Here is a 57306-nt window from a genome sequence, read left to right on the forward strand (position 1 = left end):
AATTCCATGTCGACCACGCATCGGTCAGGAACGATGTTGACCTGCCGGCCGCCAGTCATCACCCCGACATGGACGGTGGTATATTCGATGTCGAAGCCCTGCATGAACGGCCCCCGGCGGGCTATTTCCGCTTGTGCCGCAGTGACGGAGGTCACCAGCTCCGCGGCATAGGCGACCGCGTTCACCGCCGTCGGCGCCCGGCTTGAATGCGCAGCCTGCCCGGTGAAGGTCAGCCGGAAAGTGCGGTTGCCCTTGTGCGCCAGCCCGACGTCCATCATCGTTGGCTCGCCGACGATGCAGAGATCCGGTCGTATCGCGCGGCGATTAAGATCGCTGATGATGTCATGAACGCCCAGGCAGCCCAGTTCCTCGTCATAGGAGAGAGCGAGTAAAATCGGCTTGCGCAGATCCGCGTGCTGCGATCTCCGGCAGACAGGCGAGCACGCAGGCGACGAAACCCTTCATGTCGGCCGAGCCGCGCCCGAAAAAGGCGGTCGTCGACACGAGTCAATTCGAAGGGCGACGTCGACCATGCCTGCCCATCGACCGGCACCACATCCGAATGAACCTGACAGGATCAGACCGCCATCCACATCCGGCCCGAGTCGCGCGACAAGGTTCGCCTTTAGCCCGTCCTCCGAGGGCAGACGCCATGTGTGTGCCCCGTGGGCGTGAAGACAGGACTCGACGTAGTCGACGAGGTCCAGGTTGGACCGGTCGCTGACTGTATTGAAGCCGACGAGGTCACCAAGGATCCTGATGGAATTGTCACGACGGGTCGACCGGTCGCCTGCGGTTACGGTCACTGTCACGGGCGGATGACTGCCTTGCCGTCAACGATCTCGACGGCGGTCCCGTAGCGCTCCGACAGCTTAGCGACGCGTTCGAGGATCATCTGGCCGGCAGGTGTCCCCCGACCATCACCGGGAGGCCGTCAGACTGGCACTCGGTCGGAATGAGGGTGATGGCGCGCACGCCGTCGCGTCCGATCTCGAGCTCCGCGACAACGGACCAGGGATCTATGTCCTCGAAGATTTCCAGCTGCCTCGGCGTCGCGTTGATGCGATCCTGCTGTGCCACGTTGTTGCCAAGACTGTAGATGACGGGCTTGCCGTCGATTATCTCGATCGCGGTCGGGCTGTGGCCGTGATTGCCGAGGATCATGTCGGCCCCAGCCTCGATGATCTGGTGGGCAAGCGGCCGCTGGTAGGTCGCCAGTGGCGTGCCCCTGCCATAACCCCAGTGCATGCTGACGATGGTCACGTCCGTCTCGGCCTTCAGCCGGCGAATCGCCTGGACGAGCAACTCGACGTCTTCCGGCTCCGCATAGCTTTCCATCTTGATCGGCGCGCCGGGCTCGATCATCATGCCGATCGGATCGAGCGCGGCGAGCTGGCGGACGCGGACGGCCGCAATGCCGGGACGGTCGGGTAGCACGGCGTAGTAGGGCGGCACCAAGCACGAGGCCGCCAAGATGCCGACCTTGATCCCGTTAACATCGCGCACGAATGGCCGCCAAGCGTCTTCGGGGGTGCGTCCGCCGCCGACCGGCTCGACGCCACCCTCCCGCAGATTGTCGAGCGTGTCGAGAAATGCATCCGGCCCGTAGTCCCATGTGTGGTTGGTCGCAACCGTCATCACATTGAACCCGGCCTTGCAGAGATCGCGCCCGACCTGGGGCGGCACGAGATAGGCGATGGTCGAGTCCGTTCTGAAGCCGCGCGTCGAGAACTGCACCTCGCACGATCCCCACACCAGATCTCCTTTCGCCATATCGGCCATCAGCCGCGTGAAGCCGTCGGAGTTAACCGCGTCTTCGCCGAAGAGGGGATGACGGATGACGATGTCGCCAGCCGCGGTCATTAGAAAGCTGTCAGACATGCGGTGTGATTCCTTAGGGTTTCAGAGGAAGACGCTGGTCATGCTCGGGAAGACGATCAGCAGCGCAAGCATCACGAACATCGCCAGGACGAAGGGCAGCGTTCCGACGATTACGTCGCCAATGCCACCCGTCGGCCGGATACCCTGGACGACGTAGAGGTTGATGCCGATCGGCGGCGTGATCATCGCCAGTTCGACTAGGATCATCATCACGACGCCATACCAGATCGGGTCGAAGCCGGCCGCGAAGACGATCGGCGCGATGATCGGGATCGTCGCGATCATCATCGACAGCGTCTCCATGAAGCAGCCGAGGATGACGTAGAAGACGATGACGGCGAACAGGGTCCACATCGGCGACAGTCCGAGATCGGACATGAACGCAGTGATGGAGCTCGAAAGTCCGACGCCGGACAGAACGAAATTGAGGAAGTAGGCGAACACGATGATCAACATGATCATGCCAGTCGTGCGCATGGTGTTTTCGAAGGCGCTCAGCAGGACAGCAGGTTGCAGTTTGCGTCGCGTCGCTGCGAGGACCAGCACGGCGAGAACGCCCAGCGCTGCCGACTCGGTTGGCGTCGCGATGCCAGCATAGATCGATCCGATAATGACGAAACAGATGATGAGCGGCGGCACAAGGTGTTTCAGCGACGCAAAGCGCTCAGCCCATGTCGCGGTGATGCGGACTTCCTTGTCTCTGGAAAGGAGGCTGCGGATCACGATCGTCCCGGCGAACATCGCAGCCATGATCAGGCCCGGCACGATCGCCGCCATGTACAGCTGTGGGATCGAGGAGTTGGTCAGCACGCCGTAGATGATCATGTTGATCGACGGCGGGATTAGGATGCCGAGCGTCCCACCGGCCGCGATCGAGCCGAGGAATAGTTTCTCATCATACCCGTATTTCCTCTGCTGCGGGATCGCAAGCGTACCGATCGTCGCCGCAGTGGCGACGCTTGAACCGGACGTCGCCGAGAACATGGTGCAGGACGCGACATTGGCGTGCATCAGGCCGCCCGGCAGCCACGACACCCATTTGCTGAGCGCGGTGTACATCTCTTCTGCAATGCCGGTGCGCAGAAAGAGTTCGCCCAGCAGGATGTAGAGCGGGACCGCCAGCAGCGTGTATTCGGTAAATGCCCCCCAGCTGATCTCGCCCAGCGCCCGCCAGAGCGGGATGTCGGTGAAGATGAAATTGAGCGACAGGCCGAGCAAGCCCATCACTGCCGCCACCGGAATGGCGAGGAAAACGAGGACCATCAGGCCCACGAAAGCGAATGCGATCATTGTTGACTCCAGGCGTCCGGTTCAGGACTCAGGTGCGGATCTCGTCGTCGATCTCTTCGTCGATTGTCTTGATCCCGGAGAGCGCGGCGACCTGCCTGTGCTGGCTCGTGAGGAACAGGTAGAATATCCGGGCCAGCAGATAGGCCTGGACGAGCAGGAAGAAGCCGAGGCCGGCCGTCCAGATTGATTGCGGTATCCAGAGCGTGACGCCGAGCGGCGTGTTGGACCGGGAACCAAGTTCGAAGGAAGTCGACGTGGTCATTAAGGCCTGCTGGAACAGCAGAGTGGTAACGGCGATGAGACCTGCCAGAGCCAGGATGTCCAGCGCGGCCCGCTTGCTGGACGACAGCTTCGCATAGACTAAGTCGATGCGGATATGCGCGCGGTGTAGCAGCGTGAAGGCGAGCGACCAAGCCACGCCGATCGCGAAGATGTAGGATGAAATCTCGTCAACGCCGCCGAAGGAATGCTGGAACAGGCTGCGCATCAGCACTTCTAACCCGACAAGCAGGGCGGACAGCAGAAGCAGCCCACCTGAGATCCAGACAGACCAGCGGGAAACCGACCGGAGCAGCGTGAGCATGGAATGATCCGTGATTGAGGGAAGGGGCGAAGGCGGCGCGGCCGCCTTTGCTGATTGCTTCGCAAGCCTTACTGGCCAGCCTTAATGCCAATCACCGTGCCGACCGACGCGTTCCAGTCGGTCAGGCAGTCGGCGCCGCAGCGCTCGCCAAAGCGCGGCAGTACGACCTCGCTGACGAGGCGCGAACGCTCCGCCGCGTCGCCCTCGGCCAGCGGCACTAGGGTCATCGCGCCCTTCTTGCCGAAGGTGCAATCGCCGCCGGTGGCGCAGGTGAGGCCCTCGGTCGTCCGCTTGTCCGCGGCCGCCCAGATATCGTCCTCCAGCTTGACGAACTCGGCCGTCAGCAGCGTCTGGATCGACGGGTCGAGCTTGTTCCAGGCATTGGTGTTTACCGCGTACATGAACGGGCTCCAGCCGACGGTCAGCGGATAGAGGTGAGTCGTCACCTCATGCCAACCGGCGCTGTTCCCGGAGAACGTGCCAGTGACGGCGCAGTCGATCACGCCAAGCTGCAGCGACGTCACCACTTCGCCGAACGGCATGGTAACGGTGACGCCACCCGCCGCTTCGACGAAGTCGGCGACGGTGCGGTTGCCGGTCCGGACCTTCTTGCCCTTCAGGTCAGCGAGGCCGGCGACAGGCGTGCGGCACCAGAACACCTGGGCCTCGGCCGGATAGATCATCAGCAGCTTGATGCCGTATTTCTCTTCATAGAGCTTCGACAGGGTTGGCTTGTAGGCGTTGGTAATCTTGCGCGCGCCCTCGATGTCCAGCGCGATGCCGGCCAGGTCCGGGCCCTCGTTCTGCGGGTCGTCGCCGGCGACGTAGCCGAGTGCGGACGTGCCGAAATCGATCACGCCCATGCGCATCAGGCGGAACACTTCCGGCCCCTTCAGGCCCTTTTCGTTGAGGCTGGTGATCGATGCGGTGACGTTGCCGCCGGTCAGCGTCGGCAGGCGCTCGGTCCAGAACGGTACTTCGATTTCCTGATAGATGCCGGCAGTCGCCCATCCACCTTGAACCGTCAGATTGGTCTTGGGATAGTCCTGCGCAGCGGCCGGTCCAACTACCATCAGCACTGCGGCAGCCGCCGCGGCGGCAAAGTGTTTCTGCATGTCCAACATCAAGTTCCCCTTATGGTTTGGATGGAATTGCTCGGGAGTTTCCACGCCCTCTCGGTGGAGGACGGAATCACTCGGTCGGCAACGCGGATAGGGGCGAGGACACGGCTCGGTCTGCGGATGAACCCGCAGTGACCGGCTGGCTTCCACCCATCTCTCGGCGCACCATATGATGCGTGCTAGGCTATTCCCCTGCTTGAAAAACCGTTCTTGAAAAGATGTTTCCATACGGACATAAAATTGTAAAGTATTTTTTATAACGATAGGCTGGGAGGAAAACGACCATGAGTTCTAACCAGCGAAAGCCGCTTTCCCTTCTCATTCACGAGCGGGCTGGCAGCTTATCGCCAGCAGATCGGCAACTAGCCGACGTGATTCTGTCGTTTCCGGGCGAAATCGCCAGCTACACTGCGGTGGAACTAGCCAAGATGGCCGGCATTTCTAACGCTGCGGTCAGCCGCTTTGTCCAGAAGCTTGGTTTCCGCAGTTATGAGGACATGAAGCGGCACGCACGCGACCTGCGTAGCGAAGGTGCTCCGAACTACCTGTTGGAGAAGGGACCGACCGACACGGTCGGCCAGATCGCCCGCCATGTGCATTTCGGACAGCAGAACATCGCCGAGACCTTTAGCGGTCTCGACCCGACGGCTTTGGCTGCGGCGACGCAGGGCATTGCAAGCGCCGAGAAGATCGTCTTCGTCGGCGTGCGCAACGGCCATTTCCTCGCGAAATATCTGCGGTGGCAGATCAGCTTAGTGTGCCTCAACACCGTGCTGTTGCCGAGCGACGGGGAGACGATCGCCGAGTCTCTGTCCAGCCTGACTGAACGTGATGTCGTGGTCGTCTTCGCCATCCGCCGGCTGGTGCCGCTGATCCGTGCAACGCTGGCCCTGCTGCCGCAACTGAGAGCCCGTTCGTTATTGATCGTCGACCAGCACTACCGCGAGCCCCTGCAGCCGACATGGCTGCTGCGTTGCGTGACGCACAGCCCCTCGCCCCTCGACAACCATGCGGCCGTACTGCTGCTGTGCCACATCATGGCCGACGAAGTGTTGCGGCTACGCGGCGATGCTGGCCGGCATCGCCTGACCGAGATCGAGGACATGCACCACGTGCTGGGCGAGATTTAATCCCAGCTCACCCGTTCCGGTCAGATCCACAGTTGAGTGGAGGCGAACGAAGCGCAATAGGCTCTTGTGACGCTGATCAGCCCCGGGCGGAGTGACAACCCATTGGTATCATTCGCAAGTCGCACTTCATCCTTGAACCCACCCCGCTACAAACAATGTCAAAGCCGATTAGTGGCGCGACGTCGTCAGCCATTTAGAAATGCGACACTGGCTCCAACAATCAGCCCCCGACCGGACCGGCTGGACCGGGTTACAAGGGTAGGGAGGGGGCGGGTAATAAAACCCACCTATTCGGCTTTAGCTTCCTCAGTAGCAATTGTTTCGTTGGCAGTTGATACTCGCTTGCGTCTGTATGTATCAGGATAGGGGTCTAAGCCGCACGATGCTGCCGGAAATCAAGTTGCAGGGTGACGTTGATGTCGCCGCGCTGTCACCACTTCTTCGCGGCATGCTTCTTTCCGTTGGCTATGCTGACGGTGAGGGTGGCATCGGACTGACAGCGACTGGCGCCATGAACCGCAAGTTCGTGCACTGGGCCGCGGTGCACTTCCTCTGGCCTGGGTTCACAGCCGAAGACCTCTACAGCATGCACAAGGTTCTGAACGAAAGCGATATTCCTCCGCTCTGGGTCGTGCGCGATATGACCCGTCATCTGAAGCTGCTTCGCCGGAAAAAGAATGTGCTGCTGCCAACCAGACGCGGTCGGGAGTTTCTGGTGAATCCGCAAGCCTTCTTCGATCTCGTCGCCACCGATTACCTTTATTCGTATGTCCACGCCACCGAACGAGGAAGTGAGGTCCAAGCACGGCTTCGCTGGTGGCGCATGTTCCTCAATCTTTTCAATATCAAGGCCAGAGAAGGTTGCACGCCATTGGATGTTGTAAAGATCCTCTATCCAGACATGGCGCCTGTCTCCGACACCGAAATGACCGTAGAAGCCTGGGACCTGAAATTCGATCTGCAGTATGGCGTCTTTCGACGCCTATGCCGGCTAGGTTTGCTCTATGAGGCACGAGAGGGGCTCACTCTTCTTCAGGACGGATCCTTCCACAAAACGCCACTTTACCTCGACGCTGGCTCCGAACTCTGGGGAAACGCGTTCGGTGTGCGATACAATCAGCTGCTTAGTCCCACCGAGATGAGCAGTGCCGTGCGATATTTCCAGCAAAGACACTTGCTGGCTCATCAGCAGGGTATGGTAGATGCCGACTATGTTTCACGCAGCGGCGACAGCACCTACTGTCGTTTGGCAGTTAACCGCAAGAATCTGCCTCAACATTTTCAATTAGATAGCGCGGCACCTAATTTGATACACGGCAGTTAATCGGCTCTGCCTCAATCTGTGTGGCGCACTATCCTGAGAACGGGAAGATTCAGGAGGGATAGTGATGATTTCAAGGAAGCACTGGTCGCCCGGGAGCGATGTTTCCGTTCAAAGCGTTGAGCGGCGCGATTCCGGCGGGTGGACTGTATCCGGCAGTCTGACACCAAACGGCATCTGCCCAGACTGTGGATTGCAATCGTCGTCACGGCTGGCGGCGTAGGCGGCTGCAGGATTATCCCGCCCATGGTGACGGGGTTACGGTAACCCTCTGGGTTTGCCGTTGGCGATGTTTGGCACCCGCCTGCCCGCGCCGGACTTTCTCGGACCAGATCGGCTCGATTGCGCGTCCTTTTGCGCGGCGCACTTCGCGTGTCGGGGAAATTGTCAGCCATCTTGGGCACGCGACCGGCGGGCGGCCTGCCGAGCGGCTCTTGCACCGCTTGGGCCTTGGGGTCAGTGATGACACGGTGCTTAGGCAGCTGAAGAACCGTGCTCAAGACACTGCCGAGCCGCCGACCGTCATCGGGATCGACGACTGGAGCTGGCGGAAGTCGCAGACCTACGGCACGATCATCGTCGATCTGGAGCGTCGCGCGGTCATCGATGTTCTCGAAGATCGTGATGTGGTCACCTGCACCGACTGGCTGAAACGACATCCCGAGGTGGAAGTGATCAGCAGAGATCGCTGCGGTCTCTACGCCCAGGCTGCCCGGCAAGGCGCGCCGCAAGCGGAACAGGTCGCCGACCGGTTTCATATCGTGCAGAACCTGCGGCAGGCTATCGAGGAGCAGATGAACCTTCACGGCCGTGCGACCGGCAGGGCGCTGCTGTCCGACGCCGACAATATCACCGCAGAGGGAAGCCTTCTGAAGTCCCGCCTTGCGCACAGGACGTCTCGGGAAGAGATTTTCACCACCATCCATGCGCTTCGAAATCAGGGGCTTACCTGCAGCGAGATTGGGCGGCGAACAGGGTTCCCTCGTCGCAGCATCGCGAAATGGCTGCAGTTCGAGACGCCGCCGGACCGCAGGCGGGCAGCTTTGAAGCCGACTTCGCCGTGGTACTTTGAAGAGTTCCTGAGCCAAAGCTGGAAGGGCGGAATTCGAACTGGAAGCGCCCTGTTCCGTCTGATCCGAGAGCGTGGCTACGAGGGGAGCCCGACGCATTTGCAGCGGCTGCTGGCGGGGTGGCGCAGAGCCGAAAAGCAAGCGAAGGGCCCTGCCTTGGAGCACCAGATCCTGGAACCGGTCCGGGACCCGGAAACGGGGCACGCGATCTCCCCGGTCATCGCGGCAGCGCTGTGCATCAAACCCCGCGGAAAACTCACCCCGGATCAGGCGCGGAAAGTCGACGCGCTCAAGGCTGGCTCTCCCGCCTTCGCAACGATGCGCTGCCTCGTCATGCGGTTCAACGGTATCCTGCGTGGCCGCGAGGCAGACCCGCTCCCTGCATGGATCGACGACGCGATCGAAACCGACCTGGCGCCCATCGTGCGCTTCGCACGCACATTGAACCGGGATTTCGATGCGGTAAAAAACGCTATCGAGATGCCCTGGAGCAACGGCCAAGCAGAAGGTCAGATTAATCGTCTGAAGACCCTCAAACGCGCCATGTACGGCCGAGCCGGGCCAGAACTGTTGAGGGCAAGAATGCTGCCCCTCCGCCACACAGATTGAGGCAGAGCCGGGCATGTCGGGCATCTCCAAGAGCCAGGTATCCCGGCTCTGCGAAGAGATCGATGACAAGGTCAAAGCCTTCCTCGACCGCCCCATCGAGGGCGAGTGGCCATACCTCTGGATCGATGCCACCTACCTGAAGGTTCGTCGCGGCGGTCGCATCGTCTCTGTCGCGGTCATCATCGCCGTGGGTGTGAACACCGATGGCCGACGCGAGGTGCTCGGCATGGAAATCGGCACATCTGAGGCAGAAGCGATATGGACCGAGTTCCTACGCAAGTTGACCAGACGAGGCCTGCGCGGCGTCAAGCTCGTCGTCTCCGATGCGCATGAAGGCATCAAGGCAGCAGTGTCGAAGGTGCTCTCAGCCACCTGGCAGAGGTGCAGGGTTCACTTCATGCGCAATGCCTTGGCCCATGCCGGCAAGAGCGGACGGCGGGTCGTCTCCGCCTTCATCGCCACTGCCTTTGCCCAGGACACCCCGGAGGCGGCAAGCACCCAATGGCGTAACGTCGCCGACCAGATCAGGCCCAAGGTGCCGAAACTCGCCACGCTGATGGATAGTGCCGAACAGGACGTGCTCGCCTACATGACCTTTCCCAGGCAGCACTGGACCAAGCTCCACAGCACCAATCCGATCGAACGCCTCAACGGCGAGATTAAGCGCCGCACAGAGGTCGTCGGCATCTTTCCCAACGATGACGCAATCGTCAGGCTCGTGGGAGCGCTGCTCCTCGAACAAAACGACGAGTGGGCTGTCCAGCGATCCCGCTACATGACACTTGAGACCATCGCCACGATGAGCGATGATCCGCTCATCAGCCTGCCAGCCGCAAGCTGACAATCATCCGGCCCTCTGGGATGAGCCGTGGTCGTCTAAGCTACACCACTCCGTGGGACACAATCCAACAGGTCATCGGGAGGGGCTTAGATCGAATGGCTGCTGTGGTTTTGGAACTCGACGAGGACGGCGCGCGGTTTCGGCATGGTGCCGAGGAGCGAGAGGCTGACGGTCAGCTCGACACTCTTCTCGATCAGCGCGCTAGCGGAAGCCTGTCGGAGAAGAAGTTCCATCTGGCATTGGCTGACCTGGTCGAGCACTATCCGAATTATATTGATGGTCATGCGCATCTCGGCTTCGTGATGCTTGAGCGAGGCAAAGCCAAACAGGCGCTCGACGCCTGCGAACGAGGGCTAGGAATTGGCCTAGCGGCTATCCCGCGGACTTATCGGGGCCGCATCGAATGGTCCTGGTTGGAAAACCGGCCTTTCTTGCGCGCAGCTCATGGTGTCGCTCTTTGCTACCAGAAACTTGGTCGACGGGAGCAGGCAATCGAAATATTGGAGCATATGCTGCGCTGGAATCCGAGCGACAACCAGGGCATCCGCTACCTGATCGGCTCGGAGTATTTGCGCACGGGCAACGAGAAGAAGGCCCAGAAGATCTTCAAGCAAGAGGCGGACAGCTACCCTCCTTATCGCTACGAGGCGGCCTTGGTTGAAATCATGTCTGGCAAAGTGGTTGAGGCCGCAACGATCCTGCGCCGGGCTTTTATCGAGAATCCGTACATTGCCGAGATCTTGACCGGCACGCCGAGCCCCTTGCCAATGGCCATCTGGCACGGATCGAACCTGTCGGAGCCCGAAACCGCAGAGGCCTATGCCGAACACTACGACGCTCTGTGGCGCTCGACTCCGGAAGCGGTTGCGTTTCTGCGCTGGCTCCATACCCATCCGAAGGTGATGCGTGAGCGCGCGGACATTTTTGTAATCAAGGAAGCGCTGCTCTGGGAACAAGAGTTCGAAAAGCGCAGTGCATTGGGCGCCCAGGAGGAAGTGTTGATGGTCGCAATCGACGACAAGCTCTCGAAAGCGATCGTTATCGAAAAGCACGATCGCCGGGGCCAACCCGTCAAACCCTGGCTCTATCCTCAACTGCAGCCGCGTTACGGGGAGTGAGACTGACGGCCGGCGCTAGACCTCGCTGCTTTAATTCCACTAAATGTTTGGCCTAGCCATCGAACCCAAACCGCCGGAGCTTCTACCACTCCCTCCCCTCACCCGGCGGGACTCGATCTGCCACCGCAGCGCGCTCCACCGGCATGCGAGCGGTCGGCTCGAAGCGCTCTAGAACCTTGTCGATCGCCGCAAGGATCCGTGCGCCTGGGAGCGTCCATGTTTGCTCCCGGGTGTCGCTCCCATCTTTTCGAGCTACATTGCTCCTAACGAGGCCTGCAGGCGCTCACTTGATGTATTCATGGTGCGATAATGATCTATGCTGGAATTGAGCGAGCTTCGGACGCCCCACTCTCACTGGCCCCCTCCCCCGCCTTGAAATACACCCTGCGGGGTGATATATGAATAAGCAGCTACGGACAGCGGGGCTTCTACTTCGGTAGTCGCCGTCAGCATGTGCGCCCTCGAGGCCGGTACACCACGGTAAGGCACACCCGCATTCCTTTCAAAAGGCTCCTGCTCTGCTGGAGCCTTTTTCATTCAGGGAATTCGTTTCGCTTCATACAAGCACTTGCGCAGAAGAGTGTGGATGTTGAAACGCCGCTTGATGCGGCTGAACGCCACCTCACGCGAATGGCAGCTGGTGATGACTAGATTGACGTCGGCAGTGATACCAGACGCCGGATAGAGGTAGAAAAACACGACCTGATGTGTTCCGTCTACGAGCCGGTGGATGCGGCCTGGTGCGACATCGATCACTGCAAAGTTCATGGCTCGATTTCGATCTGCCGACTCCCAAGAAAAGTAGTTCTGCTCGATCATACGATGGGCAAGCTCGGGCAACCCGAGCGAGAAAGCATATCTGTCTTCGCTGAACAGGCGCGGCTTGCCATTTTCATCGAACATGTCGTGCTGCCCGTGGTCGCAGCCGGTCGATATGGTATGCAACCCGAACGAGATTGCGACACGCAGATCGGCGCCGTCTTTCCCTTTGCCCGGGACGGAAACAATCACCTCGCGCAGATGACGCAGATCACGTTTGATACCGGCAATCTCAATTTCGTTCATGGCTACCTACCACTTCACGCTGTGGCGTAGGCAGACATGTCCTTTTTGACAGCCGACATACCTGGCGTCCACGTTTCCTGTGCCCGGGCTGCTCCCAGCGAGACCTAAGGGTGCTCTACAAGTGCCGCAAGCCTCCAGTTTCGCATTCGCCGACGTCTTACCCGATCTGTTACGACCGCCGAGAATAATGCAGGTGGGCTGGGGCAAAGAGTTCAGACCTCAGGCGGCAGAGACGCGCTTGCTCTGCGCGTGTTTCGCCTGATCCTCGGCTTCATCTTTAAGGTCACGAGTGGAGAGCGGCAGGCCCAAACGACGGCTCTCGGCAATCGCTTCGCGGCCGATCTGCTTCAGGCCTTCCTTGTTCTCGTCAAACTTCTTCAAGAGCATTTGCGGTCTCCTAGAGAAAGGATATAGCGCAGAGCAACCCCATCCGCAAATCAGGGATTTGCGATTTAATGAGACGCTCCCAAAGAGGACAAATCAGACGCCAGGCGACGCGATCAAGTTGCGGATCTGCTCTTTTCGCGTGTAGAAAGGGGATGGTGCCCTTTTGAATCCGCTGCACCGAAAAGGATGATCACGCCATGACAGACGAAGTTGTCGACCTTTCGAAAACGCTGGTTTGGACTGTTGGAATGATCACCCAAGCCGGTCCTGATGAACGTGAGAGAGTAGCTAATGCTTATCGCGAAGCGCGGGACCTGGTTGCGCAGATCCCCAAAACCGACGAAGGCGCACGGCCTCGTATTGTCGCTTGCTTCCATCGCTCGGATAAATACCGCGCTGTCGAAGATATAGCCTGCGTTGGCTGGATCCTCACGGCGATCGAGGAACGCGTCAATGAAGGCGACCTTCCCGATTGGAGAAAGCTTCGCAAGGTCGTGAAGAACGCGGTGAAGCTCCTGTCGGCCCCTGCCCCGACGCTTCACTGAATGCAGTCATCTCCGGCGCATATCCGATGGTTAGACATGGCTTATGGCGGGTGATGCGGAACCATTTTGGCGGGGGAAGTCGGTTCCGGCTTCCGCTTCGCGGCGTTGACTTGAGATCAGCGGCGACAGCGCCGCTTCATCAGCCCGGAAAGCAGAGGCCCCTCCCATGAATGAGCTGTTTTTCGGTCATGGAGTTTTCTGACCGAGGCGACGCCATGTTCGGCGGCAGTGCCGCCGACTGGTGGAAGCCTACCTTTGGTGCGCTGCCAGCATTCTAACGCTTTTATGGGGCTGGTTCAGAAGAGCCGGCCTTGTCGCCGTTCAGCCGATCGCGATCCCTGCCAATCCAGCGGGCGCGGGCCGCCCGATGGGAGCCCGCCCCCTCCCCTAGCGCTCTCTTCCCGCTCAGTCGGCTGTAACGGTGAAACTCGGCAGATCGAGCAGGAGGGATTGTTCGGCCCTACACTCTGGCCGGGCTGCGCGGTCTGCGCCACTCAAAAGGTTTCGAACAGATGGTAAGGGTCTCAGTGCCGGAACTCCCCTGCCCTATAAAACGCCCCCGATGTCAACGAAGTCGGTGCTAACGGCGGCATATTCCGCTGCGCTCATCGAATGGAACAGCAAACACCGACCAGGGGCCGCAGTCTTCTTGGCGATCCCAGCGACCGAAGGGAATATCTTCTGGAATAGAGGCGAGTCGATCTCCTCAATCCCCGGGCGTTTGCACCGCCGCCAATGTCAAAGCCGTGGAAGTCAAGCATGATCACGAACTTGAACGGCCTTACCCGGCCGATCAACTTGCCGCAGCCGTGAAACTCGACATGCGCGCGAAAAAAGTGCCGACAGCCCGCCCTACTCCGGCTTATCTGATACCGATCGCCGATATGAGGCGTTCGCGTCCTCCCTCTCGCACTCTTCACCCGCCTCTGCCCCAACATTTCGCCAATACCTGAGATGACTGGCTGCTTATCGCCCGTCCGGCCAAACACACTAGCGTAGGGACCGCGCAGGAAACGAATTGGCAGTGTTGGGGATGTGGATCGGATGAGGCTGAAGAGGTAGCCGGTGAGAGACTATCCGCTGGATGATTCCCTCACGAGGTGCGCACCGATATATACGACGCGTGCGTCAGTTTGGGTCGATGGGGTTTTGTAAAGGAACCAAACCAAAATTGGTGATTTGAACAACAGCGCGTCAGCCCGTGCGCGGGTATGTAGGATCTGTAGTGACTAACCTGTTGTCGCTACTACAGAATTCAGAGATTTGACGGCAGTCAACCGGTGGCGCAAGGCTTCATTCGCTATCCGCGCGCCGCCAAAACATAGCTTCTTTAGCCCCTCATGGGTCTTAAGGTTTTGTTAACTTAATTTTCCTTGCTGGAATCAGAGAATCGGAGATAATGACGGCATATCCTCAGTTTCGGTAATTCTACCGACAGAATGGTCAACGACTCTATGAACGCGTTCTCACTTCCTTCGTTCGAACTGGACGACAAGATACTGATGCAAGGTGCGGAAATCTCTCGCAGGCTTAACCAGCTGCGGCTGGAGAATTTCCCGCCGAGCGCGAAGAAAACCTTGCGGCAGTTTTCTGTGGGCGAGGTTGCCCACTACCTCGGCGTTACGCCGAGCAATCTGAAACGGCTTTATCTGGACGGTAAGGGACCGATCCCGACCACAATGTCGGGGAACAGGAAGTACTACACGGCCGAGCAGATGTTGGAGCTGCGGCAGTACCTCGCGGAAACCGGGAAGAGCGAAGCCAAGAGATACCTCCCACAGCGAAAGCCGGGCGACAAGCTTCAGGTCATTGCCGTCGTGAACTTCAAGGGTGGTAGCGGCAAAACGACGACTGCTGCCCACCTAGCCCAGCATCTTGCGCTTACGGGCCATCGAGTTCTTGCCATCGACCTCGATCCGCAGGCTTCGCTCTCGGCTCTGCATGGCTTTCAGCCCGAACTCGATCAAAACCCGTCGCTCTACGATACGATCCGATTCGACGAGCGGAAGCCGATTGCGGATGTGATCTTACCAACCAATTTCCCTGGCCTCGACATCATCCCGGCGAATCTCGAGCTTCAGGAGTACGAATACGATACTCCGCTCGCGATGCAGGCCGGCAGCGAGGGCAAGCGGTTTTTCACACGACTTGGCAAGGCCCTCATGGACGTCGATGATCGTTACGATGTTGTGATCATCGATTGTCCGCCGCAGCTAGGATATCTGTCGTTGACTGCCCTCACCGCCTCAACATCGGTTCTGATTACCGTCCACCCCCAAATGCTGGACCTGATGTCCATGAGCCAGTTCTTGCTGATGCTCGGCAACATCACGAAGACCATCAAGGCGGCCGGTGCTGACGTAAGGCTTGATTGGCTACGCTACCTGATCACCCGTTTTGAGCCGCAAGACGTGCCTCAGGTTCAAATGCTTGGCTTCATGCAATCAATGCTCGCCGAGGAAATCCTAAAGACGCCGATGGTAAAGACGACTGCGATCTCTGACGCCGGATTGACCAAGCGGAGTCTTTACGAGTTAGAACGATCTAATTTTACCCGAGGGACTTACGACCGCGCCATCGAATGTATGGATGCCGTGAATTTTGAAATTCAGGGGCTTATCCATCGAGCATGGGGGAGAATGTAACGTGTTGACCGCCGTCAAAATCCAGAAGTTTCTTCGTAGAATCAACCGCTTAGCGATCCGAGGATAACAAGATGGCGCGGAAGAACCCATTTATGAACGTCATGAGCGAGGAAGCGCCGGATAACTCCAAGGCTATCCTCGAATATACGAACAAGGGGGCCTCGAAGTCGCTTATCCATTCTTTGGACGAGATGGCCGCGCAGGCAGATCGCTTTCTAGAAGGAGAGACTGTTGTCGAGCTCGATCCCGCTACCATCGACGATTCATTTATTCGGGACCGCCTCGAAGACGACCCGGCAGATTTCGACGAGCTTCTGTCAGCAATCCGAGATCGCGGGCAGGACACTCCTATCCTTGTGAGGCCGCACCCGTCAGCCACGGGGCGGTACATGGTGGTATTCGGGCACAGACGCCTTCGTGCGGCCAAGGCGCTCGAACGGAAAGTGCGTGCGGTCGTCAAAGACCTCAAAGACAGTGATCACCTCGTCGCCCAGGGTCAAGAGAACTCCGCACGGGCGAACCTGTCGTTTATCGAGAAGGCAATCTTCGCTGCAGAGATTGCCCGTCGTCAGTTCGATGGCGACAACGCGATTGTCCTTTCCGCCCTGTCTATAGACCGGGCAACGCTGTCGAAGATGCTGGCCGTCTCGACCATTCCCAAACTGGTGCTTGATGCCGTCGGTGCTGCCAAGGGCATCGGGAGGGATCGCTGGTACGAACTCAAGAACCTGTTAGAGCGTCCATCGACTCTTGAGAAAGCACTGAACTTCATTGAGACCGCCGACTTCAAAGCGAATGGCGGCGACGACCGTTTCAATGCACTACTGGCTTTCTTGAAGGCAGTCGGGAAGCAGGGCAGTCCTAAGGCGATTAGGACCCAGAGGTGGTCGTCAGAAGACAAAGCCGTATCAGCCTATATCAAGGCGGACGCAAAGACGTACACCTTTGCCCTAAAAGCGCGGGATGCCGCGGGCTTCGGCGATTTCATCGCTGACAGCCTGGGAGACTTGTACCAAGCTTACCGGAACAAATTGGATCAACAAGGAGAGTAATCAGCAAAAAGAAAAAGGCCCCCAAACGACCGAAGTCGTGGAAGCCCTTCTCGTATTCCCTAAGCAAGAATGAGAATCGCATTTCCATGAATCCCAGTCAAGAGTCCTTGGCATCGTATTGGTGAGCGGATTTCTTTTGCCTGAAGAAAGGTGAAGGAATATGCAGACGGGAAATGTGACGACGCCCTTTGGGCGGCGGCCGGTTGCGCTTGCTCTCGTAAAGAGGCAGCTCCAGACGTCCGAGACGAAACCAAACCGCCCGGTCGAAAAATGGAAAGTGTTTCGCGACGCTTGTGAGGCCCGTGAACGCCTTGGCCTCCAGGACAGGGCGCTGACTGTGCTGGACGCATTGCTGACGTTTTATCCAGAGAGCGAGCTCAACTGCGATAGTGGATTGGTGGTCTTTCCGTCCAATGCCCAGCTGTCTGTCAGAGCGCACGGCATAACCGGAACGACCTTGCGGCGGCATTTGGCTGCCTTGGTCGAAGCCGGGCTCATCCAGCGCAAGGATAGTCCGAACGGCAAGCGCTACGCTCACCGGGACAAGGGTGGCGATATCGAGCAGGCTTTTGGATTCGATCTTTCTCCACTTTTGGCTCGCGCTGCGGAACTTGCAATCTTGGCACAGGAAGTCGCTGCCGAACGTTTGCAGTTCAGACGAGCGAAAGAGGCGCTGACTATCTGCCGGCGTGATGTGCGCAAGCTGATTTCAGCAGCGATGGAGGAGGGGGCCGACGGCGACTGGGAAACCATCGAAGACATGTATGTCGGCATTGTCAGCCGACTTCCCCGCAATCCTGACCGTCACCAGGTGGAGGCAATCCTCGACGAGATGCAGCTTTTGCGCACCGAAATCCTCAACCTTCTGGAAAATCAGTTAGATTCTCAAAATATGGACGGCAATGCTATTCAAAATGGCTGCCACATACAGAATTCAAAACCCGAATCCATCTCTGAACTTGAACCTAGCTCCGGAAAAGAGCAGGGCGGAGCCGTCCAGCTGGAAGTAGCACCCAAAGCGGTTGCTCAGCCGTTGGCAAAGCCTGAACAGATGAAGGCGTTCCCGCTGTCGATGGTCCTGAAAGCCTGCCCGCAGATTTCCGACTATGGGCCCGGGGGCACGATCTCCCATTGGCGCGAGCTGATGGGAGCCGCGGTGGTGGTTCGATCAATGCTTGGTGTTAGCCCGTCGGCTTACCAGGAGGCTTGCGAGGTTATGGGTCCTGAGAACGCCGCGGTTGCCATGGCTGCAATCTTGGAGAGGGCAGGGCATATCAACTCGGCAGGTGGATATCTCCGCGATCTCACGCGCCGAGCAAGGGTAGGGGAGTTCGGGCTGGGACCGGTGCTGATGTCGTTGATGCGTGCCAATGCGAACGGCGATAGGAAAACGGGGTGAGGGTGTCCCGACGTACCGGGTCGTGGGCTCGATCGAATAGACCTCAGGCACGAGGACCCAAATTGCCACCACTTGACGACCGTTATCCGTTCTTCAATCGTCTGTCGGGGTTTCGTCCTTGGATGATTTACGGCCGGGTGGTCGGCCAGGGGGACGGCCTTTCCTGCTGACTCTCGCGGCTTTCCTAGCCAGTCGTTGGCGTTCAGCCTCAGCTTGTGCTTCAGCCTCCGCTTCCGCATTTTTCCGAGCCTCAAGAACATCCTTAGGCGTCAGTTGGCCAACTATACCGATCAAACTGCGTATGGTGTCGTGCGGGAGGTCATGAATGAGCCTGAAGAGTTCAACCCGATCATCGGCCTCTTCAGGATTGTTGCCGTAGAGATGAGGTGCCGCGGCATGAATCATCTGCATCGGCAGGAACCCGAGGAGCTCGGAAAGGTGAATCATTCGAGAGACGGTCAGTCGCGAAATGTTCAGTTCGTAGCGGCTATAGACTACTCGAGCGAGACCAGCCAGGGTCGCGAAATCACTCTGGGTCAGACCAGTTTCTAAGCGTTGGGACTGTAGGAAGGCGGAAAGTTTTGCGTCAATCTTGCCGAAGCTGACTATGCCGTCGAACCCCTCCTTGCGGTACAAGGGTCTCTGGAAATCTGGATCTGTAGTCACAACCAGTTCCCTTGATTTGATATAGTCGGGTAGTTTCCGCACCGTCGGTATTCCCTCAGTCCCCAATTCCGCCTGGGGCGGATATCACGCACATATAATTCCCCACAAGGCACTGTCATTCAACAACCACGGCGCTACAATGCTGCCAACTGGCACTTGTGGGGGCTCACACTCCGCTTAGATCGATGCGGAAATTTCGGACTTCCCAAAGCTCCTTCAGGGTCGGTATCTCCATCAAAAATCTCAGCACCTTCCTGGCTGCTATGATGTTGTAGGGGAACATCCCAATGGAGGAGTGTCCACAATTGAGCTGCAGAAGCTCTGGTGGCCGTCCGCGTAAGCTAGTCAACTCGTGTATCAGGTGGCGCGCCCTCTCTGGACGCGCAATCGTATCGCGCTTCCCCTGCACGAACAGCAGTTCTAGCTCAGGACGCGAGAGCCAGAAAGTATGCATGTCGAGATTAATCAGGGTCCACGCCTTCCTCAAATCTTCAAGTGACATGGAGGGTTCAATCCGCCCTTTTAGGCGTTGCATGGTCTCTGAAGTCCAAATCAGGTCAGCAGGGCTTGGCGGTGTTACCATCAAGACGGCCTTATCGACTTTCTCTTCTTGAGCTGCCACCAGTCCAGCAACTGTGCCACCTAAACACATGCCTACGACGGAAATCGTGCGGTACCTCTGACCTTTCAGCCAGCGAACAATTTTTCGGCCGTCCAACACCGCCTGCCTCATGGACCGAACAGTTCGGCCTACGCTGGCATTGAAAAATTGTTCTTCCGAACAATCGTTCGAGCCCCGGCTGAAATGATACGGCAAGGTGGCCTCGACGACAGTCATACCCCTCCTTGCGAAATATTTGGAGAACGCTGGATAGCGGTTGCGTGAGTACCAATGATGAAACACGACAAGCGCATGGTCTTTTGCTCCGCTCTCGGTCACAACGCACTCAAAGACGTTGTTTTTCTCGTCAGATGTCTTGATGTCCGATTCAAAAATGACTCGGTGTGCATCTTGGTAGATCGGTTCAGCCGGCAAGAGGGGTGTGAAAAACGCTTCGGTTTCGCAGAGCGTCGTGACGGCCAAGTCGTGATCGCCATTTTTTACAACTGGCTCATTGACCGCGAATGCCAGGGAGGTGTCATGCGCGAAACCGATAGCGCTTTTGCTGATTCGTTCCTGACGTTGGAGTGACCGCTTGATGTGTTTGCGATCATGATGACGTGCGAGATAGCGAAACATAACTTTCTCCTGTTCGTCGCAGGTGCCAAATCCTCATAGGGTGGTTGCGTGAGAGCGGCGGTGCAAAATTAGACCACGGTAGCGGCGGGATTGTCCCGCTTCGGGCGGCGTAAAAGTCGGCCACCTATTTCTCTTCTGCAATGAGCGCAGGAGGGCCTGGGGATCTATACCGTGGAATTATATCTGAAGGTTCGACTGGCTTGCTCGGAAGGCATGAGCCGGCGTCAGGCTGCAAAGCATTTCAACATATCGCGCGACAGCGTTTCCAAGATGCTGTCCTATTCGACGCCACCTGGCTATCAGCGACAATCACCGATCCGGCGGCCCAAGCTGGATGCGTTTGTCTCGACGATCGATCACTGGCTGGACGAAGACAGACAAGTGCCGCGCAAGCAGCGCCATACGGCCAAGCGGGTGTTTGACCGGCTTCGAGACGAATGCGGGTTCACTGGCGGCTATACGATCATCAAGGATTACATGCGCGAGCGGGATCAGCGCCGCCAGGAAGTGTTCGTGCCGCTGTCGCATCCGCCCGGCCATGCGCAGGCCGATTTCGGTGAGGCGATGGTGGTCATCGGCGGTGTCGAGCAGAAGGCGCATTTCTTCGTGCTCGACCTTCCGCACAGCGACGGCTGCTACGTGCGGGCCTATCCGGCGGCAGTGGCCGAGGCCTGGGTCGATGGCCATGTCCATGCGTTCGCTTTCTTCGGCGCCGTGCCGCAATCGATCGTCTACGACAACGACCGTTGTGTCAACGGCGGAGTAAAATCCTGCCACGCGGCGGCGCAAAAGTCGGCCACTTGTGGCGCGCGCATGAGACCGCCGGGAGGGCTTAGGCCCGAGCGGGGGTCTCATGCGCGCGTTGCGATTTTCGAAGGGCGTCAGCCGGCCTTTCGGGCGCGGCTTTGGGCGAGACGATAGCTGTCGCCGTTCATCTCGAGGATGCTGACGTGATGGGTGATGCGGTCGAGCAAAGCGCCGGTCAGGCGCTCGGACCCCAAGGTTTCCGTCCATTCGTCAAAAGGAAGGTTGCTGGTGATCAGGGTCGCGCCTCGCTCGTATCGTTGCGAGATCAGCTCGAACAGCAATTCCGCGCCGGTCTTTGACAGCGCCACGAAGCCCAGTTCATCGATGATCAACAGCTGGTAGGCGGCCATCTGCTTCTGGAACCGGATGAGACGCCGCTCGTCGCGCGCCTCCATCATCTCGCTGACCAGTGCGGCCGCTGTCGTGAACCCAACGGACAGGCCCTTCTGGCAGGCGGCCAGGCCGAGGCCGAGCGCCACATGGGTCTTGCCCGTGCCGCTGGGGCCGAGAGCGATAACGTTCTCCCTGCGCTCGATCCATTCGCAGCGCGCCAGTTCCAGCACCTGCATCCTGTTCAGCTTTGGGATGGCGGCGAAGTCGAAACTGTCGAGGCTTTTGACGACCGGGAACCTGGCCGCCTTGATGCGACGCTCGACCTTGCGACGGTCCCGTTCGATCATCTCCCGCTCGGCAAGCCGGGTGAGGTATCCGACATGATCGACGCCTTCGGTGGCGCACAGCCGGGCCAGCTTCTGGTACTCGCGCTGGAAACTCGGCAGCTTCAGGGTTTTGAGATAATGGGTGAGAAGGATCTCGGGTGCTTGGGTGTTCATGCGACTTCTCCCGCATCCGACGACAGGAGACGCATATACGCCTTCGCCGATGTCGTCTCGACCGTCGCCCTCGGCAAATACGGGTAGATGGACAGGTCCAGTCTGGGCGGCCGGCGTTCCACCCGGCACAGGATCAGATGCTTGACGGCGTCAAAGCCAATGGCGCCAAGCTGGATCGCCTGCTTCACCGCCGCATGCAGATCGGCGAGTTCGAAGCTCTCCAGCAGGCGGAGGACCTGCACGTACTCACGCCGGCCGTGTTTGGCCATGCGGCCTTCCATCAACCGGCGCAGCGTAGCGAACTCTTGCGGCAAGTCCCAGCCCTGGAGGGGCGCTGCCTGATCCAGCGAATTGATCTTCTGCTCGATCAGCGGCAGGTAATGGACAGGATCGAAGACGACGTCTTCCCGTTCCCAGCACCGAGGATGGCGGGCGATGATCTCGCCACGGCCACCAATGACCACTTCGTTGACATAGCCGCGCACCCACACATCCTGATGGCCATAGGCGACCGGGACGGAATAGTCGTTGGTCTTGTAGCGCACCAGCGACTGCGCCGTCACCTTGGCACTTGCCTGGTCGCAGGCATCAAATGGCGAGGCTGGCAAGGCGCGCATGGCAGCCAGATCGCGCCGCAAGCGCTCGCCGATCGTCTCGCTCTCGCCGCGCAGCCTGTCGCGCTGGCGCTTCCGGCACTGCTCCTCCAGAAAGGTGTTGAACGCCTCCCATGTCGCAAACTGCGGGATCGGTACCATGAAGTTGCGCCGGGCATAGCCGACGAGACCCTCGACGTTCCCCTTGTCGTTGCCCTTGCCGGGACGGCCATAGCGATCCCGGATAAGGTAGTGGGACAGGAAGCCGCTGAACAACGTCGCGCGCTTGCGGGTGCCGTCAGGCAAAATCTTCGCCACCAGGCAACGGTCGTTGTCGTAGACGATCGATTGCGGCACGGCGCCGAAGAAAGCGAACGCATGGACATGGCCATCGACCCAGGCCTCGGCCACTGCCGCCGGATAGGCCCGCACGTAGCAGCCGTCGCTGTGCGGAAGGTCGAGCACGAAGAAATGCGCCTTCTGCTCGACACCGCCGATGACCACCATCGCCTCACCGAAATCGGCCTGCGCATGGCCGGGCGGATGCGACAGCGGCACGAACACTTCCTGGCGGCGCTGATCCCGCTCGCGCATGTAATCCTTGATGATCGTATAGCCGCCAGTGAACCCGCATTCGTCTCGAAGCCGGTCAAACACCCGCTTGGCCGTATGGCGCTGCTTGCGCGGCACTTGTCTGTCTTCGTCCAGCCAGTGATCGATCGTCGAGACAAACGCATCCAGCTTGGGCCGCCGGATCGGTGATTGTCGCTGATAGCCAGGTGGCGTCGAATAGGACAGCATCTTGGAAACGCTGTCGCGCGATATGTTGAAATGCTTTGCAGCCTGACGCCGGCTCATGCCTTCCGAGCAAGCCAGTCGAACCTTCAGATATAATTCCACGGTATAGATCCCCAGGCCCTCCTGCGCTCATTGCAGAAGAGAAATAGGTGGCCGACTTTTACGCCGCCCGAAGCGGGACAATCCCGCCGCTACCGTGGTCTAATTTTGCACCGCCGCTCTCAGGCCGCCCCTGTGGGACGGCCTTGAATACTGAACTGGGACCTCAGGAAGTCTTGCTTTTGCCCTTGGCGTTCGCAGAGGCCTTTGCAAGCTGCGTGAGCTTTTCGTCTGTCGCCTTCTCCTCGGCGAGGTTGGCCTCCAGCAGGGGTACGGCGTCCTTCAGACCAAGCTGTTTGGCCCACTCGATCAACGTGCCGTAACGGGCGATCTCGTAGTGCTCGACTGCCTGGGCGGATGAGATGAGGCCTGCATCCAGAGCCGGAGACTCCTTGAACTCCTCGATGATCTCTTCGCCTTCGGCAATAATGCCCTGAATGGCTTCGCAGGTCTTGCCGCGCGCCGCCTTTCCGAGCAGTTCGAAGACCTGTTCCAAGCGTTCGATCTGGCCCTGGGTCTCGTCGCGGTGCTGCAGGAAGCCTGCCTTTCCTTCTTCCGAATTGGCGGCGCGGGCCATCTTCGGAAGGGCCTTCAAGATCTGCTTCTCTGCGAAGTAGATATCTTTGAGAGTGTCGAGGAAGAGGTCGTCCAGTGTCTTGGTGGCTGCCATATCATTTCTCCGTTGTTAATGAGGATCAGGTCTAAGAGTTTGGTTCAGTCAAGCAGGTCTGCGGGGACCTTCCCTCCGTTTTCCGACAGCTTCTTCATGAGAGCCTTGTGAAGAAAATTGTTCATTTTCGCGCTGCCATCGGCGTCGCCGGTGTAGCCTAGTTCCTGCGCCAACTCCTTGCGCTCCTCAAGGCTGGCGTCCATGCCGAGAGCCTTCATCAGGTCAACAATTGAGCGCCGCCAGTCGAGCTTTTGGCCAGACTTCTTCGCCGCTTCGTCGAGGATCGATTCGACGTCGACCGGAGTCCGGGAGTTTCCGCTGTAGCCAGCGCCTCCTTCTATCTGCGGAACAGGGTTTGCAGTCTGTGCTGCGGACGTTTGGGGAGTGTTGACGGCCGGGGTGGCAGCCCCTGATTGGGCGGGCGGTTGAGAGGCAGGCATTGCTGAAGATGCCGGTGCCGTGGAGCCCATGCTTGACCCTTGCGAGGAAGGAGCAGCATTTGCTTCGCCAAAAATTGCGTCCTTGATGCGGTCGAAGATGCTCATTCATTTCCCCTGCTGTGACTTGGTCAGGGCGCTCGATCCGCTCCGGAGCTGCAGCACGCGTATGTACCCGGCCGTCGCGAAAAATTGATGTGCTGTCGCCCCGCCGATTAACGCGGTGGACAGATCGCGGTTCCGTCTGCCTCAGGCTCGGGAGCAAAATTCCTTCGCGGCGGTCTCCAAGCGCAAGGCTCCCCGGTTCAACGAGCGCGTGGACAGCCGCGATGCTACTTAGTGCACGTTGGTTGGCTTGTTTCTTTACAGGCAGTGTCTCTAAGCGAATGGCTCGATCAAGCCAGTGACGACGATGCGTGCCTCAAGCAGATAAAGTTTCCCGCGGCCATACATCTGACGCTTTACGAGCTTGAGCTTGGTGATCTGGCCTTCAGTCTGGCCGTTCGACCACTGGGAGGTTATGGCATTCTGGATTGCCGCTCGGTCTCGGATAACACCATTTGCGAATGATGCGACCACCCGCGTAAGGCGCGTTCGTCGTAGCCCCCAAACAGGCATGCCAACAGGATGATAGCGAATGCGAGCCAGGCGCATCGCTGGGCGAGCCAGAACCGGCGCTAAAACGGGCCATGATCTTCGACACCTTCCGGTAGCGGTATCGGCTTAGGCGTTCGTTTCATGGGACGATCCCTCTGTGGGTTCGGCATAGTGGTAAGCCGGCCCTACTCGACAAATTCGACCATGACGCCCGGCTTGACCATGCCGGCCAGTTCCTCGACGTCCCAGTTGGCCAGCCGAACACATCCATGCGATCCGACCTTCCCGATCAGCTCCGGTACTGGCGTGCCGTGAATGCCGTAGGTAGGCTCTGTCAGGTCGATCCAGACTGTCCCGACAGGACCATTCGGCCCGCTCGGCAGTTCAAGGATCTTCTTGTTGTTGCCCTGCTGGAAATTGATCTTCGGATTGTAGGTGTACGTCGGCATTCGCGACACGCCCTTAACCTTGTGAGTACCGGTTGGTGAGGGACTGTCCTCACTGCCAATTGTCGCTGGATAGACCGCGAGCAGCGAGCTGTCTTCGGCAAAAGCGAAAACCTGCGCCAGTGTGCGATGAACCTCGATCCGCTTGACCGATCCGGTCCTGGCAGCGCCGGGAATGGCGACAGCGATCGTTTCGCCCGGCTTGAAGGCCGCCGTCGGATCGAGGGCCTTGATCAGCGCGATATGCATGTGGAAACGTTCGGCCAGCTTCTCGGCAATGCTGGTATAGCCGAGATGCTCCATGATCGCCTGCTCGGCATAGTCTTTTGGAATGCTCTCGACGATATCCTCTCCGTCTTCTTGCGTGATGGCATAGGCCTGGATGGCCGGGGCATCATCGGTCAAACGGCCCAGTACGTCGGGATCGAGCTTCCCATCCACTGGCAGACCCTGAAGCATCTCGAAACCGGCAATCGCTTTCGTCAGGTTGTCGCCTAAATAACCGTCGATGACGCCCGGCGATGAACCAGCCCGGTCGAGCAGGACCTGCAGATGCACGATGGCGGGATTGGGCTCGGTCTGTTTTTCCGCCGGCGCCTCGATCGGAAGGGACGCGATCGCCGTGGTATTGACGGTTTGTGCGTCGATCGGCGCTGCAAAGGCTGGGGAACAGAGCGTTAGAGCGGCGGTCAGTGAAAAGTGCCGAAAGGCATTCTGCATGGAGGCTACCGATAAATTAGGGAGAGACTCTCCACCCGGTGGATGGAGAGGATTCATTGGAGAAAGATCAAGCAAGGAAGAAGGCCGCCGTTTCCGGCGGCCTTCTTCTTGTTAAATCGTGCGGCGAGTGGTGGTTTCCGCCAGAAGCAACGCCTTCTTCGTGCCGTAGGAACCGCCGAACCAGGCCGCCACAGCCCCGAGCAGGAGGGCGAAGAAGCCCAGGATCGCGCCGGCCGACACTGCCTTGGTGGCCGTCTGCGCCGCCTCGAGCGCCTGCTGCTTGGCCGCAGCAACATTGTCGCGATAGGTCTTCTCGTACTGCTCGACCTGGGTGCGGGCCTGATCGACCGGGATGTTCTGTGCCTTGGCGATCGCATCAGCGGCGCGATTGCGGGCATCTGCGGCCTTTGCCTGGTCACCGGTCACCGCGGCCTGGACCGCCGAAACGGCTGCATCACGCAGGGCTGCCGGATCGTTGCCGCCAGACGCGTCACGGATCTGTTGCTCGATCCCGGCCATCGGGTTTGCAGAAGTCGCAAGGGCAGGGGCCGCCGACGTGGCAGCGGTCGCGGCCGTCTGGCCGACACCGCCGACAATGCTCGACAGACCGCTGAACGCGCCGCCGATGAGGGCACCGACCGACGTGGTCAGCAGGTAGAGGATGACAAGAGTGGTGACAGCCCAGGTGGTTACGCCCTGATACCCGCCGGTCGAGCGGCTCGGACGTCCGGAAAGGCGGCTGGCGGCATAACCGCCGACGAAGGAAGCAATAATGCCGGCCACAACGAACCACGCGCCACCGGCCATGGAAAAGGTGCTTGCATTCGGGTTATCATAGGTTGCGGGATCGATCACGGCGGCGCCGATGCCCACTCCCAGAAGATTGAGGAGGAACTGGACGGCAAGCGCCAGGACGACCCCGGCGAAGATCGCGCCCCAAGACACCTTGTGCAATGTGGCTGTAAGGGAGGGGTCGACATAAGCCGCTTCGCGCGACACGTGGACGGAGACAGGTTCGGTCATGGTGCATCCTTTTCATCACGGGAACGTGAGTGCCACACTAACGCCGCAATTGAAGATCGGTTCCCGTGTCACAAGAGAAAAAAAAGACCGGCGATGGGATCGCCGGCCTCGAACTGCAGCTTCATCAAACGAAGAGCCTTCCATTAGTCCTTGCGGACAATACGGTCGGATCGTTCATCTTCGACTTCCACCTCCGTGCGGCGGACGCTGTCGCTGATGGTCTCCTCGCGCTGTTCGGCCGTTTTGCGCAGAGCAATCTCTTCGACAACGCGCGCATCCTTCGAGACGATCGCCTCCTCATGATGCTCCTCGGCCTCGATCGTACGGTCGACGAAGGCGTTCTCCGTTTCGGTTACCGGACGGTCGACCGTGCGGCGCTCGATGCTGACGTTCTCGTCGCGCAGCGATACCTGTTCACTGACAGGATTTTCGACCACGTAAGAACGGACACGCACGCGGCCATGGTTGAGGTCGCGCTTGGCGACGCGAAGCTTTTCCTCGACCACCGGGATAACCTCTTCACGGCCGGCGTCCAGAGCTGCCGTTCCGGTTGCGCTGGCACGATTGGCGGAGGCGCCATACGAACTCACGGTCTCCTGCTGGTTCCAGCCTTCCGAGCGCCAGCTCTCGGCGCGCTGATCGAGATCGATGCTGCCCTCGTCATCGAGGATATCGATAACCTTGTCATAAGAGGCGGCGGTGACGTTGCTGACCGTCACAAGATAGCCACCGCGGCGAAGACCTTCGGAATAGACGGCGCGGTCCTCGTCGGGAAAGAAGAAGTCTTCCAGCTTCTCCCAGAAGCCCTTGTGCTCGGAGGCAACTTCAGTCGAGGTTGTAGACTCCTTGCCGGCGACGACGCGAATGCCGTCGCGGGCAATCCCGTCTTTGACAAGGCGTTCGACGGCAGCATCCGCATCGCTGCGGTTTTCGAAGAAGGCCGTCACCGTGTTCGATGACGAGGCGCCGTATGACGATGTGGTTTCGCTGTCGATCATGAGTTTCTCCTTTTCTCGGATTGATAATTAGCTCAGGGCTCGTCGCGCTCGATGCTGGCACGTTGCTTGCGCAGTTCGACCGGAATGGAAACGTCCTCGGTGGTGGCGACGCGGCGGATATGGATCTCTTCGACCAGCATCAGACGCTTCTCGACAACGAGAACCTCCTCCATCACAGGTACAATGGTCACGTCACCGTCCGTGCGAACACCCGGCGCTTCTGAGACTTCACGTCCGATTGCCACACGCGTCACCTCGACATTCTCGCTGTCGAGGCGTGCTTCCGCTGCTTCTGTGACAAACTCGGTTTTGGTGCTCACGCGAACGCGGCCGTCGCTCACGGCGCGCTTGTCGATGACAAGCTGTTCTTCGATCAGCGATAGTTTCTTGTCAGGCTCGGCCATGCGGGTTCCAGATCGTTTGTGACCAGCATTGAACGAGCGAAGTCCAACCTTGTTCCTACCAGTTAGTAAGATCTCGAAGGTGAACGGCGTGGTCGGCGGTCCAAATCCTTTCAAGGCGTAGACGACCGCTATCGCACAGAGAAAGGCCACGGCAACAATCCCATCCGGCCAGAACATCAACTATCAAGACGACGAGGGTTGCGGGAAGATGCGGGGGCGCCGGTGGATCCGGCGCCCTTTTTGCTTTACGACAGGTGATGCGGCTTGGTGAGGCCGTAGCCGCAATGCGTTGCTGGGAAGAGAGACACCAGAACACGTTGCCGCTCTGGAAGACCTCCTGCGCGTTACCGGGGGACTTGTAGCAGCTTCGGAAGCGGTTGCCGCAGCCACATGGGAATACCGATACGTGCCAATGAATTTGCGTATACAAGCCGGCGGGCTTGGAGATGCGGGGAACTCGATGAGTATCATTTCCCGCAACTATGGCATCCTTATGCAGTCTATCGAGCAAATGCTGGATCTGTTCCGTGAAGCTGTAGAGGGAATGACAGATGCCATTACTTTCGGTGCCTTCCGTGACTGTGCTGCACAAATCCAGAAAGAGATGGCTGAGGTTTTCTCGCAGGAGCGGGCTGGCGACGCTATTGTAGCGGAGATCAGCCGGCTACAAGAGCTAAGAGATCGTCAGTTAAACGATGCGGCATCAAGGTTAGGTGTCATTCAGGACTGCGCTCAACGGTTCTTTGCTGCCAAGGACGACATGGACCACCTGACCTCCGGCCTAGCCGCGATCAAAGTGATGGGAAAGGTGGAGGGCGCCAGAATCTCTGATGGACAGTTTGGGGCGCTGATCAATGACCTGGAATGTTATCAGCAGGCTATGTCCCGAGGCTTGGCTGAAATAGGACAAGTCAACAACTTCGTCAGGATCCAAATCAGGTATTTGCAGCCTAATACACTAGCACCGATGCATGTGTCATTGTCCTGACTGTGCGTACAGTTTCTCGGCGCATGGCACATCCACAATATAGGCGTCATCTCGCGTTTTTCCTTAAGAGCATTAGGGTCCATGATGGATGAAGTCGCATTTGGTTCCATAATTAGACGCCTTGCTGGGGCGATGTCGCCCTCGACTAGGAGGATGCGACTTCTCTAAGCGCACGATACACGCTCGCCCGGCCTATGCTCAGCCTCTTTGCAATATCTGTTGGCCCGATTCCTTCGGATCTAAGACGGCAGATCTCGGCAACATCGACGTGGGGCTTCCTTCCTTTATAGACCCCTCTGTGCTTGGCAGCAGCGATGCCTTCCATCTGTCGCTCTCTGCGAAGGTTCGTCTCGAACTCAGCAAACACGCCGAGCATATCAAGGAAAGCTTTGCCGGCCGCTGAGCTGGTGTCGATCGGCTGTTCGGTCGCTTTTAGCGTCACCCCTTTTTGCTTGAGCAGCCGTACGATGTCCTGCAGATCCCCAACTGACCGCGCTAACCGATCGACCCGCGTCACGACCAGGCTGTCTCCGTCGCGCATGAATTCCAGGAGCGTATTGAGCTCCTTCCGATCCTGTTTGGTCGATCCAGATTTCTTTTCCGCCCGGATGACCGTGCACCCGGCCTCCTTCAGAGCCGCCTCTTGAATAGCAAGATCCTGATCGATCGTGCTGACCCGCGCATACCCGTAAACAGCCATGAAACGTCTCAATAGGTTCTAGACCTTCAATGAGTAGCGTCTCATAAAAGCAAAATCAACCCAAATGATACACTGATTGGCGTCTCACCGAGGTTGTCTCAAGAGGTATACCTAACCGGGAGTGGACGGCTTCGCGCCAACACCGGACATCAGTGTCCCCAGAGTCTATAGCTTGCGACGGTGCAGGCGCTCTAATTCATCCTTGACCTTCCCACGTTGGAAGCACCAGCATCGGCAGCCTGGCAATCGATGCCAAGCGACCACCGACCATAATGGCACCCGAACATTGATAAAGATCAAGGTGCGTAATGGGAGGCGTGGCATGGTGAGATGACGGAGGATCGACAATGCGCACGTTAGCACAGAGAGCGTTGGTATGGAGGCTGCTCGCGGCACTCCTTGCTGTTGCTCTCATGTTCAGTGCGCCGGTTACGCATGCGGCTCCCCAGACCTGCCTGGACGGACACCACCAGATGGTGGACGATGATCCGGGCGACGAGAATTCCAAGGCCCAGCATTCTCCCAAACAGAACTGTTGCAGCGTCATCTGCGTCTTCTGCCTCGCAGTCGTTGCACAACCAGCAGGATCGGCGCACTCGGTCCTGCTTCTGGCTAGGGTCTTGGATGTCGCTGACGATGTCGCAGGCCACGACCCGTCTCCTGGCTTCGAACCCCCTCGATCCATTGGTTGATGAACTGCTCGCCGCTGGCGGGCCATTCCCACCATTGGGCCGATCACGGCCAAGAAGATCGAGAGAACGTCATGTTTCGTCGTCAATTTCTGAAGACGCTCGCCGTCAGTGCGGCAGCTATTTCACCCCTTGCACAGAAGTCCTGGGCGCTCACGAGCACAGGATTGCAGTCACCCATCGAACTCGCAGTCACCAAGCGCTCCATTGAAGTGAATGGCCGATCCGCCAGCGTCTTCGGTCTTGTTCAGGGCAGTGGACGGAGCGGCCTCGTCCTGGATGCGGAAGACGGCTTCAATGTCATCCTGTCCAACACCACGGATGAAGCGACGCTCATTCACTGGCATGGGCTTACCCCTCCATGGGAGCTGGACGGTGTCCCCGACAATCCGGCAGCGCTCCTCACTGCAGGAGAGAAACGGCACTACCAGTTCGATCTCGCAGGCGGCGGCACCCACTGGATGCACGCCCATACACTACAGGAACAAAGCCTGTTGGCGGCACCGCTGATCGTGCGGACGGCGGAGGACCGCGCTCGTGACGAGCAGGACGTCGTCATCCTTCTTCACGACTTCTCTTTCAAGTCGCCGGAGGAATTGCTGGCGGAACTGCAGCAAGGTTCCGCAATGGGCGGCGGACACGGTGGCGGCTCGATGCCGATGGATCACGGGAGCATGATGTCCAACATGGCGCAAATGCACGGCGGCGGCATGCCCATGGGTGGCATGGCGATGGGCGGCATGGGCATGGGCGGCATGGGCATGATGGACCTGAACGACATCGAGTATGATGCGTACCTCGCCAATGACCGCACGCTGGACGATCCGGAGATCGTGCAGGTCGAGAAGGGTGGCCGCGTTCGGCTACGCATCATCAATGGTGCAACGGCGACCGCCTTCACCATCGACACGGGAACCGTCGTGGGAAGTCTGGCCGCCGTCGATGGCATGGCCATCGAGCCCGTCACCGGCACCCGCTTCCCGATCAGCATGGGCCAGCGGTTGGATATCGTACTGCAACTCCCGCTGGGCACCGCGTCACTTCCGATCCTTGCCTTACGCGAAGGCTCCGAGGAGCAGACAGGCGTCATCCTCGCAACGGCGGACGCGACCATTTCGAAGGTTGCCACAAAAGCTTCTTCCGCCGGACCGGTCCTCGACCTTTCACTGGAGGCGATCCTCAAAGCGACGTCACCTCTGGACGAACGGCCCGCAACGAAGACCTATCCTCTGATCCTCTCCGGCAGCATGACCGGCTACTCATGGGGGATCAGCGGCGATGCGATGGCCGTCAATCCTGATGACAGGGTCCGCCTTGTCAACGGCGGAGTAAAATCCTGCCACGCGGCGGCGCAAAAGTCGGCCACTTGTGGCGCGCGCATGAGACCGCCGGGAGGGCTTAGGCCCGAGCGGGGGTCTCATGCGCGCGTTGCGATTTTCGAAGGGCGTCAGCCGGCCTTTCGGGCGCGGCTTTGGGCGAGACGATAGCTGTCGCCGTTCATCTCGAGGATGCTGACGTGATGGGTGATGCGGTCGAGCAAAGCGCCGGTCAGGCGCTCGGACCCCAAGGTTTCCGTCCATTCGTCAAAAGGAAGGTTGCTGGTGATCAGGGTCGCGCCTCGCTCGTATCGTTGCGAGATCAGCTCGAACAGCAATTCCGCGCCGGTCTTTGACAGCGGCACGAAGCCCAGTTCATCGATGATCAACAGCTGGTAGGCGGCCATCTGCTTCTGGAACCGGATGAGACGCCGCTCGTCGCGCGCCTCCATCATCTCGCTGACCAGTGCGGCCGCTGTCGTGAACCCAACGGACAGGCCCTTCTGGCAGGCGGCCAGGCCGAGGCCGAGCGCCACATGGGTCTTGCCCGTGCCGCTGGGGCCGAGAGCGATAACGTTCTCCCTGCGCTCGATCCATTCGCAGCGCGCCAGTTCCAGCACCTGCATCCTGTTCAGCTTTGGGATGGCGGCGAAGTCGAAACTGTCGAGGCTTTTGACGACCGGGAACCTGGCCGCCTTGATGCGACGCTCGACCTTGCGACGGTCCCGTTCGATCATCTCCCGCTCGGCAAGCCGGGTGAGGTATCCGACATGATCGACGCCTTCGGTGGCGCACAGCCGGGCCAGCTTCTGGTACTCGCGCTGGAAACTCGGCAGCTTCAGGGTTTTGAGATAATGGGTGAGAAGGATCTCGGGTGCTTGGGTGTTCATGCGACTTCTCCCGCATCCGACGACAGGAGACGCATATACGCCTTCGCCGATGTCGTCTCGACCGTCGCCCTCGGCAAATACGGGTAGATGGACAGGTCCAGTCTGGGCGGCCGGCGTTCCACCCGGCACAGGATCAGATGCTTGACGGCGTCAAAGCCAATGGCGCCAAGCTGGATCGCCTGCTTCACCGCCGCATGCAGATCGGCGAGTTCGAAGCTCTCCAGCAGGCGGAGGACCTGCACGTACTCACGCCGGCCGTGTTTGGCCATGCGGCCTTCCATCAACCGGCGCAGCGTAGCGAACTCTTGCGGCAAGTCCCAGCCCTGGAGGGGCGCTGCCTGATCCAGCGAATTGATCTTCTGCTCGATCAGCGGCAGGTAATGGACAGGATCGAAGACGACGTCTTCCCGTTCCCAGCACCGAGGATGGCGGGCGATGATCTCGCCACGGCCACCAATGACCACTTCGTTGACATAGCCGCGCACCCACACATCCTGATGGCCATAGGCGACCGGGACGGAATAGTCGTTGGTCTTGTAGCGCACCAGCGACTGCGCCGTCACCTTGGCACTTGCCTGGTCGCAGGCATCAAATGGCGAGGCTGGCAAGGCGCGCATGGCAGCCAGATCGCGCCGCAAGCGCTCGCCGATCGTCTCGCTCTCGCCGCGCAGCCTGTCGCGCTGGCGCTTCCGGCACTGCTCCTCCAGAAAGGTGTTGAACGCCTCCCATGTCGCAAACTGCGGGATCGGTACCATGAAGTTGCGCCGGGCATAGCCGACGAGACCCTCGACGTTCCCCTTGTCGTTGCCCTTGCCGGGACGGCCATAGCGATCCCGGATAAGGTAGTGGGACAGGAAGCCGCTGAACAACGTCGCGCGCTTGCGGGTGCCGTCAGGCAAAATCTTCGCCACCAGGCAACGGTCGTTGTCGTAGACGATCGATTGCGGCACGGCGCCGAAGAAAGCGAACGCATGGACATGGCCATCGACCCAGGCCTCGGCCACTGCCGCCGGATAGGCCCGCACGTAGCAGCCGTCGCTGTGCGGAAGGTCGAGCACGAAGAAATGCGCCTTCTGCTCGACACCGCCGATGACCACCATCGCCTCACCGAAATCGGCCTGCGCATGGCCGGGCGGATGCGACAGCGGCACGAACACTTCCTGGCGGCGCTGATCCCGCTCGCGCATGTAATCCTTGATGATCGTATAGCCGCCAGTGAACCCGCATTCGTCTCGAAGCCGGTCAAACACCCGCTTGGCCGTATGGCGCTGCTTGCGCGGCACTTGTCTGTCTTCGTCCAGCCAGTGATCGATCGTCGAGACAAACGCATCCAGCTTGGGCCGCCGGATCGGTGATTGTCGCTGATAGCCAGGTGGCGTCGAATAGGACAGCATCTTGGAAACGCTGTCGCGCGATATGTTGAAATGCTTTGCAGCCTGACGCCGGCTCATGCCTTCCGAGCAAGCCAGTCGAACCTTCAGATATAATTCCACGGTATAGATCCCCAGGCCCTCCTGCGCTCATTGCAGAAGAGAAATAGGTGGCCGACTTTTACGCCGCCCGAAGCGGGACAATCCCGCCGCTACCGTGGTCTAATTTTGCACCGCCGCTCTCAAGTGCCCAAAACTGAGCGGCATAGGCCATGTCCGCTTTGGGCCGATGGCAGTCATTGATGCTGCCAAAGCGCCGTCAAGGTTGCCTCTGAAAAGCCGGGCACGGCTAGAACGAAATTGCTGGATAGGTACTGATCCACCCCGCCGAACTCAGGCAACTGACGTAGCTCCTGGTCATTGATCGCGGCACGAAGTCCTTCGAAGATCTTCAGGGAGTCCACAAACTGGAATGGCCGATTGTGCAGCGAGCCCTGCACAGGGGCTGTCGCCCCAGGCACCTCCTTCATCATCTGCAGTTCAGCGACGAATTCACACGCAAGCTTGATTGCGGCCTCTCTTTCACGCCAGTCTGGGGCTGTCATGATCTTCAGCAAAATCGGCCCCAGCTCCGGCGCGCATTCCAGCCTGGAGAAGGCAGTGCCAAACCATTTCGGGTAAGGCGCGTATCGGCGCTCGACCAGTAGAGCGAGCCTCATCAGGTTTCCGGCCATACGCGTGGCAATCACACGAGAGCCGAGCTCGTCACCAACGTCGCCCGTCCGACCGATATAGGCACGTTCCTCAGCAATTCGGCCCCATTGAGCTGCCAGTTTGTAGAGCCAAACATCTCTTGGAAAGTACGAGAGCCTATTTCGAAGCGCAGTCACCTCTCCAAAATCGTCCTGAAACACAGCACCTGCCGTTACCGTCAAGAAGTGCTGCTCCGAATAGGACAGCCAATCCCTCGCGGCCAGATCTTCGGCAAACTGACGGCCGAGATAGCGTTCGCACCAGGCGGGCACGGTATAGAGCTCGACGCCGTGGTCTGATCCTTGCATTCCAGAGGCGCGGCCATCGGCTGGCGCTCGTACGTAGCTTGGAGGGGTCGGTTCCGGCTGGGGGCGGAATGACACCCTAAGCGTTTGCCTCCGTGGGCCAAAGATATTCGCCGGTCAGCAGGATATGCGCCCAGCCCAGAGGAGAGATGTGGGCTAAAAGTTCGGGTGGCACATCGAGGCCTTCGTTTCGCCGTTCGGCGACGGCGTGGCCAAGGTGGACGGTATTCCAGTAGATGATGATCGCCGTCAGCAGATTCAGCCCGGCGATCCGGTAATGCTGCCCCTCAGTGGTTCGATCACGGATTTCACCTTGACGGCCGATGCGCAGGGCACTCTTGAGGGCATGGTGGGCTTCGCCCTTGTTGAGGCCAATCTGGGCGCGGCGCTGCATATCGGTATCGAGGATCCACTCGATGATAAAGAGAGTGCGCTCGACGCGGCCGACTTCCCGAAGCGCGGCCGCAAGATCGTTCTGTCGGGGATAGGATGCGAGTTTCCGGAGCAACTGGCTCGGTCTGATCTTTCCGGCGGCCATCGTGGCAGCACAGCGGAAGAGATCAGGCCAGTTTGACACAATCAGTTCTTCGCGGATTTTGCCGCCCACCAGCTTGCGTAAATCTTTGGGTGTCCCCGCGGGATCGAAGACATAAAGCCGTTTCGACGGTAAGTCGCGGATGCGCAAGACGAGCCGGTAGCCGAGCATGGCACTGGTCCCGAACAAATGATCGGCAAACCCCGCCGTATCGGCGTATTGCTCGCCGACCTGCCGGCCGACTTCATTCATCAGCAGGCCATCGAGGATGTACGTAGCTTCACTGACGGTTGCGGGAATAGTCTGTGAGGCGAACGGCGCGAACTGGTCATTGACGTGGGTATAAGCCTTGAGCCCAGGCTCACTGCCGTACTTGGCGTTGATCATGTTCATGGCCTCGCCCTGTCGTGCCGAAGGGAAAAACTGACCATCGCTTGATGCGGTTTTTCCCATGCCCCAGAACCGGGACATCGGCAGCTTGCCCTGCGCGGCCACGACCATCGCCAGCGCCTGGTTCATGCCCTCGCTTTCGACATGCCAGCGGGCAAGGCGCGAGAGCTGCCAGTAATCATGCGTGTTCGAGGCTTCCGCCATTTTTCGAAGGCCTAGGTTCAGCCCTTCGGCGAGCAGAACGTTCAGCAAGCCGACCCGATCGCTGCATGGCGCTCCGGTTCTGAGATGGGAAAAGGCGTCCGAGAATCCGACCGCCGCGTCAACTTCCAGCAAGATGTCAGTGATCCGCACAGGCGGCATTCGACGATAAAGATCGAGGACCAGTTCCTCTGCGCTTTCGGGAACGTCTGCGGTCAACCGGTCGATCCGCAACGTTCCATCTTCAATGCTACCATGGGGGATGGTCCCGTCGCGAGCGGCACGTGCCAGCCGCTTCAGACCATCCGCAAGGCGACCCTTGCGGTCAGCCAGCCAAGCTTGAGGATCGAGAGGAACAGCCATCCTGGCATTCGCCTGCGCCGAGGTCATCGGAACAAGCACCTGCTTGAGATCGCCGTAGCGGCGGGAATGATCCAGCCATATGTCTCCAGACCGGAAAGCATCGCGAAGATGAAACAGCACCGCGACCTCCCATAAACGACCATCGCCTCGGTCTTGCGCTCGGAGATGGCGATGCCATTTCGAATTCGGCCGCAGGAATGATATACCTGTTGATGTCGGCGCACGTGTTTCGCCGATGGCTTTCGCGGCTGCAATCAATGGCTCCGCCACCGACGCAGCCTTGAGCTTCAGGCATCGCAACATCCGCGGCGCATATCGGCGAAAACGATGATACCCTTGTCCGACGTGAGCCAACGGCTCGTCTGCCAATGTACTGGTGAGTTGCGTCCCTACGGCAACCAGCTGTTCAAGCTGATGCCATTCGGCCGACCGTGCCAACACATTGTCCAACGGAACACCATCGTCGCGAGCTTCCAGCAAAGAGGCTCCCAATGCCGTGAAAGCGCGAAGCGTATCGGTGACTGCGGCCTTGGAACCGGCAATCCGCTCGTCATGTAGCCGTTTCGCCTCTCGCCAAGTTTTCCCAACGATGCGGTCGTGGGTTTCGATGATGGCATCGGCGATCGCGGCTTCCCATTCGACGACGCAAACGGCGAGGATCGCCCACCGCCGATCCGAACTGATGTCGCGCAGGCCATCCGTGAAGTAACGCTCGCCCTGCCGACGCAGGCGCGCGATGCGGTGTGGCGGTACGCCTAGGAGGATCTGGGGATCGACTTCCAGACCGCGCAGGAACTCCAGCCGATCAAGCAAGCGGTTCGCTGATGCGGAATTGCTGCCGACTTCGAACTGGCGAAGCCAGATGAAACGGCTGATGTTTCCGTCAACCATTTCGGTCAGAAGCCCGTCCAGTTGCTCGCGCACACTAAAGTCGAGCCTTTCCGCTATCCGTGTCTCAATGCATCGCTCGGCGGCAACAAGGGCATCGGCGCACAGACGCTCGATCGTTGACGCCGCCGGCAGGATGGTCACCATTTTCCTGCATTGCGCGACGAAGCGCCGCGCCAGATCTTCGTTCGACCTGGCATCTTCAGCCTGATCGAAAAGCCAATCCCGCAGATCACGGGCCCCGCGCCCCGTGAATGTCTTGTAGCCGTAGATCTCGCGCAACGCCTCCATATGTTGCTGGCGGGTCTGACGCCGGGCGGCATAGGTGAGAAGCGCATCGGCCGGAACGCCGAGCTGAGCTCCGATGAAGGAAAGGACTTCATGCGGAATCATTTCGCCCGGAGCCAGCGCGCGCCCTGGATAGCGTAGTGCACAAAGCTGCAGGGCGAAACCCAGCCTGTTTTCTGGTCTGCGGCGTTCCTGAATGTTTGCCAGATCGTCGTCGCCCAATGTGTAATGCTTCAGCAGTGATAACTCGTCCGTCGGCAGGTCGAGCAACGCCGAGCGCTGTCGCTCGGCGAGAATATGTCGTCTTGGCATGCGCGCGTTGTCCCTGTTGAAGTACAGTCTGTTTTGGACAACAATCGCCCCATGCAAATCAAGGCTTTGCGAGCCACAAAACCACGAGGGTTCAATTGGGACAGCGCGTGGCCATCTATTGCCGGGTTTCGACGGCTGATCAGTCCTGCGAACGACAGGAGCGAGATCTGACCGCCTTCGCCGGACGTGCCGGATATAAAATTGCCGGCATATATAAAGAGACGGGCTCGGGCGTGAAGCTGGACCGGGCCGAGCGCAAGAAGATCATGGCGCTCGCTCAGGCCAGACATATCGACGCCATCCTGGTCACAGAACTCTCCCGCTGGGGACGCTCGACGATCGATCTCCTCAACACGTTGCGCGAGCTGGAAAGCTGGAAGGTCTCAGTCATCGCCATGAACGGCATGACCTTCGATCTGTCATCTCCTCATGGCCGTATGCTGGCGACTTTCCTCTCCGGTATCGCTGAATTCGAACGCGATCTTATCAGCGAACGGGTCAAATCGGGCTTGGCCGTTGCCAAAGCGCGCGGCAAGAAACTCGGTCGACAGCGGGGGCAGCGCCCGAAGTCGGACCGTCTGGCTCCGCGAGTTCTGGCGCTCGTTGCTGAAGGCCGCAGCTATCGGCTCATTGGTCGCGAACTTGGGCTCAGCAAGAACACCGTCTCCGATATCGTGCAACGTAACCGCAACGCTATCGTCGCTCGCGAGCCAAATCGTTGAGCCCGATAAAGGTCCCGATGACATCGAGCGAGAACCGGAACGCCGGTTGATCGCCGGGCAACGCCGGCTCCATGACCAGAGATACGCCTACATCGTCTCCCGTTCGCCAAAAGCGAACTGATTGTTTCGGTGTTACCGGCTCCTTAGCTGGCGTACTCTGAGCCAGACATTGAGAAAACTGGCGGCGATCAAACCAGAGATGCCGACGTAGGCCAGGACAAGGCTTGGCATGAGACCGAGAAACACGACCGCTATCGCCAGCGTACTGAGCCCCCCGATGATGAGAGTCCACGGTTGATGATGGCTGCGTGTTCCAAGATATAGCCCGAGTAGGGTGACGGCCAGAAACGCTGCTAACAATGGGAACAGGATCGCATCTCTTTTGATGAAGCCAAGCCCGACGGCCGATACAATCGAAAGGAGTACCGGGGAACCGAGGCAGCAGAGCGCCGCGAAGACCGATCCGGCGGCCCCGAATTTGTCCAGGTGCCGTTTCCAAAAGGTACTTTGCTCGATGGTGTTCGCGGCCATAGCTGCAGTCTCCTACACACCTGCAACTTCGCACCCGCCGGGTGGATATTTTCGACGGCGCCGTTCACCCTTTGAGGCAGCAGCGTGCCGATGTGGAGCAGCGAAGAGAGGTGATACCGCTCTCCGCCCGCCGCCGCCAATCAGCCGGCGGCTATTGCGCCACATGCGACGGATAGCCGGCGTTGGTCGTCGCAGCAATGAGGGTCGGTACGCCGGTGACTGCGTCATCGAAAGAGACCGTGGCGACAGCACCCGACATTGCGTCGGCTTCCTTTACCTGGACCGCTGTGACACCCGAGACACGAGAGAGGGCCGTTTTGACGATGGGGGCGCAGAGCGCGCAGGTGGCGTTGTCAACGTTCAGTATAACAGTCTTCTCGCCGGCCACGGCGGCGAGCGGGGAAAGCAGAGCGAGGAGAACGGCAACTGCGACAGGGCGGATCATGGGATCATTCTCCTTTGGCTTAGAGGAACAGGGGCGCAAGTCTCGGGAACCCTAGTCCGACGATGACGAGGACGGTGGCAACCCAGAGGCCGGCTTTGGCGATCCGTCCCGACTTGGGCTGGGCGCAATAGGAGCCCTCAGCGCAGGCGACCTTTGGCTCGCGATAGACGAGATAGAACCCGTAGCCGAGGATACCGAACGTCATGGCGGCAAAAATCGGTTGATACGGTTCGAGGGCGGTGAGGTTGCTGATCCAGGCTCCGCCGATGCCCACGGTGAACAGGGCAAACGGGATGACGCAGCAACTCGAGACGGCGATCGCCCCGAGAATGCCGCCGGCGGCGAGCAGTTGCTGGCGTCCGCCCCGCTGGTGTTCCGATGTCACGTGGATGGCGGCGGTCGCCGACGTTCGGGATCCTTTGAGACCTGATGATGCCTCCATAATTGCTCACTTTCTGCATCGTTGAACAGCGATTTGCGAAGTAGCCTACGCCTTGTAGTCACTACAGACTCAAGGGGGATTTCAACGATTTGCGATCACGCTTCTGTGAGGGCGTTGGAAAGTGGAACCCGTTGAGCAGTCGCTGTCGTCTGAAGACCGTAGCTGGGGTTTTCAAGCATCATGAACCGTGGCGCTACCAATCTCTGTTTCCGCAGTGCCTACGTGGCCAAGCGATCAAGATTTTGTCTTGACCCTGTACCGAGTACAGGGTGTAACGAATCTCTTTGGCAGCGATCGCGTCATCGGGATACCCGACGCGGTCGTGCTTGTGATTAATGGACCGCGCCGCAGCGATGCTATGGATCTGCGATCAGAACGGAGAGCGCCTTGGACGACAAACCGACCGCCGGCATCGTGACCGCGATCATCATCGCGCCTTTAGTCGCGCTTTGCTGCCTTGGACCGGTAGTCATCGGCTCGGCGGTGGGCGGCGTTTTGGGCTGGTTCAGCGGGCAAGGTCTCGTGATAGGGGGTGTGCTGACACTCCTGGCTGGAGCCGCCGGCTATGCCCTCATGCGCTGGCGCCGGGCTTCATCTCGTCGGGAAGATGCCTCCCCGACATGCACATGTGACGAGCCCAAAGCACGGCCCGGCAGCCGCCAACCACCAACCATCCTTTGAGCCGGCACACTCCAATCGCGAAATACCCCGTACACTCGGAGATACGCCCTTGCCCATGACCACGCCGGCCGCGGACCTCGCGGAAACGATCGAAGAAAACTCCATTCTGACGCCGCAATTCAACGCGGATGGGCTCATTCCTGCAGTCGCCACGGATGCGGCGAACGGTGTGGTGCTAATGCTGGCGTGGATGAATGCGGAGGCGCTGGAAAAGACGATCGAGACCGGTCAGGCCTGGTACTGGAGCCGGTCCCGCAAGTGTCTTTGGCATAAGGGCGCGACGAGTGGGCAAGTCCAGCAGGTCGAGGAACTGCGCATCGATTGTGATCAGGACGCGGTGTGGCTCAAGGTGCGCGCTGGCGGAGACGGCGGATGTTGCCATACCGGCCGGGCGAGTTGCTTCTATCGCCGGATCGTTACGGCGCCGGGTCGCCCGACGCTCCGCCGGGTGCCGGATGCCCCGCCGAGATAGGTCCTCAGGGTAATATCGATGTTTTCGAGCGCGACCAGGCGCTCCAGTATCACGGTCAGAAGACCGACCAGCCGCCGAAAACCCTCCAAAGCCACCTCCGGAAAGCCGTTCCGCCGGCGTGTCGCGATGGAGAGAGTATTGATCGTGCCATCACCGAAGCGCAGCGGAACGATAAGATAGTCGGTAAAGCCGTCAGCCCTAAGTTCGCCGTAGAGGTCGCACCGAAACGCTCGGACGTCCTGCAGGCGAGGAACGCGGAGCTCGTGCGCGTCGTGTGCACATGATGATCCGGGGAAGCGAGATAGCCCGGTCGGTTCTTCAGACCATGCGGCCAATCGATGACACGAACTCTGTCGTCGTCGGCAAGCCAGAGATAGGTCCGGGCACGGAAGGCCGGATGCAGCGGCTGCGCGCTCACAAAGATGCGATCGACGCGAAGCGTTGCCGCGGACAGCAACCGTCCGATATCGCGGATCACCGCACGCGCGTCGGTCGACGCAGCGGCGCTGTCGGAGAGACCGAGTGCGAGGCGGCCGAGATGCATGCCCGGATCGCCGTAGGGTGCCTCGGAATCACAGACCCGGCGCTTGGTCATGGGCGTAATCCTGCTGAACGGGCAGGACTAAGACGCTCGACCGTCGGGAATCGCTGACTGGGGGACATTCCTTTGCTCATGCTGTCCTCGATGGTAAGGCCGTTGGCCGTTCGAAACGATCGTGTGTCTGCCGGTGGGGCGCCTCCCAAACTCTGCTCCCCGTCGCGTCGAGCGTTTTCAGAGACGCCCGCAATCGAAATGCCAGCCTTGCCGCATCAGCTACACCATCGAACTGATGTCCGACGCATAGCTGGGATAGGCGAAGATGATGCCCTTGATCCTGTTCGCGGTCAGCCCTGCGCCCATAGCCATGGCAAAGAGATTGATTTGTTCCTCCGCTCCGGGGCCGATCAGATGTGCACCAAGAATATGGCCGGTCCCGTTCTCGACCAGAACCTTGTAGGCACTGTAGCGCGCCCCGACCCGCAGCGACGAGTACCAGCCGGCGGTCTTTTCGAAATGCGTGTCAAAGGCCAGCCCCTTGTCGCGTGCTGCGGCTTCGGACAGGCCGACCGAGGAAAGCTGCGGCAGCGTGAAGACAACGCTTGGGATCGGCGGATAACTGACCGCGCGCTCATCCTTTCCTGCGAGCAGGTTCTTGCCTGCAATCCGGCCTTCGTTGGCCGAAACCGGGGTCAGATTAGGCCCACTGTCGGCACAGTCGCCGGCTGCAAAAATGGCGGAATTTGTGGTCCGCATGTAGGGGCTGACCTTGATGCCTTTGCGGCCGTATTCCACGCCCGCGGCCTCCAGGTTGAGATGCTCGATGTTGGGCACGCGCCCGGTGGCATGAACCACCAGATCACAATTGATCGTCTGCTTTCCTTCCGGCGTCTTATAGGTAACGGTGAAATCCGACCCGTCTTTCTCGATCTTCAGAACCTTGGCCTCGGTCCGCAGGTCAATCCCCAGATCGGCGGTCGCCTCGGAAAGGATACCGACCAGGTCGGGGTCGAAATTGCCCAGCGGTCGCTCCATCATCTCCAGAACCGTGACTTCCCGCGCCCCTGCGCGTTTGGAGATATGGGCAAATTCCATCGCAATGAATCCGCCGCCGACGAACACGACCCGGTCCGGCCGTTCGGGCAGCTCGAGAAAGTCGGTGCTAGTCGCCAGCAACTCCTCGCCGGGGATATTCAGCGTCATTGGCCGAGCGCCGGTGGCGATATGAAAGTTCCGGGACGACAAGATCTCGCCATTCACCTCGATCTTGTCTCGCCCGGTGAAGCGTGCCTCGCCATGCAACACGGTGATACCGGCTTTCTCCAGCCCGCCCTCGATGCGACCAGGCATCGCGTCGGTGAACGTGCGCTTGAAGGCGATCATGTCCGCCCAGTCGACGGATGTCTGTGCTTCCAGCCCCTTGCCGCTCAAGTTGCGGGCCCAGTCAATGCCCTCAGTCACGGCGATCAGCATCTTTTTGGGATCGCAGCCTCGCAATGCACAGGTGCCGCCGAAAGGAAGGGCGTCGATGCTGGCGACCTTCCAGCCAGCGTCAGCGGCCATCCGGGCGACACCATTTCCACCCGTCCCACCTCCGATCACGATCAGATCGAAGCTTTTGTTATCGCTCATGCAATTCTCCTCTCCTAAAAGACTACTTTTCCCCCTGACAAAAAACCTAACCCCCACAGCAAGGTTTGCAACGCCCTGCCTGCAATAATACCCTTCTCAACATGACATCCGGCGACGCTTTTGAGCAGAACTACTTGCGCCGACCGTATATCGGTTGACCGACGGGGCCTTTGCCGTCGGTCTTGCCATTTGCCCGCGCGCGGTGCCGCCACAAGTAGATTCCGACAATGGCCAAGACGGCCGCTGCCAGCCAGAAGTAGCCGCCGCCGACCAGCCAACTGGCAAGGCCGGCAAAGCTGATCGCGCCTGTTGCTGCCAGTACAATCGCGCCGCAGCAGACGATCTTAGCCGCGAGCAATCCCGCAAGGCCGTATCCGTTCGAAGGTTCCATCGAAGCCTCCTATCCGGCGCAGCATGACAGCTTCGCCACGTCCTTGCCGAAGCCCTGCGCCGCCAGTTTCAACCCTTCGACCGTGGTGAGATAAGGGAAGATTGTCTCGCCGAGCGCCTTCGCCGTCATGCCGTGCTTGATGGCCAACACCACCGTCTGGATGCTGTCGGCGCCCTCGGGCGCGAGGATCTGTCCACCAAGCAATCGGTCGCTTTTGGCGTCGGCAACCAGTTTGATGAGCCCGCGCGTGTCGCGCGCGGCCAGCGCCCTCGGCACCTGGTCAAGAGATACGATCGAAGTCTTGGTCTCGAAGCCGGCGTCGCGAGCCGCCTGTTCGGTCAGGCCGACGCCCGCGACCTGCGGATCGGTGAACGTCACCCACGGCATGGCCGCATTGTCATAGACAAGGCTGTCACCGTTCAGTGCGTTTTGGGCAGCGAGCTTGGCGCCATAGGCTGCCATATAGACGAACTGGTCGCGACCGGTGACATCACCTGCCGCATAGACGCCAGGCTTTGAGGTGCGCATCCGCTCATCAACCAAGACGCCGCCATTACCGCATAGCTTAACTCCCGCCTCGGCAAGGCCAAGACCGCCGGTGTTCGGGGACCGCCCAGTGGTCAAAAGCACCTGCTCGGCCGCGATCACTTCGTCCGCTCCGTCGATGGCGACCGTCAGTTCGACACCGCGGTCCGTGCGCGCGATCCGGCGATAGGAGAGGCCGGTTAGGACGGTAATGCCCTCGTCGCGAAGATAACCGGTCAATGCTGCGGAGATTTCCGGCTCGGCTTCCGGCAACAGGCGGCGGCGGGTTACAAGTGTCACTTCCGCCCCGGCACGGGCGAACATCTGCGCCAGTTCACAGCCGATATAGCCACCGCCGATCACCAGCAGCGAACGCGGCAGCTCGGAAAGCTCGAGCGCGGTCGTGCTGGTGAGGTAAGGCACATCCCCAATGCCGGGAATGTCCGGCAGGGCCGGCGCTGATCCGGTAGCAATGATGATTTTGCCAGCCATGATCGGATCGCCGTTCACAATCAGAGCGCCCTGACCATTCAGGCGCGCTTTCCCTTCCAGATAGGCGACGCCGTTGTATTGTGGCAGAAGGTCGACATATTTCTTCTGCCTGAGCGTGGTCACCAGGTCGTCCTTGGCGGCGACCAAACGGCCCCAGTCAGCGACGTTGGCTTCCCCGGCAAGACCGGGAAAGCGATGCGCGGCGCGTGCACCATGCAGCGCCTCGGCAGCGCGGATCATCGTCTTCGACGGTACGCAGCCGACATTGACACAGGTGCCGCCGATCGTGCCGTGGCCGATCAGGGCGACATTCGCCCCCTGCTCAGAGGCCGTGATTGCGGCCGAGAACCCGGCCGAACCGGCACCGATCACCGCAAGATCGTAGCGGCCATTGCCTTTTTGGGGCGCACAGCAGTCAGACATGAAAATCTCCTAATGTTTCCTGGTATCGATGTGTGAACGATGTCGCCACAGCAGGTAACCGGCTGCGGCAATGATGAGGATGAGAATTGGCACCAGACCGTAGACCGCTGTTGTCAGCGCTCCCACGCCGATCAAACCTGCCGCCACCAGCAGGATCGGCACCAGACAGCACAGCGCCGCGATCAAGACGCCAACCACTCCGACGCCAAGCATGGACCGGTCAGGCACGGACTCAACTCCCGATCGCCTTGGCAGGATAGCCAACATTGGTGGAAGCAGCGGCAATGGCCGCGACCGTCGCGGTCGACGGGTCATAGGCAACCGTCGCCGTCTTGGCCTCGAAATCCACCTTGACCGACTTCACGCCCGCAACGCCTTCCATGGCCTTGCGCACGGTGACCGGACAAAGGGCACAATACATGTTCTCGATTGCGAAGGTCTGCGTCAGCTCCTTGACGGTAACCGTTTCCGACGCGGATTGTGCGGACGCGGGAAGGGCAAGTGGCAGCATAATAGTACCGCTCAAGCCAAGCGCAGCCGCGGCGACCAGATGTTTCGACAGGTATTTCACGTGGTTATCTCCTCGTTTCAATAGAACAGCGGCGCCCACCAGCCGATGGTGCTGGCGAGCACGATGAGGATCGTTGCGATCCAAAGCGCGGTCTTGGTGATGATGGCGGAGCGCGGACGGGCGCAGTAGGAACCCGGCTCGCACGCGGCTTTGGGCTTGAAATAGACCTGCCAGAAGCCAAACCCGAGCGGCACGAGTGTCGCCGCCGCGATATAGGGCTTATAGGGTTCGAGCATCGTCAGGTTGCCGATCCATGCGCCCGATACACCGAGTGTCACCAGGAGCAGCGGGACGATGCAACAGGCCGATGCCAGAAAAGCGCCGATAACGCTTATCGCCGCGAGCCCGCCCTCGCGCCGATCCGGTTCGGCGGCCGCCTTCGAAGAATTCAATGTCTTGCTACCAATTTCGTTCATCGCAAACCATCCTCGATTTCTGACTGAAAACAGGATAGGCTCTGTAGCCAGTACAGACTCAAGAGGTATTTTCACCATGAATTCTCTTCTTTCCGCCAAGGGACTGCAGCGCCACCAATTGGCCCGTGCGACCGGCTGCCATCTGGAGACCATCCGCTATTACGAGAAGATCGGCCTGCTACCCGACCCGCCGCGCAGCGCCAGCGGTTATCGCATCTATGACGAAACCGACGTCCGCCGCCTGCGCTTCATCCTCAGGGCGCGCGAACTCGGCTTTGGCATCGACGAGGTCCGCGGCCTGCTTCATCTTGTCGATTGCAGAAGCCAGACCTGCGCGGAGGTGCAGCGCCGGACCGAACCGCATCTAGCCGAGGTTCGCGCCAAGATTGCCGACCTCCAGCGCATTGAAGCGGTGCTCGTGACAATGATCTCGCAATGCTCTGGCGAAGACGTGCCGGAATGCCCGATCCTTAACGCGCTCGCCGCTTGACGGGCGCTTAGGGTGTCATTTCGCCCCATACCGGAACCGACCCCTTGGATAGCGAACGGTCCTGTCCTCGAAGCTGGTTGGCAGGTGGCGGTCGAGGGTGGTCATGATATCGCCTGCGGAGGTTGCGAATTCAGCTTCGGGCACGAAAATTTGTACAGACGGGCCGTAGTCATGGTCGGCCGACGTCTCAGTGTCGAAACCCAGCACTTCCGAACCAAGGCCGATCCTGCATGCCGCGTGCTGCATTGCAGGGTAATGGTCTCGCAATATCGGAGCGACCACTGTCTGATAGTACCGTCGCGAAAGAGCTATTCCAATTCCTTCTGGCATCAAATTTCCCATCAGCGAGCTTCACCTCGCATGCCCAACGGAGATGTCCGGTGCGTGTCCCTTAGGGAGCTCATTACCGACCTAGAGAAGCCTGGCTGCTCTGCCACTCCGTCTCGTTGCGCTGTTGTAGTATTCGGATGCCTGTTGGACGGATCGATGCCGGGATTGTTCCATAGCTTCGGGTAGGGGGATGCCGCGATTGGCCGCTTCGGTTAAGTAGCCGGAGCGCAGGCCATGCGCTGAATACTCCGCAGGATCGAGACCAGCCATATCTGCACGCTGCTTGACGATGTCGTTGATTGCCTTCGGATCCAGCGAACGCTTGGAAACATTGCCCCAGCGATCAATCGCCCGAAACACACTGCCGCTTTCGATCCTGGCAAGCGCGAGCCAGGCATTCAGCGCTTCGACAGGCCGGCCCGTGAGATAGACGATTTCCTGATTGTCAGCGCCGCTGGTCTTGGTGCGACCGAGATGGATGGACAAGGAGGGCAGGGGAGGCGACCCTTCGACAGGGATGGGTGCTTCCATGACCAACTGCTCCTTGCGCAGTCCGGCAACTTCGCTGCGGCGCCGACCACCGGACGCGAAAGCAACCATCAGGATCGCCTTGTCTCGGATATCGCGCAGGCTGTTGGACCGGCATGTGCCAATCAACTTGGACAGGACATCGCCTGTCACCGCCTTGGCGCTCTTGCGCCGTTTAGGGCGCGGGGTTGCTCGTACTGCCAGTCTTATCGCCGACTTGAGAGCAGGGGAGGCGAAGGCGCCAACCAGTCCGCGCCATTTGGTCAACGTCGACCAGGTGGCCAGGCGACGGCGAACCGTATCCGGGGCATGCGGCCCCGTCTTCCGCAGAAAACCCTGGAGCCGTAGCTTGTCTTCGATGTCGGTAGGCATACCGTGGCCCGGATCTGTCAGGCGTTTCTCAGGATCCCAAAGGTGATGGGCGACAAACTTCAGCAGGAGAGCCTCGGGCGCGGGCCAGGGGAGTGACCGGCCCGTGGCCGCCAGCGCCCATGCCTGCAGATATGCGAGATCAGAGGTCAGGGCACGCAAGGTGTTGGCGCCCATGCCCTCATTGACCAGATGCCGAAGTGTCTCGACATCCTGATCCGTAAGAAGTTCGGCCAGTTCGTCGCGGCGTTCCAATGGAAGAACGGCGGCGATAGTGTCCAGTTCTTCCAAACGCCGCGACACCAACTCGTTAGCCGACAGTGATATCGCCGGCTTTCGCATCATGGTTTGATCCCCGGGGAATCAGCAGGTTTGCAAAAGTTCCGGAAAGCCCGTATATTCCGGAACAAAGGAGATCTACCATGACGTCGATTGTGACGGCAGCTGCCGTTTCGAAGAATTTTGGCGCCTACCAGGATGCGGCCGTGCGAGAGCCGGTCATCATTACCAAGAACGGCCGGCCGCGCACGGTGCTCATGGCCTATGAAGATTACGTCCGCCTGGCCAAGCGCGATCGGCGGGTCGATCTGACAGCTGCGATCAGTGACGACGAGCTCGACGCGATCGAGGCTTCGACGATGGAGCCTGGCTTGGATCATCTCAATACCGAACTGCTGATGGACAAGAATGCTGCCGATTGAACCCAAGGTCGGCTGGGTCTTTCGCTATTCCTATCTCTGGCACTGGCAGCATCTGGACGGACGGGAAGAGGGTGACAAGGACCGCCCCGCTGTCGTGCTGGCCATTGTTGCAATGCTTGAGGACGGGACACCTGCAGTACGTGTCCTGCCGATAACGCATTCGCCGCCGTCTGATCCCCACGATGCAATCGAAATCCCGCCTGCCACCAAGCGCCGCCTGGGTCTCGATGACGAGCGATCCTGGATCGTGTTGACCGAAAGCAACCGCTTTGTCTGGCCGGGGCCCGACGTTCGGCCTGTTGATAGCGAGAGCGGGTATCAAGGGTCGCTACCCCCGGCACTCTTTGAAGAGGTGAAGCGCCGGTTCGTTGAGCTCGCGAGAAGCCAGCGGCACAAGGCGACCATTCGCAGCGGCTGAGCTGCTCTTCATCCTATTGCTTGTCGTCAAAATCTACGCCTCCCGCTGTAATCTTCGCCGTGATTTGGCACGACTCTAAGCCTTTAGAGCCGTCAGATCAATCACCTCCGATAAGCATTACTTATCGGTGGTGAGCCACCACGGGCACGCTCATAAGAAGTACAGAACCGTAAGCTACATATAGCTTTCGCGTAACGAATCGTTTACCATAAATTCAATGTCTTACGATCTCGCAAAATTGCCCATCCAGAGCCTGCTCCGGCCGATCTCCGAGGCCGCCGTCGCGCTTGGCCGTCTCGACGAACGCATTGCCCGCTCCCCCGTCGGCGAGGGCTTTGTCGAGCGCGCACATTTTCTCGATGCGCATGCCTCACTCTGGGTCGATGGCGAACTCGTCCATCTCGAGGACCTCGTTTTGCATGATGCGCTTCGAGATATCCGCGCCCCCACCCACGAACTCACCATCGCCCGCGACATCCTGAAAACCCGCCGTCGCATCGCCGCCCATCCGCCCGCCTGGGCCCTGTCTGATCAAGGCCTCGCCTCCCTCCGCGGGCGGGCGTGGCCCGCAGCAACATGGGGTGGAGACGGGGAGGGGGTGTCAGATGGGAATCTTGAGGTGAGCGACGCTCGGGTTTGGGTAGGGGAGGTCGAAGATCCTGATGCCGGCGGTCTTAGTGATGCGTTTGCCGCGATCGATGCGGTTCTTGCCCGGTCCGGGGCTGCAATCGAGGAGGCGAAGAAGCCGGGTCGCGCCAAGAACGTTCCGGACAAGGATCCCTTCGTCTACGATGTCGACTGGGATGAGGACGAGCGGCTGGAGGAGTGGCGGGCCGTGCTGGCGCGGGCCCAGGACTTGCCGCCGGTTCTCCATGCCATTGTTGCCCTGGATGCCTGGAATGAGATCGCTGTCCTCCAGCACGCGCCCTGGCTTGAGAGCGGCGGTGCAAAATTAGACCACGGTAGCGGCGGGATTGTCCCGCTTCGGGCGGCGTAAAAGTCGGCCACCTATTTCTCTTCTGCAATGAGCGCAGGAGGGCCTGGGGATCTATACCGTGGAATTATATCTGAAGGTTCGACTGGCTTGCTCGGAAGGCATGAGCCGGCGTCAGGCTGCAAAGCATTTCAACATATCGCGCGACAGCGTTTCCAAGATGCTGTCCTATTCGACGCCACCTGGCTATCAGCGACAATCACCGATCCGGCGGCCCAAGCTGGATGCGTTTGTCTCGACGATCGATCACTGGCTGGACGAAGACAGACAAGTGCCGCGCAAGCAGCGCCATACGGCCAAGCGGGTGTTTGACCGGCTTCGAGACGAATGCGGGTTCACTGGCGGCTATACGATCATCAAGGATTACATGCGCGAGCGGGATCAGCGCCGCCAGGAAGTGTTCGTGCCGCTGTCGCATCCGCCCGGCCATGCGCAGGCCGATTTCGGTGAGGCGATGGTGGTCATCGGCGGTGTCGAGCAGAAGGCGCATTTCTTCGTGCTCGACCTTCCGCACAGCGACGGCTGCTACGTGCGGGCCTATCCGGCGGCAGTGGCCGAGGCCTGGGTCGATGGCCATGTCCATGCGTTCGCTTTCTTCGGCGCCGTGCCGCAATCGATCGTCTACGACAACGACCGTTGCCTGGTGGCGAAGATTTTGCCTGACGGCACCCGCAAGCGCGCGACGTTGTTCAGCGGCTTCCTGTCCCACTACCTTATCCGGGATCGCTATGGCCGTCCCGGCAAGGGCAACGACAAGGGGAACGTCGAGGGTCTCGTCGGCTATGCCCGGCGCAACTTCATGGTACCGATCCCGCAGTTTGCGACATGGGAGGCGTTCAACACCTTTCTGGAGGAGCAGTGCCGGAAGCGCCAGCGCGACAGGCTGCGCGGCGAGAGCGAGACGATCGGCGAGCGCTTGCGGCGCGATCTGGCTGCCATGCGCGCCTTGCCAGCCTCGCCATTTGATGCCTGCGACCAGGCAAGTGCCAAGGTGACGGCGCAGTCGCTGGTGCGCTACAAGACCAACGACTATTCCGTCCCGGTCGCCTATGGCCATCAGGATGTGTGGGTGCGCGGCTATGTCAACGAAGTGGTCATTGGTGGCCGTGGCGAGATCATCGCCCGCCATCCTCGGTGCTGGGAACGGGAAGACGTCGTCTTCGATCCTGTCCATTACCTGCCGCTGATCGAGCAGAAGATCAATTCGCTGGATCAGGCAGCGCCCCTCCAGGGCTGGGACTTGCCGCAAGAGTTCGCTACGCTGCGCCGGTTGATGGAAGGCCGCATGGCCAAACACGGCCGGCGTGAGTACGTGCAGGTCCTCCGCCTGCTGGAGAGCTTCGAACTCGCCGATCTGCATGCGGCGGTGAAGCAGGCGATCCAGCTTGGCGCCATTGGCTTTGACGCCGTCAAGCATCTGATCCTGTGCCGGGTGGAACGCCGGCCGCCCAGACTGGACCTGTCCATCTACCCGTATTTGCCGAGGGCGACGGTCGAGACGACATCGGCGAAGGCGTATATGCGTCTCCTGTCGTCGGATGCGGGAGAAGTCGCATGAACACCCAAGCACCCGAGATCCTTCTCACCCATTATCTCAAAACCCTGAAGCTGCCGAGTTTCCAGCGCGAGTACCAGAAGCTGGCCCGGCTGTGCGCCACCGAAGGCGTCGATCATGTCGGATACCTCACCCGGCTTGCCGAGCGGGAGATGATCGAACGGGACCGTCGCAAGGTCGAGCGTCGCATCAAGGCGGCCAGGTTCCCGGTCGTCAAAAGCCTCGACAGTTTCGACTTCGCCGCCATCCCAAAGCTGAACAGGATGCAGGTGCTGGAACTGGCGCGCTGCGAATGGATCGAGCGCAGGGAGAACGTTATCGCTCTCGGCCCCAGCGGCACGGGCAAGACCCATGTGGCGCTCGGCCTCGGCCTGGCCGCCTGCCAGAAGGGCCTGTCCGTTGGGTTCACGACAGCGGCCGCACTGGTCAGCGAGATGATGGAGGCGCGCGACGAGCGGCGTCTCATCCGGTTCCAGAAGCAGATGGCCGCCTACCAGCTGTTGATCATCGATGAACTGGGCTTCGTGCCGCTGTCAAAGACCGGCGCGGAATTGCTGTTCGAGCTGATCTCGCAACGATACGAGCGAGGCGCGACCCTGATCACCAGCAACCTTCCTTTTGACGAATGGACGGAAACCTTGGGGTCCGAGCGCCTGACCGGCGCTTTGCTCGACCGCATCACCCATCACGTCAGCATCCTCGAGATGAACGGCGACAGCTATCGTCTCGCCCAAAGCCGCGCCCGAAAGGCCGGCTGACGCCCTTCGAAAATCGCAACGCGCGCATGAGACCCCCGCTCGGGCCTAAGCCCTCCCGGCGGTCTCATGCGCGCGCCACAAGTGGCCGACTTTTGCGCCGCCGCGTGGCAGGATTTTACTCCGCCGTTGACACCATCTCCTGCGTCTCGCGCGGATAGGCTCTCACATACATCATCCGGCTGTGGCAGAGCCGGACATGCGCCACCTTCACCGTCGTCGTCACGCCGTTCAGCACGACGATCTCGTGGCTCCAGTCGAACTGGTAGGCCTCGCCCGGCGCATAATAGAGCGGGACATAGGCTTCCGCCGTCACGGAGCCGCGCTCCTTCGCCCAGGTTCGGGCGTAGCGGCGAACTGTGTCGTAACCGCCCTCGTAGCCGAGGTCGCGCAAGTCCTCGAATATCCGGATCAGTGTCAGCCGCTCGCGGGAAGCCTTCGCCTCATTGGCGAGCAGCATTCCATCAAGATGATCGCGCCAGGGGCCGAGCTTTGGCTGAGGTTGACGGGTCCGCTCGTATTTGAACTCCGTCTCATCGCTGCGCAGAACCTGCCGCACCACTTTCCGCGATATGCCAAGCTCCCGGCAGATCGCCTTGATCGACTTGCCCTGCACACGGGAAAGCCGACGTATCTTCAGAATTGTCTCCACAACAAGCATCCAAATAAAAAGCCTCCGATGAAACCGGAGGCTGTTGTAACCCCATCGCAGATGGGGGTCCCATTTGGACGCCGATCACCCCATTTGCGGGGTCCTTATTCCATGCCTAATCACACAGGAGTAATTGGCATCGAAAGGTCGCTCTGTCCTGTTCGAGACACCGACAACTACCCAGCGACGTTTGCCGTCTTGGTCGAGATAAAGAGTAAGGATGGCGGCGTCAGCCAGGTAAGGGTCACTTGGGGTGAGAACTTCCGATATGGCTGGCGTCGCCAAGACCGTCAGCGGGAAAAGCAGATAACGCATTTGGTCGTCCTCTGTGGTCGCGAGGTTTACGCGTCAAGGCAAAGCGTCATTTCCGAGGCTTGGGCGTGCTGAGTGAGGAGGGCGATGGTCCCGCGACCGGCAGTTCGCGGTTCACAGCCTCAGCCAAGTCAAGATGGCAGGCTTGAGATGCCGCGTGGTCGATCTCAGCGTCGGTCACATACCGCTCAAAAACCTCTCCCGCCAGGCGCACGCGGTATTCTGCATTTCGCTGGTTATCCAGCCGGACAGAGCTAACCCGACCGTCGACCGTTTGCGTCAGTCGGCGAAATGGGCTGCTCCTCAAAGCAACGACATCTCCAAGCTTATAACGTGGCTGCGACATTTGATGTCCTCCAGTTAAAACATGCTGCTGGCGAGCGTTTGATACAGGGGGCGTGCCGACGTTGGATTCTGAGTCTCGCGTTAGGTCGCATCAGAGCTACACGCAACAATGGGTTTGGCAGGCGGCGGCGCGTTCAATGTCCCGGCGCGGGCGAATTAGGATTCGCGGGGATTGCCCTATCTGCACTTATGAGTGCATCGAGGGACTCCTCGTTGAGCCTGTATGCTTCAGTAAGCCCTTGTGAAGTCACCATGAAGGTGAGTGTCCTGTGATAGGCTTCCCACATTACGTCGAGGGGTTCTTCCTCGACTAGAACCTCGAATTCACCAGGCGGGTGAGGTTGAACCATGCCCGGGAGCAGAAATGGGTTCAAGAACCGCACCCGTTTCGAGAAAGTCCGCATCATTAGACCCCTGTAGGTGTTTTCCTGCGCGGCCTCCACCTAGAGCAGATCGCGAAGCACTATGTATAGAATGAACCCAATCGATAGCACTGGTGCCCACGCGTAGAAGATCGCTGTGGTCCTTGCCAGGAGGTCTTTGGATGGTAGGTGTGGTGCTGAACATGCGGAAGACATCGTGGTCCTCCTTCAGGTTGGGGCTGGGGTCTCGCAACCCCCGCCAACAGCGCCCGTAAAGTGGCTGCTGGAGTACGCACTATGCGCTTCTCAACGCCGAATGCAATAGCCACACCGGCTGGCAAAGTTGTTGATTTGGTCAATCTGAGAGCGGCGGTGCAAAATTAGACCACGGTAGCGGCGGGATTGTCCCGCTTCGGGCGGCGTAAAAGTCGGCCACCTATTTCTCTTCTGCAATGAGCGCAGGAGGGCCTGGGGATCTATACCGTGGAATTATATCTGAAGGTTCGACTGGCTTGCTCGGAAGGCATGAGCCGGCGTCAGGCTGCAAAGCATTTCAACATATCGCGCGACAGCGTTTCCAAGATGCTGTCCTATTCGACGCCACCTGGCTATCAGCGACAATCACCGATCCGGCGGCCCAAGCTGGATGCGTTTGTCTCGACGATCGATCACTGGCTGGACGAAGACAGACAAGTGCCGCGCAAGCAGCGCCATACGGCCAAGCGGGTGTTTGACCGGCTTCGAGACGAATGCGGGTTCACTGGCGGCTATACGATCATCAAGGATTACATGCGCGAGCGGGATCAGCGCCGCCAGGAAGTGTTCGTGCCGCTGTCGCATCCGCCCGGCCATGCGCAGGCCGATTTCGGTGAGGCGATGGTGGTCATCGGCGGTGTCGAGCAGAAGGCGCATTTCTTCGTGCTCGACCTTCCGCACAGCGACGGCTGCTACGTGCGGGCCTATCCGGCGGCAGTGGCCGAGGCCTGGGTCGATGGCCATGTCCATGCGTTCGCTTTCTTCGGCGCCGTGCCGCAATCGATCGTCTACGACAACGACCGTTGCCTGGTGGCGAAGATTTTGCCTGACGGCACCCGCAAGCGCGCGACGTTGTTCAGCGGCTTCCTGTCCCACTACCTTATCCGGGATCGCTATGGCCGTCCCGGCAAGGGCAACGACAAGGGGAACGTCGAGGGTCTCGTCGGCTATGCCCGGCGCAACTTCATGGTACCGATCCCGCAGTTTGCGACATGGGAGGCGTTCAACACCTTTCTGGAGGAGCAGTGCCGGAAGCGCCAGCGCGACAGGCTGCGCGGCGAGAGCGAGACGATCGGCGAGCGCTTGCGGCGCGATCTGGCTGCCATGCGCGCCTTGCCAGCCTCGCCATTTGATGCCTGCGACCAGGCAAGTGCCAAGGTGACGGCGCAGTCGCTGGTGCGCTACAAGACCAACGACTATTCCGTCCCGGTCGCCTATGGCCATCAGGATGTGTGGGTGCGCGGCTATGTCAACGAAGTGGTCATTGGTGGCCGTGGCGAGATCATCGCCCGCCATCCTCGGTGCTGGGAACGGGAAGACGTCGTCTTCGATCCTGTCCATTACCTGCCGCTGATCGAGCAGAAGATCAATTCGCTGGATCAGGCAGCGCCCCTCCAGGGCTGGGACTTGCCGCAAGAGTTCGCTACGCTGCGCCGGTTGATGGAAGGCCGCATGGCCAAACACGGCCGGCGTGAGTACGTGCAGGTCCTCCGCCTGCTGGAGAGCTTCGAACTCGCCGATCTGCATGCGGCGGTGAAGCAGGCGATCCAGCTTGGCGCCATTGGCTTTGACGCCGTCAAGCATCTGATCCTGTGCCGGGTGGAACGCCGGCCGCCCAGACTGGACCTGTCCATCTACCCGTATTTGCCGAGGGCGACGGTCGAGACGACATCGGCGAAGGCGTATATGCGTCTCCTGTCGTCGGATGCGGGAGAAGTCGCATGAACACCCAAGCACCCGAGATCCTTCTCACCCATTATCTCAAAACCCTGAAGCTGCCGAGTTTCCAGCGCGAGTACCAGAAGCTGGCCCGGCTGTGCGCCACCGAAGGCGTCGATCATGTCGGATACCTCACCCGGCTTGCCGAGCGGGAGATGATCGAACGGGACCGTCGCAAGGTCGAGCGTCGCATCAAGGCGGCCAGGTTCCCGGTCGTCAAAAGCCTCGACAGTTTCGACTTCGCCGCCATCCCAAAGCTGAACAGGATGCAGGTGCTGGAACTGGCGCGCTGCGAATGGATCGAGCGCAGGGAGAACGTTATCGCTCTCGGCCCCAGCGGCACGGGCAAGACCCATGTGGCGCTCGGCCTCGGCCTGGCCGCCTGCCAGAAGGGCCTGTCCGTTGGGTTCACGACAGCGGCCGCACTGGTCAGCGAGATGATGGAGGCGCGCGACGAGCGGCGTCTCATCCGGTTCCAGAAGCAGATGGCCGCCTACCAGCTGTTGATCATCGATGAACTGGGCTTCGTGCCGCTGTCAAAGACCGGCGCGGAATTGCTGTTCGAGCTGATCTCGCAACGATACGAGCGAGGCGCGACCCTGATCACCAGCAACCTTCCTTTTGACGAATGGACGGAAACCTTGGGGTCCGAGCGCCTGACCGGCGCTTTGCTCGACCGCATCACCCATCACGTCAGCATCCTCGAGATGAACGGCGACAGCTATCGTCTCGCCCAAAGCCGCGCCCGAAAGGCCGGCTGACGCCCTTCGAAAATCGCAACGCGCGCATGAGACCCCCGCTCGGGCCTAAGCCCTCCCGGCGGTCTCATGCGCGCGCCACAAGTGGCCGACTTTTGCGCCGCCG

Annotated in this window: 50 protein-coding genes and 8 pseudogenes; 23 read left to right on the forward strand and 35 right to left on the reverse strand. The window is 59.8% G+C overall.

The features are described from left to right. The 5 genes from GA0004734_RS24855 to GA0004734_RS24875 all read right to left on the reverse strand — a co-directional run. Positions 1-407, reverse strand: a 407-nt coding sequence (locus GA0004734_RS24855) for a peptidase dimerization domain-containing protein (protein WP_348626135.1), incomplete at its 3' end; no start/stop codon positions are given. A gap of 484 nt (positions 408-891) precedes the next feature. Next, complete coding sequence (locus tag GA0004734_RS24860) at positions 892-1881, reverse strand: CapA family protein (RefSeq protein WP_092938699.1); 990 nt, start codon at positions 1879-1881, stop codon at positions 892-894. Positions 1882-1902: 21 nt separating this feature from the next. Next, positions 1903-3171, reverse strand: coding sequence for a TRAP transporter large permease (locus GA0004734_RS24865; protein WP_092938701.1), 1269 nt, complete (start codon positions 3169-3171; stop codon positions 1903-1905). A 28-nt stretch (positions 3172-3199) separates the two neighbouring features. Further along, positions 3200-3754, reverse strand: coding sequence for a TRAP transporter small permease subunit (locus tag GA0004734_RS24870; RefSeq protein ID WP_092938704.1), 555 nt, complete (start codon positions 3752-3754; stop codon positions 3200-3202). Between the two features lie 68 nt (positions 3755-3822). Continuing rightward, entirely contained in the window at positions 3823-4878 is a 1056-nt protein-coding gene (locus tag GA0004734_RS24875) for a TRAP transporter substrate-binding protein (protein ID WP_210173778.1), read from the reverse strand. A 281-nt stretch (positions 4879-5159) separates the two neighbouring features. Here GA0004734_RS24875 and GA0004734_RS24880 point away from each other — a divergent pair, with 281 nt between their 5' ends. From GA0004734_RS24880 to GA0004734_RS24900, 5 genes and pseudogenes are all read left to right on the forward strand, one after another. Next, entirely contained in the window at positions 5160-6005 is an 846-nt protein-coding gene (locus tag GA0004734_RS24880) for a MurR/RpiR family transcriptional regulator (protein ID WP_092938706.1), read from the forward strand. Positions 6006-6387: 382 nt separating this feature from the next. Continuing rightward, a pseudogene (locus GA0004734_RS24885) lies at positions 6388-7065 on the forward strand (hypothetical protein); the annotation flags it as partial. 328 nt (positions 7066-7393) lie between these two features. Then, positions 7394-9005 (forward strand): annotated as a pseudogene (locus GA0004734_RS24890) (ISL3 family transposase). A gap of 16 nt (positions 9006-9021) precedes the next feature. Beyond that, positions 9022-9846 (forward strand): annotated as a pseudogene (locus GA0004734_RS24895) (IS256 family transposase); the annotation flags it as partial. A gap of 95 nt (positions 9847-9941) precedes the next feature. Then, positions 9942-10964 (forward strand): tetratricopeptide repeat protein, encoded by a 1023-nt coding sequence (locus GA0004734_RS24900; RefSeq protein ID WP_092938708.1) that lies wholly within the window; start codon positions 9942-9944, stop codon positions 10962-10964. Positions 10965-11501: 537 nt separating this feature from the next. Here GA0004734_RS24900 and GA0004734_RS24905 read toward each other — a convergent pair. Continuing rightward, on the reverse strand, positions 11502-12029 hold the full coding sequence (locus tag GA0004734_RS24905; RefSeq protein WP_092938710.1) for a hypothetical protein: 528 nt from the start codon (positions 12027-12029) through the stop codon (positions 11502-11504). Positions 12030-12248: 219 nt separating this feature from the next. Then, entirely contained in the window at positions 12249-12416 is a 168-nt protein-coding gene (locus GA0004734_RS26230) for a hypothetical protein (protein WP_175386692.1), read from the reverse strand. A gap of 197 nt (positions 12417-12613) precedes the next feature. Here GA0004734_RS26230 and GA0004734_RS24910 point away from each other — a divergent pair, with 197 nt between their 5' ends. From GA0004734_RS24910 to repC, 4 genes are all read left to right on the forward strand, one after another. Beyond that, entirely contained in the window at positions 12614-12961 is a 348-nt protein-coding gene (locus GA0004734_RS24910; protein ID WP_092938712.1) for a hypothetical protein, read from the forward strand. A 1454-nt stretch (positions 12962-14415) separates the two neighbouring features. Further along, the gene (gene repA, locus GA0004734_RS24915) at positions 14416-15606 is read left to right on the forward strand and encodes a plasmid partitioning protein RepA (protein ID WP_092938912.1); all 1191 of its coding nucleotides are present in this window, start codon (positions 14416-14418) and stop codon (positions 15604-15606) included. 71 nt (positions 15607-15677) lie between these two features. Further along, positions 15678-16658 (forward strand): plasmid partitioning protein RepB, encoded by a 981-nt coding sequence (gene repB / locus GA0004734_RS24920; protein ID WP_092938714.1) that lies wholly within the window; start codon positions 15678-15680, stop codon positions 16656-16658. Positions 16659-16818: 160 nt separating this feature from the next. Then, positions 16819-18057 (forward strand): plasmid replication protein RepC, encoded by a 1239-nt coding sequence (repC, locus tag GA0004734_RS24925; RefSeq protein WP_092938716.1) that lies wholly within the window; start codon positions 16819-16821, stop codon positions 18055-18057. A gap of 93 nt (positions 18058-18150) precedes the next feature. On the opposite strand, the gene GA0004734_RS24930 is transcribed toward repC, so the two are convergent. Both GA0004734_RS24930 and GA0004734_RS24935 read right to left on the reverse strand, forming a co-directional pair. Continuing rightward, entirely contained in the window at positions 18151-18765 is a 615-nt protein-coding gene (locus GA0004734_RS24930; RefSeq protein ID WP_245292644.1) for a helix-turn-helix domain-containing protein, read from the reverse strand. A gap of 124 nt (positions 18766-18889) precedes the next feature. After that, positions 18890-19963, reverse strand: a complete 1074-nt coding sequence (locus GA0004734_RS24935; protein WP_092938718.1) for an RcgR family putative quorum lactone hydrolase — start codon at positions 19961-19963, stop codon at positions 18890-18892. A 213-nt stretch (positions 19964-20176) separates the two neighbouring features. Between GA0004734_RS24935 and istA (GA0004734_RS24940) the strand changes: the two are divergent. Continuing rightward, a pseudogene (istA, locus tag GA0004734_RS24940) lies at positions 20177-20716 on the forward strand (IS21 family transposase); the annotation flags it as partial. 128 nt (positions 20717-20844) lie between these two features. On the opposite strand, the gene istB (GA0004734_RS24945) reads toward istA (GA0004734_RS24940), so the two are convergent. The 9 genes and pseudogenes from istB (GA0004734_RS24945) to GA0004734_RS24985 all read right to left on the reverse strand — a co-directional run bounded on the left by istB (GA0004734_RS24945) (position 20845) and on the right by GA0004734_RS24985 (position 28565). Further along, complete coding sequence (gene istB, locus GA0004734_RS24945) at positions 20845-21603, reverse strand: IS21-like element helper ATPase IstB (RefSeq protein ID WP_092938720.1); 759 nt, start codon at positions 21601-21603, stop codon at positions 20845-20847. Then, on the reverse strand, positions 21600-23096 hold the full coding sequence (gene istA, locus GA0004734_RS24950) for an IS21 family transposase (RefSeq protein ID WP_139056207.1): 1497 nt from the start codon (positions 23094-23096) through the stop codon (positions 21600-21602). The genes istB (GA0004734_RS24945) and istA (GA0004734_RS24950) overlap by 4 nt, the downstream gene beginning before the upstream one ends. Positions 23097-23259: 163 nt before the next feature. Continuing rightward, positions 23260-23763 carry a YciE/YciF ferroxidase family protein gene (locus tag GA0004734_RS24955; protein WP_092938722.1) on the reverse strand — a complete coding sequence of 168 codons (504 nt, stop codon included), beginning with the start codon at positions 23761-23763 and terminating at the stop codon, positions 23260-23262. A 44-nt stretch (positions 23764-23807) separates the two neighbouring features. After that, entirely contained in the window at positions 23808-24308 is a 501-nt protein-coding gene (locus GA0004734_RS24960; RefSeq protein WP_092938724.1) for a DUF3597 domain-containing protein, read from the reverse strand. A gap of 270 nt (positions 24309-24578) precedes the next feature. After that, a pseudogene (locus GA0004734_RS24965) lies at positions 24579-24803 on the reverse strand (transposase); the annotation flags it as partial. A 179-nt stretch (positions 24804-24982) separates the two neighbouring features. Beyond that, positions 24983-26038: a L,D-transpeptidase family protein gene (locus GA0004734_RS24970; RefSeq protein ID WP_245292645.1), complete on the reverse strand. Its 1056-nt coding sequence runs from the start codon at positions 26036-26038 to the stop codon at positions 24983-24985. A gap of 36 nt (positions 26039-26074) precedes the next feature. Continuing rightward, positions 26075-26986, reverse strand: a complete 912-nt coding sequence (locus tag GA0004734_RS24975; protein ID WP_092938728.1) for a PhnA-like protein — start codon at positions 26984-26986, stop codon at positions 26075-26077. Between the two features lie 143 nt (positions 26987-27129). Next, positions 27130-27984: a YsnF/AvaK domain-containing protein gene (locus GA0004734_RS24980; RefSeq protein WP_092938730.1), complete on the reverse strand. Its 855-nt coding sequence runs from the start codon at positions 27982-27984 to the stop codon at positions 27130-27132. Between the two features lie 32 nt (positions 27985-28016). Then, the gene (locus GA0004734_RS24985) at positions 28017-28565 is read right to left on the reverse strand and encodes a YsnF/AvaK domain-containing protein (protein ID WP_245292646.1); all 549 of its coding nucleotides are present in this window, start codon (positions 28563-28565) and stop codon (positions 28017-28019) included. A gap of 283 nt (positions 28566-28848) precedes the next feature. Between GA0004734_RS24985 and GA0004734_RS24990 the strand changes: the two genes are divergently transcribed. After that, positions 28849-29376, forward strand: a complete 528-nt coding sequence (locus GA0004734_RS24990) for a hypothetical protein (RefSeq protein ID WP_139056348.1) — start codon at positions 28849-28851, stop codon at positions 29374-29376. A 145-nt stretch (positions 29377-29521) separates the two neighbouring features. Here GA0004734_RS24990 and GA0004734_RS24995 read toward each other — a convergent pair whose 3' ends face one another. Further along, complete coding sequence (locus tag GA0004734_RS24995) at positions 29522-30076, reverse strand: recombinase family protein (protein ID WP_092938736.1); 555 nt, start codon at positions 30074-30076, stop codon at positions 29522-29524. A 763-nt stretch (positions 30077-30839) separates the two neighbouring features. Between GA0004734_RS24995 and GA0004734_RS25000 the strand changes: the two genes are divergently transcribed. Continuing rightward, positions 30840-32252 (forward strand): multicopper oxidase domain-containing protein, encoded by a 1413-nt coding sequence (locus GA0004734_RS25000; RefSeq protein ID WP_092938738.1) that lies wholly within the window; start codon positions 30840-30842, stop codon positions 32250-32252. Here the strand turns inward: GA0004734_RS25000 and istB (GA0004734_RS25005) are convergent. The 4 genes from istB (GA0004734_RS25005) to GA0004734_RS25020 form a co-directional block, all read right to left on the reverse strand. Next, positions 32213-32971 (reverse strand): IS21-like element helper ATPase IstB, encoded by a 759-nt coding sequence (gene istB / locus GA0004734_RS25005; RefSeq protein WP_092930036.1) that lies wholly within the window; start codon positions 32969-32971, stop codon positions 32213-32215. The two genes, GA0004734_RS25000 and istB (GA0004734_RS25005), sit on opposite strands and share 40 nt — an antisense overlap. Further along, positions 32968-34464 carry an IS21 family transposase gene (istA, locus tag GA0004734_RS25010; protein ID WP_139056207.1) on the reverse strand — a complete coding sequence of 499 codons (1497 nt, stop codon included), beginning with the start codon at positions 34462-34464 and terminating at the stop codon, positions 32968-32970. The genes istB (GA0004734_RS25005) and istA (GA0004734_RS25010) overlap by 4 nt, the downstream gene beginning before the upstream one ends. Positions 34465-34637: 173 nt before the next feature. Beyond that, positions 34638-35402, reverse strand: coding sequence for a DUF4037 domain-containing protein (locus GA0004734_RS25015; protein WP_092938740.1), 765 nt, complete (start codon positions 35400-35402; stop codon positions 34638-34640). Positions 35403-35478: 76 nt separating this feature from the next. Further along, a complete protein-coding gene (locus GA0004734_RS25020) occupies positions 35479-38376 on the reverse strand; it encodes a Tn3 family transposase (protein WP_092938742.1) in 2898 nt (965 codons plus the stop codon). A gap of 95 nt (positions 38377-38471) precedes the next feature. Between GA0004734_RS25020 and GA0004734_RS25025 the strand changes: the two genes are divergently transcribed. Continuing rightward, positions 38472-39098 (forward strand): recombinase family protein, encoded by a 627-nt coding sequence (locus GA0004734_RS25025; RefSeq protein ID WP_052642521.1) that lies wholly within the window; start codon positions 38472-38474, stop codon positions 39096-39098. A gap of 132 nt (positions 39099-39230) precedes the next feature. Here the strand turns inward: GA0004734_RS25025 and GA0004734_RS25030 are convergent, their stop codons facing one another. The 3 genes from GA0004734_RS25030 to GA0004734_RS25040 all read right to left on the reverse strand — a co-directional run bounded on the left by GA0004734_RS25030 (position 39231) and on the right by GA0004734_RS25040 (position 40459). Further along, the gene (locus GA0004734_RS25030) at positions 39231-39629 is read right to left on the reverse strand and encodes a MerC domain-containing protein (RefSeq protein WP_092938744.1); all 399 of its coding nucleotides are present in this window, start codon (positions 39627-39629) and stop codon (positions 39231-39233) included. Between the two features lie 151 nt (positions 39630-39780). Continuing rightward, entirely contained in the window at positions 39781-40074 is a 294-nt protein-coding gene (locus tag GA0004734_RS25035) for a cation transporter (RefSeq protein WP_052642517.1), read from the reverse strand. 19 nt (positions 40075-40093) lie between these two features. Beyond that, positions 40094-40459: a mercuric transporter MerT family protein gene (locus GA0004734_RS25040; protein ID WP_225246253.1), complete on the reverse strand. Its 366-nt coding sequence runs from the start codon at positions 40457-40459 to the stop codon at positions 40094-40096. 444 nt (positions 40460-40903) lie between these two features. Between GA0004734_RS25040 and GA0004734_RS25045 the strand changes: the two genes are divergently transcribed. Further along, the gene (locus GA0004734_RS25045) at positions 40904-41197 is read left to right on the forward strand and encodes a hypothetical protein (RefSeq protein WP_077472850.1); all 294 of its coding nucleotides are present in this window, start codon (positions 40904-40906) and stop codon (positions 41195-41197) included. Positions 41198-41252: 55 nt separating this feature from the next. After that, positions 41253-41669 carry a phosphoribosyl-AMP cyclohydrolase gene (gene hisI / locus GA0004734_RS25050; protein WP_077472851.1) on the forward strand — a complete coding sequence of 139 codons (417 nt, stop codon included), beginning with the start codon at positions 41253-41255 and terminating at the stop codon, positions 41667-41669. A gap of 55 nt (positions 41670-41724) precedes the next feature. Here the strand turns inward: hisI and GA0004734_RS25055 are convergent, their stop codons facing one another. From GA0004734_RS25055 to GA0004734_RS25080, 7 genes and pseudogenes are all read right to left on the reverse strand, one after another. Beyond that, entirely contained in the window at positions 41725-42264 is a 540-nt protein-coding gene (locus GA0004734_RS25055; protein WP_092938746.1) for a hypothetical protein, read from the reverse strand. Between the two features lie 219 nt (positions 42265-42483). After that, positions 42484-43839, reverse strand: a complete 1356-nt coding sequence (locus GA0004734_RS25060) for a dihydrolipoyl dehydrogenase family protein (RefSeq protein WP_052642509.1) — start codon at positions 43837-43839, stop codon at positions 42484-42486. Positions 43840-43969: 130 nt separating this feature from the next. After that, on the reverse strand, positions 43970-44230 hold the full coding sequence (locus tag GA0004734_RS25065; protein ID WP_052642507.1) for a hypothetical protein: 261 nt from the start codon (positions 44228-44230) through the stop codon (positions 43970-43972). A 9-nt stretch (positions 44231-44239) separates the two neighbouring features. After that, a pseudogene (gene merA / locus GA0004734_RS25070) lies at positions 44240-45631 on the reverse strand (mercury(II) reductase); the annotation flags it as partial. A gap of 48 nt (positions 45632-45679) precedes the next feature. Then, positions 45680-45883: a hypothetical protein gene (locus tag GA0004734_RS26235; protein WP_052642503.1), complete on the reverse strand. Its 204-nt coding sequence runs from the start codon at positions 45881-45883 to the stop codon at positions 45680-45682. Positions 45884-45902: 19 nt separating this feature from the next. Beyond that, positions 45903-46241 (reverse strand): heavy-metal-associated domain-containing protein, encoded by a 339-nt coding sequence (locus GA0004734_RS25075; protein ID WP_225246255.1) that lies wholly within the window; start codon positions 46239-46241, stop codon positions 45903-45905. Between the two features lie 17 nt (positions 46242-46258). Beyond that, positions 46259-46735, reverse strand: a complete 477-nt coding sequence (locus GA0004734_RS25080; protein ID WP_245292648.1) for a mercuric transporter MerT family protein — start codon at positions 46733-46735, stop codon at positions 46259-46261. Here GA0004734_RS25080 and GA0004734_RS25085 point away from each other — a divergent pair. Continuing rightward, positions 46734-47147 carry a MerR family transcriptional regulator gene (locus tag GA0004734_RS25085; protein ID WP_052642499.1) on the forward strand — a complete coding sequence of 138 codons (414 nt, stop codon included), beginning with the start codon at positions 46734-46736 and terminating at the stop codon, positions 47145-47147. The genes GA0004734_RS25080 and GA0004734_RS25085 overlap by 2 nt on opposite strands. Before the next feature lie 411 nt (positions 47148-47558). On the opposite strand, the gene GA0004734_RS25090 is transcribed toward GA0004734_RS25085, so the two are convergent. After that, complete coding sequence (locus GA0004734_RS25090) at positions 47559-48719, reverse strand: site-specific integrase (protein ID WP_245292649.1); 1161 nt, start codon at positions 48717-48719, stop codon at positions 47559-47561. Between the two features lie 77 nt (positions 48720-48796). On the opposite strand from GA0004734_RS25090, the gene GA0004734_RS25095 reads away from it, so the two are divergent. From GA0004734_RS25095 to istB (GA0004734_RS25115), 5 genes and pseudogenes are all read left to right on the forward strand, one after another. Beyond that, positions 48797-49075 carry a type II toxin-antitoxin system Phd/YefM family antitoxin gene (locus GA0004734_RS25095; protein WP_077549226.1) on the forward strand — a complete coding sequence of 93 codons (279 nt, stop codon included), beginning with the start codon at positions 48797-48799 and terminating at the stop codon, positions 49073-49075. Then, positions 49062-49493: a plasmid maintenance toxin (PemK-like) gene (locus GA0004734_RS25100; protein WP_092938750.1), complete on the forward strand. Its 432-nt coding sequence runs from the start codon at positions 49062-49064 to the stop codon at positions 49491-49493. Before GA0004734_RS25095 ends, GA0004734_RS25100 begins: the two co-directional genes overlap by 14 nt. A 217-nt stretch (positions 49494-49710) precedes the next feature. Beyond that, positions 49711-50427: pseudogene (locus tag GA0004734_RS25105) on the forward strand (RHE_PE00001 family protein); the annotation flags it as partial. 121 nt (positions 50428-50548) lie between these two features. After that, complete coding sequence (istA, locus tag GA0004734_RS25110) at positions 50549-52045, forward strand: IS21 family transposase (protein ID WP_139056207.1); 1497 nt, start codon at positions 50549-50551, stop codon at positions 52043-52045. After that, on the forward strand, positions 52042-52800 hold the full coding sequence (gene istB / locus GA0004734_RS25115; RefSeq protein WP_092930036.1) for an IS21-like element helper ATPase IstB: 759 nt from the start codon (positions 52042-52044) through the stop codon (positions 52798-52800). The genes istA (GA0004734_RS25110) and istB (GA0004734_RS25115) overlap by 4 nt, the downstream gene beginning before the upstream one ends. 130 nt (positions 52801-52930) lie before the next feature. On the opposite strand, the pseudogene GA0004734_RS25120 reads toward istB (GA0004734_RS25115), so the two are convergent. Next, positions 52931-53458 (reverse strand): annotated as a pseudogene (locus GA0004734_RS25120) (IS21 family transposase); the annotation flags it as partial. 1493 nt (positions 53459-54951) lie between these two features. On the opposite strand from GA0004734_RS25120, the gene istA (GA0004734_RS25125) reads away from it, so the two are divergent. Beyond that, positions 54952-56448, forward strand: coding sequence for an IS21 family transposase (istA, locus tag GA0004734_RS25125; RefSeq protein ID WP_139056207.1), 1497 nt, complete (start codon positions 54952-54954; stop codon positions 56446-56448). Beyond that, positions 56445-57203 (forward strand): IS21-like element helper ATPase IstB, encoded by a 759-nt coding sequence (gene istB, locus GA0004734_RS25130; RefSeq protein WP_092930036.1) that lies wholly within the window; start codon positions 56445-56447, stop codon positions 57201-57203. Before istA (GA0004734_RS25125) ends, istB (GA0004734_RS25130) begins: the two co-directional genes overlap by 4 nt. Positions 57204-57306: the final 103 nt, after the last annotated feature.

The organism is Rhizobium sp. 9140 (assembly GCF_900067135.1).
Lineage (GTDB): Bacteria > Pseudomonadota > Alphaproteobacteria > Rhizobiales > Rhizobiaceae > Ferranicluibacter.

Bases quoted from the DNA above. Each gene is read 5' to 3' on its own strand.
- GA0004734_RS24860 (WP_092938699.1), bottom strand. From the start codon at position 1,881: ATGTCTGACAGCTTTCTAATGACCGCGGCTGGCGACATCGTCATCCGT.
- GA0004734_RS24865 (WP_092938701.1), bottom strand. From the start codon at position 3,171: ATGATCGCATTCGCTTTCGTGGGCCTGATGGTCCTCGTTTTCCTCGCC.
- GA0004734_RS24870 (WP_092938704.1), bottom strand. From the start codon at position 3,754: ATGCTCACGCTGCTCCGGTCGGTTTCCCGCTGGTCTGTCTGGATCTCA.
- GA0004734_RS24875 (WP_210173778.1), bottom strand. From the start codon at position 4,878: ATGTTGGACATGCAGAAACACTTTGCCGCCGCGGCGGCTGCCGCAGTG.
- GA0004734_RS24880 (WP_092938706.1), top strand. From the start codon at position 5,160: ATGAGTTCTAACCAGCGAAAGCCGCTTTCCCTTCTCATTCACGAGCGG.
- GA0004734_RS24900 (WP_092938708.1), top strand. From the start codon at position 9,942: ATGGCTGCTGTGGTTTTGGAACTCGACGAGGACGGCGCGCGGTTTCGG.
- GA0004734_RS24905 (WP_092938710.1), bottom strand. From the start codon at position 12,029: ATGAACGAAATTGAGATTGCCGGTATCAAACGTGATCTGCGTCATCTG.
- GA0004734_RS26230 (WP_175386692.1), bottom strand. From the start codon at position 12,416: ATGCTCTTGAAGAAGTTTGACGAGAACAAGGAAGGCCTGAAGCAGATC.
- GA0004734_RS24910 (WP_092938712.1), top strand. From the start codon at position 12,614: ATGACAGACGAAGTTGTCGACCTTTCGAAAACGCTGGTTTGGACTGTT.
- repA (WP_092938912.1), top strand. From the start codon at position 14,416: ATGAACGCGTTCTCACTTCCTTCGTTCGAACTGGACGACAAGATACTG.
- repB (WP_092938714.1), top strand. From the start codon at position 15,678: ATGGCGCGGAAGAACCCATTTATGAACGTCATGAGCGAGGAAGCGCCG.
- repC (WP_092938716.1), top strand. From the start codon at position 16,819: ATGCAGACGGGAAATGTGACGACGCCCTTTGGGCGGCGGCCGGTTGCG.
- GA0004734_RS24935 (WP_092938718.1), bottom strand. From the start codon at position 19,963: ATGTTTCGCTATCTCGCACGTCATCATGATCGCAAACACATCAAGCGG.
- istB (WP_092938720.1), bottom strand. From the start codon at position 21,603: ATGAACACCCAAGCACCCGAGATCCTTCTCACCCATTATCTCAAAACC.
- GA0004734_RS24955 (WP_092938722.1), bottom strand. From the start codon at position 23,763: ATGGCAGCCACCAAGACACTGGACGACCTCTTCCTCGACACTCTCAAA.
- GA0004734_RS24960 (WP_092938724.1), bottom strand. From the start codon at position 24,308: ATGAGCATCTTCGACCGCATCAAGGACGCAATTTTTGGCGAAGCAAAT.
- GA0004734_RS24975 (WP_092938728.1), bottom strand. From the start codon at position 26,986: ATGACCGAACCTGTCTCCGTCCACGTGTCGCGCGAAGCGGCTTATGTC.
- GA0004734_RS24980 (WP_092938730.1), bottom strand. From the start codon at position 27,984: ATGATCGACAGCGAAACCACATCGTCATACGGCGCCTCGTCATCGAAC.
- GA0004734_RS24985 (WP_245292646.1), bottom strand. From the start codon at position 28,565: ATGTTCTGGCCGGATGGGATTGTTGCCGTGGCCTTTCTCTGTGCGATA.
- GA0004734_RS24990 (WP_139056348.1), top strand. From the start codon at position 28,849: ATGAGTATCATTTCCCGCAACTATGGCATCCTTATGCAGTCTATCGAG.
- GA0004734_RS24995 (WP_092938736.1), bottom strand. From the start codon at position 30,076: ATGGCTGTTTACGGGTATGCGCGGGTCAGCACGATCGATCAGGATCTT.
- GA0004734_RS25000 (WP_092938738.1), top strand. From the start codon at position 30,840: ATGTTTCGTCGTCAATTTCTGAAGACGCTCGCCGTCAGTGCGGCAGCT.
- istB (WP_092930036.1), bottom strand. From the start codon at position 32,971: ATGAACACCCAAGCACCCGAGATCCTTCTCACCCATTATCTCAAAACC.
- GA0004734_RS25015 (WP_092938740.1), bottom strand. From the start codon at position 35,402: ATGCAAGGATCAGACCACGGCGTCGAGCTCTATACCGTGCCCGCCTGG.
- GA0004734_RS25020 (WP_092938742.1), bottom strand. From the start codon at position 38,376: ATGCCAAGACGACATATTCTCGCCGAGCGACAGCGCTCGGCGTTGCTC.
- GA0004734_RS25030 (WP_092938744.1), bottom strand. From the start codon at position 39,629: ATGGCCGCGAACACCATCGAGCAAAGTACCTTTTGGAAACGGCACCTG.
- GA0004734_RS25035 (WP_052642517.1), bottom strand. From the start codon at position 40,074: ATGATCCGCCCTGTCGCAGTTGCCGTTCTCCTCGCTCTGCTTTCCCCG.
- hisI (WP_077472851.1), top strand. From the start codon at position 41,253: ATGACCACGCCGGCCGCGGACCTCGCGGAAACGATCGAAGAAAACTCC.
- GA0004734_RS25055 (WP_092938746.1), bottom strand. From the start codon at position 42,264: ATGACCAAGCGCCGGGTCTGTGATTCCGAGGCACCCTACGGCGATCCG.
- GA0004734_RS25060 (WP_052642509.1), bottom strand. From the start codon at position 43,839: ATGAGCGATAACAAAAGCTTCGATCTGATCGTGATCGGAGGTGGGACG.
- GA0004734_RS25065 (WP_052642507.1), bottom strand. From the start codon at position 44,230: ATGGAACCTTCGAACGGATACGGCCTTGCGGGATTGCTCGCGGCTAAG.
- GA0004734_RS26235 (WP_052642503.1), bottom strand. From the start codon at position 45,883: ATGCTTGGCGTCGGAGTGGTTGGCGTCTTGATCGCGGCGCTGTGCTGT.
- GA0004734_RS25085 (WP_052642499.1), top strand. From the start codon at position 46,734: ATGAATTCTCTTCTTTCCGCCAAGGGACTGCAGCGCCACCAATTGGCC.
- GA0004734_RS25080 (WP_245292648.1), bottom strand. From the start codon at position 46,735: ATGGTGAAAATACCTCTTGAGTCTGTACTGGCTACAGAGCCTATCCTG.
- GA0004734_RS25090 (WP_245292649.1), bottom strand. From the start codon at position 48,719: ATGATGCGAAAGCCGGCGATATCACTGTCGGCTAACGAGTTGGTGTCG.
- GA0004734_RS25095 (WP_077549226.1), top strand. From the start codon at position 48,797: ATGACGTCGATTGTGACGGCAGCTGCCGTTTCGAAGAATTTTGGCGCC.
- GA0004734_RS25100 (WP_092938750.1), top strand. From the start codon at position 49,062: ATGCTGCCGATTGAACCCAAGGTCGGCTGGGTCTTTCGCTATTCCTAT.
- istB (WP_092930036.1), top strand. From the start codon at position 52,042: ATGAACACCCAAGCACCCGAGATCCTTCTCACCCATTATCTCAAAACC.
- istB (WP_092930036.1), top strand. From the start codon at position 56,445: ATGAACACCCAAGCACCCGAGATCCTTCTCACCCATTATCTCAAAACC.